At 67.5% G+C, this 56196-nt stretch carries 55 protein-coding genes (2 of these 55 running past the window's edge); 18 read left to right on the top strand and 37 right to left on the bottom strand.

Features of this window, described 5'->3' with window-relative positions; translation table 11 throughout:
* Positions 1–161: the 3' portion of a PAS domain S-box protein gene (locus ACFOPO_RS03070; protein ID WP_386700724.1), read on the top strand. 2686 nt of this gene lie to the left of the window's left edge; 161 of the gene's 2847 nt are visible here — the last part of the coding sequence; its start codon lies off the left edge, out of view; the stop codon is at positions 159–161.
* Positions 162–221: 60 nt separating this feature from the next.
* Here ACFOPO_RS03070 and ACFOPO_RS03065 read toward each other — a convergent pair whose 3' ends face one another.
* Positions 222–2891, bottom strand: coding sequence for a M1 family metallopeptidase (locus tag ACFOPO_RS03065; protein ID WP_386700722.1), 2670 nt, complete (start codon positions 2889–2891; stop codon positions 222–224).
* 323 nt (positions 2892–3214) lie between these two features.
* Here ACFOPO_RS03065 and ACFOPO_RS03060 point away from each other — a divergent pair, with 323 nt between their 5' ends.
* Both ACFOPO_RS03060 and ACFOPO_RS03055 read left to right on the top strand, forming a co-directional pair.
* On the top strand, positions 3215–4933 hold the full coding sequence (locus tag ACFOPO_RS03060) for a mechanosensitive ion channel family protein (protein ID WP_386700720.1): 1719 nt from the start codon (positions 3215–3217) through the stop codon (positions 4931–4933).
* 125 nt (positions 4934–5058) lie between these two features.
* On the top strand, positions 5059–5451 hold the full coding sequence (locus ACFOPO_RS03055; protein WP_386700718.1) for a hypothetical protein: 393 nt from the start codon (positions 5059–5061) through the stop codon (positions 5449–5451).
* 76 nt (positions 5452–5527) lie between these two features.
* Here the strand turns inward: ACFOPO_RS03055 and ACFOPO_RS03050 are convergent, their stop codons facing one another.
* From ACFOPO_RS03050 to rlmE, 10 genes are all read right to left on the bottom strand, one after another.
* A complete protein-coding gene (locus tag ACFOPO_RS03050) occupies positions 5528–6820 on the bottom strand; it encodes an adenylosuccinate synthase (RefSeq protein WP_200609360.1) in 1293 nt (430 codons plus the stop codon).
* Between the two features lie 212 nt (positions 6821–7032).
* Positions 7033–7221, bottom strand: coding sequence for a DUF2065 domain-containing protein (locus tag ACFOPO_RS03045; RefSeq protein WP_386700716.1), 189 nt, complete (start codon positions 7219–7221; stop codon positions 7033–7035).
* Between the two features lie 15 nt (positions 7222–7236).
* Positions 7237–8100, bottom strand: a complete 864-nt coding sequence (hflC, locus tag ACFOPO_RS03040; protein WP_386700714.1) for a protease modulator HflC — start codon at positions 8098–8100, stop codon at positions 7237–7239.
* The gene (gene hflK, locus ACFOPO_RS03035; RefSeq protein ID WP_386700712.1) at positions 8097–9212 is read right to left on the bottom strand and encodes an FtsH protease activity modulator HflK; all 1116 of its coding nucleotides are present in this window, start codon (positions 9210–9212) and stop codon (positions 8097–8099) included. Before hflK ends, hflC begins: the two co-directional genes overlap by 4 nt.
* 104 nt (positions 9213–9316) lie before the next feature.
* Entirely contained in the window at positions 9317–10651 is a 1335-nt protein-coding gene (gene hflX, locus ACFOPO_RS03030; RefSeq protein WP_386700710.1) for a ribosome rescue GTPase HflX, read from the bottom strand.
* Between the two features lie 185 nt (positions 10652–10836).
* Complete coding sequence (gene hfq / locus ACFOPO_RS03025) at positions 10837–11115, bottom strand: RNA chaperone Hfq (RefSeq protein WP_386700708.1); 279 nt, start codon at positions 11113–11115, stop codon at positions 10837–10839.
* A gap of 157 nt (positions 11116–11272) precedes the next feature.
* Positions 11273–12241 (bottom strand): tRNA (adenosine(37)-N6)-dimethylallyltransferase MiaA, encoded by a 969-nt coding sequence (gene miaA, locus ACFOPO_RS03020; RefSeq protein WP_386700706.1) that lies wholly within the window; start codon positions 12239–12241, stop codon positions 11273–11275.
* Between the two features lie 723 nt (positions 12242–12964).
* Positions 12965–13864 (bottom strand): dihydropteroate synthase, encoded by a 900-nt coding sequence (folP, locus tag ACFOPO_RS03015; RefSeq protein ID WP_386700704.1) that lies wholly within the window; start codon positions 13862–13864, stop codon positions 12965–12967.
* A gap of 234 nt (positions 13865–14098) precedes the next feature.
* Entirely contained in the window at positions 14099–15994 is a 1896-nt protein-coding gene (gene ftsH, locus ACFOPO_RS03010; protein WP_386700702.1) for an ATP-dependent zinc metalloprotease FtsH, read from the bottom strand.
* Between the two features lie 81 nt (positions 15995–16075).
* Positions 16076–16723: a 23S rRNA (uridine(2552)-2'-O)-methyltransferase RlmE gene (rlmE, locus tag ACFOPO_RS03005; protein ID WP_386700700.1), complete on the bottom strand. Its 648-nt coding sequence runs from the start codon at positions 16721–16723 to the stop codon at positions 16076–16078.
* Positions 16724–16814: 91 nt separating this feature from the next.
* On the opposite strand from rlmE, the gene yhbY reads away from it, so the two are divergent.
* Positions 16815–17120, top strand: a complete 306-nt coding sequence (gene yhbY, locus ACFOPO_RS03000) for a ribosome assembly RNA-binding protein YhbY (protein WP_386700698.1) — start codon at positions 16815–16817, stop codon at positions 17118–17120.
* Positions 17121–17152: 32 nt separating this feature from the next.
* The gene (locus ACFOPO_RS02995) at positions 17153–17533 is read left to right on the top strand and encodes an Mth938-like domain-containing protein (RefSeq protein ID WP_386700696.1); all 381 of its coding nucleotides are present in this window, start codon (positions 17153–17155) and stop codon (positions 17531–17533) included.
* Between the two features lie 634 nt (positions 17534–18167).
* On the opposite strand, the gene ACFOPO_RS02990 is transcribed toward ACFOPO_RS02995, so the two are convergent.
* Genes ACFOPO_RS02990 through surE form a run of 4 tightly spaced genes read right to left on the bottom strand, consistent with a single transcriptional unit; the run spans position 18168 to position 21130 of the window.
* Complete coding sequence (locus ACFOPO_RS02990; RefSeq protein ID WP_386700694.1) at positions 18168–18989, bottom strand: peptidoglycan DD-metalloendopeptidase family protein; 822 nt, start codon at positions 18987–18989, stop codon at positions 18168–18170.
* Entirely contained in the window at positions 18986–19603 is a 618-nt protein-coding gene (locus tag ACFOPO_RS02985) for a YqaA family protein (protein WP_386700692.1), read from the bottom strand. The genes ACFOPO_RS02990 and ACFOPO_RS02985 overlap by 4 nt, the downstream gene beginning before the upstream one ends.
* A gap of 46 nt (positions 19604–19649) precedes the next feature.
* Positions 19650–20327 carry a protein-L-isoaspartate(D-aspartate) O-methyltransferase gene (locus ACFOPO_RS02980; protein WP_386700690.1) on the bottom strand — a complete coding sequence of 226 codons (678 nt, stop codon included), beginning with the start codon at positions 20325–20327 and terminating at the stop codon, positions 19650–19652.
* Positions 20324–21130 carry a 5'/3'-nucleotidase SurE gene (gene surE, locus ACFOPO_RS02975; protein WP_386700688.1) on the bottom strand — a complete coding sequence of 269 codons (807 nt, stop codon included), beginning with the start codon at positions 21128–21130 and terminating at the stop codon, positions 20324–20326. The genes ACFOPO_RS02980 and surE overlap by 4 nt, the downstream gene beginning before the upstream one ends.
* Before the next feature lie 206 nt (positions 21131–21336).
* On the opposite strand from surE, the gene ACFOPO_RS02970 reads away from it, so the two are divergent.
* A complete protein-coding gene (locus tag ACFOPO_RS02970) occupies positions 21337–21900 on the top strand; it encodes a Smr/MutS family protein (protein WP_386700686.1) in 564 nt (187 codons plus the stop codon).
* A 29-nt stretch (positions 21901–21929) separates the two neighbouring features.
* On the opposite strand, the gene ACFOPO_RS02965 is transcribed toward ACFOPO_RS02970, so the two are convergent.
* The 9 genes from ACFOPO_RS02965 to ACFOPO_RS02925 all read right to left on the bottom strand — a co-directional run bounded on the left by ACFOPO_RS02965 (position 21930) and on the right by ACFOPO_RS02925 (position 29496).
* Positions 21930–22175 (bottom strand): hypothetical protein, encoded by a 246-nt coding sequence (locus tag ACFOPO_RS02965; RefSeq protein WP_386700684.1) that lies wholly within the window; start codon positions 22173–22175, stop codon positions 21930–21932.
* A gap of 151 nt (positions 22176–22326) precedes the next feature.
* Complete coding sequence (gene truD, locus ACFOPO_RS02960; protein WP_386700682.1) at positions 22327–23385, bottom strand: tRNA pseudouridine(13) synthase TruD; 1059 nt, start codon at positions 23383–23385, stop codon at positions 22327–22329.
* Positions 23382–23873, bottom strand: coding sequence for a 2-C-methyl-D-erythritol 2,4-cyclodiphosphate synthase (gene ispF / locus ACFOPO_RS02955; protein ID WP_386700680.1), 492 nt, complete (start codon positions 23871–23873; stop codon positions 23382–23384). Before ispF ends, truD begins: the two co-directional genes overlap by 4 nt.
* Positions 23870–24553 carry a 2-C-methyl-D-erythritol 4-phosphate cytidylyltransferase gene (gene ispD / locus ACFOPO_RS02950; RefSeq protein WP_386700678.1) on the bottom strand — a complete coding sequence of 228 codons (684 nt, stop codon included), beginning with the start codon at positions 24551–24553 and terminating at the stop codon, positions 23870–23872. Before ispD ends, ispF begins: the two co-directional genes overlap by 4 nt.
* A gap of 14 nt (positions 24554–24567) precedes the next feature.
* Positions 24568–24903, bottom strand: a complete 336-nt coding sequence (gene ftsB / locus ACFOPO_RS02945) for a cell division protein FtsB (RefSeq protein WP_386700676.1) — start codon at positions 24901–24903, stop codon at positions 24568–24570.
* 17 nt (positions 24904–24920) lie between these two features.
* Entirely contained in the window at positions 24921–26210 is a 1290-nt protein-coding gene (eno, locus tag ACFOPO_RS02940) for a phosphopyruvate hydratase (RefSeq protein WP_200609422.1), read from the bottom strand.
* A 159-nt stretch (positions 26211–26369) separates the two neighbouring features.
* Positions 26370–27203 carry a 3-deoxy-8-phosphooctulonate synthase gene (gene kdsA, locus ACFOPO_RS02935; protein ID WP_241918813.1) on the bottom strand — a complete coding sequence of 278 codons (834 nt, stop codon included), beginning with the start codon at positions 27201–27203 and terminating at the stop codon, positions 26370–26372.
* A gap of 103 nt (positions 27204–27306) precedes the next feature.
* Positions 27307–28971: a CTP synthase gene (locus ACFOPO_RS02930; protein ID WP_386700673.1), complete on the bottom strand. Its 1665-nt coding sequence runs from the start codon at positions 28969–28971 to the stop codon at positions 27307–27309.
* A 267-nt stretch (positions 28972–29238) separates the two neighbouring features.
* On the bottom strand, positions 29239–29496 hold the full coding sequence (locus ACFOPO_RS02925) for a hypothetical protein (RefSeq protein WP_386700671.1): 258 nt from the start codon (positions 29494–29496) through the stop codon (positions 29239–29241).
* Positions 29497–29713: 217 nt separating this feature from the next.
* On the opposite strand from ACFOPO_RS02925, the gene ACFOPO_RS02920 reads away from it, so the two are divergent.
* The 3 genes from ACFOPO_RS02920 (at position 29714) to ACFOPO_RS02910 (ending at position 34442) form a co-directional block, all read left to right on the top strand.
* Positions 29714–30409: a hypothetical protein gene (locus ACFOPO_RS02920; RefSeq protein WP_386700669.1), complete on the top strand. Its 696-nt coding sequence runs from the start codon at positions 29714–29716 to the stop codon at positions 30407–30409.
* Between the two features lie 24 nt (positions 30410–30433).
* Positions 30434–32341, top strand: coding sequence for a DNA topoisomerase IV subunit B (gene parE, locus ACFOPO_RS02915; RefSeq protein ID WP_386700667.1), 1908 nt, complete (start codon positions 30434–30436; stop codon positions 32339–32341).
* Between the two features lie 82 nt (positions 32342–32423).
* The gene (locus ACFOPO_RS02910) at positions 32424–34442 is read left to right on the top strand and encodes a prolyl oligopeptidase family serine peptidase (RefSeq protein ID WP_386700665.1); all 2019 of its coding nucleotides are present in this window, start codon (positions 32424–32426) and stop codon (positions 34440–34442) included.
* 24 nt (positions 34443–34466) lie between these two features.
* On the opposite strand, the gene ACFOPO_RS02905 is transcribed toward ACFOPO_RS02910, so the two are convergent.
* From ACFOPO_RS02905 to ACFOPO_RS02870, 8 genes are all read right to left on the bottom strand, one after another.
* Complete coding sequence (locus ACFOPO_RS02905) at positions 34467–35717, bottom strand: winged helix-turn-helix domain-containing protein (protein ID WP_386700663.1); 1251 nt, start codon at positions 35715–35717, stop codon at positions 34467–34469.
* A gap of 10 nt (positions 35718–35727) precedes the next feature.
* Positions 35728–36516, bottom strand: a complete 789-nt coding sequence (hutG, locus tag ACFOPO_RS02900; protein WP_386700661.1) for an N-formylglutamate deformylase — start codon at positions 36514–36516, stop codon at positions 35728–35730.
* Positions 36517–36540: 24 nt separating this feature from the next.
* The gene (gene gorA / locus ACFOPO_RS02895; RefSeq protein ID WP_386700659.1) at positions 36541–37905 is read right to left on the bottom strand and encodes a glutathione-disulfide reductase; all 1365 of its coding nucleotides are present in this window, start codon (positions 37903–37905) and stop codon (positions 36541–36543) included.
* A complete protein-coding gene (locus ACFOPO_RS02890; RefSeq protein ID WP_386700657.1) occupies positions 37902–39158 on the bottom strand; it encodes an NAD(P)/FAD-dependent oxidoreductase in 1257 nt (418 codons plus the stop codon). The genes gorA and ACFOPO_RS02890 overlap by 4 nt, the downstream gene beginning before the upstream one ends.
* A gap of 84 nt (positions 39159–39242) precedes the next feature.
* Positions 39243–40484 (bottom strand): DUF418 domain-containing protein, encoded by a 1242-nt coding sequence (locus ACFOPO_RS02885; protein ID WP_386700655.1) that lies wholly within the window; start codon positions 40482–40484, stop codon positions 39243–39245.
* Positions 40481–42199: an amidohydrolase family protein gene (locus tag ACFOPO_RS02880; protein WP_386700653.1), complete on the bottom strand. Its 1719-nt coding sequence runs from the start codon at positions 42197–42199 to the stop codon at positions 40481–40483. Before ACFOPO_RS02880 ends, ACFOPO_RS02885 begins: the two co-directional genes overlap by 4 nt.
* A 12-nt stretch (positions 42200–42211) precedes the next feature.
* Positions 42212–44104 carry a serine hydrolase domain-containing protein gene (locus tag ACFOPO_RS02875; RefSeq protein ID WP_386700651.1) on the bottom strand — a complete coding sequence of 631 codons (1893 nt, stop codon included), beginning with the start codon at positions 44102–44104 and terminating at the stop codon, positions 42212–42214.
* A 221-nt stretch (positions 44105–44325) separates the two neighbouring features.
* Complete coding sequence (locus ACFOPO_RS02870) at positions 44326–44805, bottom strand: peptidylprolyl isomerase (protein WP_386700649.1); 480 nt, start codon at positions 44803–44805, stop codon at positions 44326–44328.
* Between the two features lie 137 nt (positions 44806–44942).
* Here ACFOPO_RS02870 and ACFOPO_RS02865 point away from each other — a divergent pair, with 137 nt between their 5' ends.
* Together ACFOPO_RS02865 and ACFOPO_RS02860 are read left to right on the top strand one after the other, a co-directional pair.
* Positions 44943–45452: a C40 family peptidase gene (locus ACFOPO_RS02865; protein ID WP_386701259.1), complete on the top strand. Its 510-nt coding sequence runs from the start codon at positions 44943–44945 to the stop codon at positions 45450–45452.
* A 221-nt stretch (positions 45453–45673) separates the two neighbouring features.
* Positions 45674–46291: a C40 family peptidase gene (locus ACFOPO_RS02860; RefSeq protein WP_386700647.1), complete on the top strand. Its 618-nt coding sequence runs from the start codon at positions 45674–45676 to the stop codon at positions 46289–46291.
* Between the two features lie 112 nt (positions 46292–46403).
* Here the strand turns inward: ACFOPO_RS02860 and ACFOPO_RS02855 are convergent, their stop codons facing one another.
* Both ACFOPO_RS02855 and ACFOPO_RS02850 read right to left on the bottom strand, forming a co-directional pair.
* On the bottom strand, positions 46404–46904 hold the full coding sequence (locus tag ACFOPO_RS02855) for an acyl-CoA thioesterase (protein WP_386700645.1): 501 nt from the start codon (positions 46902–46904) through the stop codon (positions 46404–46406).
* Complete coding sequence (locus ACFOPO_RS02850; RefSeq protein ID WP_386700643.1) at positions 46901–47509, bottom strand: NADPH-dependent FMN reductase; 609 nt, start codon at positions 47507–47509, stop codon at positions 46901–46903. The genes ACFOPO_RS02855 and ACFOPO_RS02850 overlap by 4 nt, the downstream gene beginning before the upstream one ends.
* A 124-nt stretch (positions 47510–47633) precedes the next feature.
* Here ACFOPO_RS02850 and ACFOPO_RS02845 point away from each other — a divergent pair, with 124 nt between their 5' ends.
* The 4 genes from ACFOPO_RS02845 (at position 47634) to ACFOPO_RS02830 (ending at position 50091) form a co-directional block, all read left to right on the top strand.
* Complete coding sequence (locus ACFOPO_RS02845; RefSeq protein WP_386700640.1) at positions 47634–48056, top strand: hypothetical protein; 423 nt, start codon at positions 47634–47636, stop codon at positions 48054–48056.
* A 99-nt stretch (positions 48057–48155) separates the two neighbouring features.
* Positions 48156–49043, top strand: a complete 888-nt coding sequence (bla, locus tag ACFOPO_RS02840) for a subclass B3 metallo-beta-lactamase (RefSeq protein ID WP_386701257.1) — start codon at positions 48156–48158, stop codon at positions 49041–49043.
* Complete coding sequence (locus ACFOPO_RS02835; protein ID WP_386700637.1) at positions 49043–49531, top strand: NUDIX domain-containing protein; 489 nt, start codon at positions 49043–49045, stop codon at positions 49529–49531. Before bla ends, ACFOPO_RS02835 begins: the two co-directional genes overlap by 1 nt.
* A 5-nt stretch (positions 49532–49536) precedes the next feature.
* The gene (locus ACFOPO_RS02830) at positions 49537–50091 is read left to right on the top strand and encodes a hypothetical protein (RefSeq protein WP_386700635.1); all 555 of its coding nucleotides are present in this window, start codon (positions 49537–49539) and stop codon (positions 50089–50091) included.
* A gap of 93 nt (positions 50092–50184) precedes the next feature.
* Here the strand turns inward: ACFOPO_RS02830 and ACFOPO_RS02825 are convergent, their stop codons facing one another.
* Positions 50185–50490 carry a hypothetical protein gene (locus tag ACFOPO_RS02825; RefSeq protein WP_386700633.1) on the bottom strand — a complete coding sequence of 102 codons (306 nt, stop codon included), beginning with the start codon at positions 50488–50490 and terminating at the stop codon, positions 50185–50187.
* A gap of 23 nt (positions 50491–50513) precedes the next feature.
* On the bottom strand, positions 50514–51800 hold the full coding sequence (locus tag ACFOPO_RS02820; protein ID WP_386700631.1) for a dicarboxylate/amino acid:cation symporter: 1287 nt from the start codon (positions 51798–51800) through the stop codon (positions 50514–50516).
* 145 nt (positions 51801–51945) lie between these two features.
* Here ACFOPO_RS02820 and ACFOPO_RS02815 point away from each other — a divergent pair, with 145 nt between their 5' ends.
* Entirely contained in the window at positions 51946–53640 is a 1695-nt protein-coding gene (locus tag ACFOPO_RS02815) for an alkaline phosphatase (protein ID WP_386700629.1), read from the top strand.
* A 58-nt stretch (positions 53641–53698) separates the two neighbouring features.
* Here the strand turns inward: ACFOPO_RS02815 and ACFOPO_RS02810 are convergent, their stop codons facing one another.
* Complete coding sequence (locus tag ACFOPO_RS02810) at positions 53699–54118, bottom strand: CopD family protein (RefSeq protein ID WP_386700627.1); 420 nt, start codon at positions 54116–54118, stop codon at positions 53699–53701.
* Between the two features lie 169 nt (positions 54119–54287).
* On the opposite strand from ACFOPO_RS02810, the gene ACFOPO_RS02805 reads away from it, so the two are divergent.
* Together ACFOPO_RS02805 and ACFOPO_RS02800 are read left to right on the top strand one after the other, a co-directional pair.
* Positions 54288–54896, top strand: a complete 609-nt coding sequence (locus ACFOPO_RS02805; RefSeq protein WP_386700625.1) for a class I SAM-dependent DNA methyltransferase — start codon at positions 54288–54290, stop codon at positions 54894–54896.
* A gap of 85 nt (positions 54897–54981) precedes the next feature.
* Positions 54982–56196, top strand: the 5' portion of a protein-coding gene (locus tag ACFOPO_RS02800) for a polyhydroxyalkanoate depolymerase (protein WP_386700623.1). The gene runs 48 nt beyond the window's last position; 1215 of the gene's 1263 nt are visible here — the first part of the coding sequence; its start codon is at positions 54982–54984; its stop codon lies beyond the right edge, outside the window.

The raw sequence follows: 56196 nt of genomic DNA, 5'->3' as shown, positions 1-56196 counted from the left end.
TCGCGCCGCAGCTTCCGGTGCTGCTCTATACCGGCCTGGCCGATCGTGTCAGCGAACAGGCGCTTCCGTCGAACATGCTGCGGACGGTGCTGCGCAAGCCGATTGACCATGCGCAGCTGGCGCGGGAACTGTCGGCGATCCTGTCCACTTCGATTCAATGAACTCCGGACAAAAAAGGGCCCCGCAAGCGGGGCCCTTTCTCTTTCAACTGCAAGCTGCGATCAGCTGCCGTTCTTCTTCAACCAGGCATCCACCGCCGGCAAGCGCTCATTGCGCACCTTCACCCGATAGATCACGTTGGCGACCGCCGTATTTGCGTCACGACGCGAACCGGCAGCCAGATGCTGCTCTGCATACGACTGGATCTTGCCAACCATCGCCGGATCCAGCGAGCTGTTGGCCAGGCCCGGGTAGTAGCGGCTGCGCGAGGACGAATCCACGCGCTTGTCGACATCGCTCATGTGGCTGATCGCGAAGTCGAACGCCAGCTCCGGATGCTGCGAAGCGACGGCGCGGATCATGCCAGCGCTGTTGGTCGCACCCGGTTCGTCGGTCAGGGCCAGCTCAAGTGCACGCTGGGCCAGCGCCTTGTCCTCGGTCGAGGACAGCATCTGGTACAGCTCGTCCTTCATCAGCGGGGTCTTCTCCGCCTGCGCGGCAGCGTGCAGCTGGTCCCAGGTGGCGGCATCGGCGTGACGCGCGACCACCGCGAGGATGGTCTTGCGCAGTGCGGCCGGCACCGCGGCCGGATCGGTGTCCTGCGCGGCGTAACGACGACGCGCCTCGGCGACCACCTTGTCGTCACCCAGCGAGCTGAGCGTGTCGATCAGGCGCGTGCGCAGGATCTTGACCGGATCGGCCTCGCCCGCCTTCTCGTCCCAGCCGATGCGCGCGAACGCCGGCGCCAGCTGCGCGATGGCGAACTTGCGGAAGCGGGCCTGACGAGCAACATCGCCCTGGTAGTAGTCGTTGAGGCTGTCGAGCTTGCCGGCGATGTCACCCCAGATCTGCGGGTCGGACGCGGCCGGCGTGGCCTTGACCAGGTCGAGGTAGTTCGCCGGCGACTGCAGGCCGGCCAGGCCAAGCGCCCAGGTGTCGCCCATCAGGCCGAGCTGGTCGATCGGTGCCACCTTGGCGAAGCCGGCGCGGATCGATGCGAACTGCTCCGGCGAATACAGCGTGCGGTAGTAACCGCTCTGGCCAGCGTTGACGACGACCGGGCCGCAACCGGGCACTTCAAGCGAACCCGAGCCGCCTTCGACGATCGTGCGCACCGGCTCGCCGCCGACCGCCTGCGCGATCACCGGCACGCGCCACGACAGCGGCTGCTTGTCAGGACGGTCCTTGGTGAACTCGCCCTGTGCCAGCTTGAGCGTGGTCTTGCCGTTGCTGCAGGTCGCCGACTGCACCGTAATCATCGGGATGCCCGGCTGCAGGGTGAAGTCGTGTGCGATGTCGAGGATCGGCTTGCCTGCCGCGGACTGCACCTGCTTCCACAGGTCGTCCGACACGGTGTTGCCGTAGGCGTGCGCCTTCATGTAGTTGCGCACGCCCTCGCGCCAGGCTTCCTCACCAACGTAACCCTCGAGCATGCGGATCACCGCGCCGCCCTTCTGGTAGGTGATGGCGTCGAAGGCCTGGCTGGCCTGTTCGACGGTTTCCACGTGCTGCACCACCGGGTGCGTCGTCGCCACGGCATCGCGGCTCATCGCGCCTTCGCGGCCGGACACGGCATACAGCTGGGTGTTCCATTCCGGATGCAGCTTCTGCGTGGTGCGCGACGCCATCCAGGTGGCGAAGCCTTCGTTGAGCCAGAGGTCGTCCCACCAGCTCATCGTCACCAGGTCACCGAACCACTGGTGGGCGATTTCGTGCGCGGCGACCGAGAACACGCGCTGCTTGTCGGACTGCGTCGAGAACGCCGGGTCGAGCAGCAGGGTGTGCTCGAAGGTGAAGATCGCGCCCCAGTTTTCCATGGCGCTGAAGAACTGGCTGGCACCGGGCGAGGCGACGTTGTCGAGCTTGGGCAGCGGGTACGGCGTGCCGAAGTAGTCGTTGTACTCGCGCAGCACGTCGACCGAGGAATCAAGCGCGAACTTCGCCTGGTCGACGACGCCCTTCTGGGTGATCACGCCGACTTCGGTCTCGCCCATCTTCGCCGTGGCGCGGTCGAACTCGCCGGCGCTGAAGAACAGCAGGTAGGTCGACATCTTCGGCGACTGCGCGAAGCGCACGCGGGTCAGGCCGTTGCCCGCGTCGGTGGTCGACGTGGCCGGCATGTTGCTGACCGCCATCTCGCCGCTCGGCACGGTGGCTTCGAGGGTGAAGGTGGCCTTGTGCGACGGCTCGTCCCACGACGGGATCATGCGGCGCGCATCGGAGTTCTCGAACTGCGTGAACAGTGCGCGCTTCTTGCCGGCCTTGGTGTCGTAGTCGATCGCGAACAGGCCATTGGCCTGGGTGCCGATCTTGCCGGTGTAGTCCATCGCCAGGCGGTAGCTGCCCACGGCGAGCGGCTTGTCGAAGGTGAAGGTCGCGGTCTGCGCGTCGGCGTCCACGCCAACCTTGGCCGCTACGGCCTTGCCCTTGCCGGTGGCGGGCGACAGCTTCGCCGACGCGAAGGTCATGTCGACGGCCTGCAGGGTGATGGTGGCGGTCGGTTCCAGCACGTCCAGCGTGATCGTCACCTGGCCATCGAACGTCAGCGTCTGCGCGTGCGGCGTGATCGCGACGTCGTAATGCGTCGGGCGCACGTTGCGCGGCAGCTGGGTGGTCGTGGCCTGTGCGGCGGCGGTGGTGGTGTTCGACACGGTTGCAGGTGCAGTGGCCATGGCGGTGACGCAGTTGCCGGCCAGTGCCAGCGCGATAGCGGTAACCAGAAAACGACGCATCAACTTCCCCCTGAAAAATCTACGGTGTGATCGGCCCTTGGGGCCTGTAATGGGTCGGTGCGGCAACGGCTGCGTCCCCACGCAGCAACTTGCCCCAGACCGGCTGTGCCGATCCTGCCCGTTGGCAGCTGAGCGCAAAATGACCCGGAACGCCAGCACCGGAAGTCATGCCCGGGTGGTTCCAGGTCACGGTAAGCCGACTGGGCGGGCGCCCCCTTGGCCGTCGCCACGCGCCCTTGACGTCGTTGTGCGGTAAACAGGGACTGCTGTCGCAGGACGTCCAGCCGCGGTACGTGACCGCGACCACGCAGCCGGGGATTCCAATGCCAGGACTTTGGGTAAGCACGGGCAATGATCTTGTGGCGCGGCCTGGCAGGCGCGCGCGCGGGCTGATCCTGGCGATCGTGCTGGCGGGCTTGGCCCTGACCGCGACCGCAGCCCCTCCTCCCGGGCAGACCGACGCCACCTCCACGTCGGACACCGCGCCCGCAGCTCCACCGCCCGCCACCGAAGCGACGATCAAGTTCTTCAACCGCGACATCATGACCCTGCGCGCCCCCCTGCTCGGCCGCTCGGTCGAACTGCGGGCGCGCACGGCCGAAGCCAACATCGCCCGCGTGGTCGAGCAGCCGGGCACCCCGCGCGTGGCGTTCCAGGAGATCCCGCAGGGATCGATGGTCATGCTCGGCGGCCAGCTGGTGGCGATGCTGACACCCGGCGACCTCGACTCGCTCAACCACCAGACCATGGCCCAGGCGCGCGCCCAGGTCGCACGCAACCTCGGCGAAGCCGTGGCTGCAGCGGAGCGTGACCACGCGCCGCGGCAATTGATCAACGGCGTGCTGATGTCATTGCTGGCGACCGTCGTCGCCGTGCTGGCGATCCTGGTGCTGGCGTGGGTGCGACGGCAGATCGAATCGCGATTCCAGCGCTGGATCGAAGTACGCGTGCAGACGCTGCGCCAGGAGTCCACGCGCCATGTCGTCACCAGCATGCGCACCTTCATCAACTGGTTCAAACGCCTGGTGATCTGGCTGATTGCGCTGCTCGTGCTGGAAGAATGGCTGCGCTTCGTGCTGGGCCAGTTCGGCTTCACCCAGCCGTGGTCGCAACGCATGACCGGCTGGATCGTCGACCTGCTCTCGGGCTGGGGCCAGGCGATCGCCGGCGCCGTGCCGGGCCTGGTGGCGGCGTTCGTGATCCTGTTCCTCGCCCGCGTCCTTGCCAACACCCTGAGCATGACCTTCCGCGCCGTGGAGAGCGGCCGCTTCCAGTTGTTCGGCATCGATGACCAGCTCGCCGAACCCACGCGCAAGTTGCTGGTGGCGGTGATCTGGCTGTTCGGCATCGCCATGGCCTACCCGTACCTGCCCGGTGCGCAGACCGATGCGTTCAAGGGTTTGAGCGTGCTGGTCGGCCTGATGATCTCGCTGGGCGCATCGAGCATCGTCGGCCAGGCCGCCGGCGGATTCACGCTGCTCTATGCCCGCACAATGACCGTCGGCGACCTGGTGCGGATCGGCGAGGTCGAAGGCCAGGTCCTGCAGATCGGTCTGTTCACGACGCGGCTGCGCAACCTGATGGGCGTGGAGATCAGCATCCCCAACAACGTCGTGCTGGGTGGCCAGCTGCACAACTATTCGCGCAATCCCGATGGCCCCGGCCTGTGGCTGGAAACCGGCGTGACCATCGGCTACGACTCGCCGTGGCGACAGGTGCACCGGCTGCTGCTGGGCGCGGCGGCGAAGACCGCGAAGATCCAGCAAACGCCGGCGCCGTATGTCCTGCAGACGGCGCTGTCGGACTTCTATGTCGAATACAAATTGCGTGCACGCATCCTCGAGCCGTTCCTGCGTCCGTTCGTGTTGACCGAACTGCATTCCAACATCCAGGACGCGTTCAACGAGGCCGGCGTGCAGATCATGTCGCCCAACTACGAAGCCGACCCGGAGCAACCCAAGATGGTCGAGCCGGCCCACTGGGAAGGCATACCGTCGCCGCTGCAGGCGCAGGCGGCGACGCGGACGCCTTCGGGCGACTGAGGCCACTCCCGGACCCATTCAGCCCATGGCAGCGCGCGCGAGGCCGGCATTCGGACCGGTTTGGCATCGCGCTGCCCTAGCGGGCCGGGGCATCATTCCAGATCACGATCCGCCTGGACTTCCGCATGAGCACCACCCCCGACTTCGCCGCAGGCCAGCTCTGGCGCTGCACCGGCCGCACGCCCACCGAGACGCCGACGCTGCTGATCAACCGCGTCGACCAGCACCCGCTCGGCGGCGAGATCTTCCACATCACGGTTCGCAACGTGAAGATCCGCCACCCCGGCCTGCCGTCCGGAATGCTGACCGAACTGCCGCACCTGCCGGTGACGCGGGCGACGCTGGAAGCCAGCGTGATCGCTTACGAAGGTGAGCAGCCGCCCTACCCCGCATATCTGAAGGGCTACGCGGAGTGGAAGCAGGCGTTCGATGCCGGCAAGGCCGGCTCGTTTGGCGTCAGCCTGGCCGAGGTGCTGGGCATCGTGGAGCAGGGTCTGACCGGACAGGCGCCGCGCTGAAGCGAAGCGGCATCGGCTCCCCGAAAAAAAAGCCCCGCATGCGCGGGGCTTTTTCGTTGCGCGGCTTGCGACCTGATCAGGCGAACGGATCCTGCAGCACGATGTTGGCGTCGCGGTCCGGACCGGTCGAGACGATCGCCAGCGGGCAACCGGCCAGCTCTTCCAGCGCACGCAGGTACGCACGCGCAGCAGCCGGCAGCTTGTCCCACTCGGTGACGTTGTGGGTGTTCTCTTCCCAGCCCGGGAACTCCAGGTACACCGGCGTGCACTCTTCCCAGCCGGCCGCGTCGAGCGGCGCGTACTCGGTGCGCTTGCCGCGGTACTCGTATGCGATGCAAATCTTCAGCTTCTCCATGCCGTCGAGCACGTCGAGCTTGGTGATGCACAGGCCGGTGATGCCATTGACCGCGACGGCACGACGCAGCGCGACGATGTCCATCCAGCCGCAGCGACGCGGGCGGCCGGTGGTGGCGCCGTACTCCTGGCCGCGGTCACGCAGGCCCTGGCCGACGTCGTCGTCGAGCTCGGTCGGGAACGGACCACCGCCCACGCGCGTGGCGTAGGCCTTGGCGATGCCGAGCACGTAGTCGATCGCGTCCGCGCCCACGCCGGTACCGGCATACGCGCCGCCGACGGTGGTGTTGGACGAGGTCACGTACGGATAGGTGCCGTGGTCGATGTCGAGCAGAGAACCCTGCGCGCCTTCGAACAGTACGCGCTTGCCCTGCTTGCGCAGCTCGTGAAGGATGCCGGCGACGTCGGACTTCATCGGCTCGACGTACTCGCCGAACGCCAGCGCCTCATCGAGCGTCTTCTGGAAGTCGACCGCCTCCACGCCCAGGTACTTGGTCAGGACGAAGTTGTGGTAGTCCATCGTGCTGCGCAGCTTCTCGGCGAGCTGCTGCGGGTAATGCAGGTCGGCGATGCGGATGCCGCGACGCGCCACCTTGTCTTCATACGCCGGACCGATGCCGCGGCCGGTGGTGCCGATGGCCTTGCCGCCGGCGGCCTTCTCGCGGGCCTGATCCAGGGCGATGTGGTACGGCATGATCAGCGGCGTGGCCGGGCTGATTTTCAGGCGCGAGCGCACTTCGACGCCGTTGCTTTCGAGCTCGCCGATTTCCTTCTGCAGCGCGGCCGGGGACAGCACGACGCCGTTGCCGATCAGGCACAGCGCGTCGGGGCGCAGGATGCCGGACGGAATCAGGTGCAGGACGGTCTTCTTGCCGCCGATGACGAGGGTATGGCCGGCATTGTGGCCACCCTGGAAGCGCACGACGGCACCGATTTCCTTGGTGAGCAGATCGACGATCTTGCCCTTGCCTTCATCGCCCCACTGGGCACCGAGAACGACGACTGACTGACCCATTGCCAAGCTCCTGACTGCGTTGCATTGAGAACCGGCGCGAGGGCCGGGCTGCCGCGCTCGCCTCATCGGAGGGACGCGCAAACAGCAAGAAAGCCGGCGGGGCGCTGGGCCCCGTCCGGCTTTTGTGCATTATCCGGGTTTTAGGGGGCCGGGGCCACCCCGAAAGCGGGATTGGACAGATTGGGTGCGGTCTTCGCGCCGCCGTCACATGGCTACAGCCGCACCAGCCACAACGACAGCAGGCCCAGCCCCACCACGACCGCACCGACCACCCGCAGGTGGCGGTCCGGCAATGCGTGCAGCTGCTCGGCGGCGCGCTTCCAGCCGCGTGGCGCGACGAAGAGGAACAACCCCTCCAGCACCGCCACCAGGCATATCGCCGACAACAGCTCCAGCAACATCGTTCAGGTGCCCGGTCAGCGGTCCGACTTGAGGTACTGCAGGAACGGATCGTCGCGGTCGAGGACGATCACGCCCTCGCCGTCGGCAAACGCCTTGCGGTACGCCTCCAGGCTGCGCTGGAACGCATAGAAGGACGGATCACGGTTGGCCGCCTGCGCATACAGGCGCGTGGCCTCGGCATCGCCCTCGCCGCGCAGCTTCTGCGCATCGCGCTCGGCTTCGGCGACGATCACCAGCTTCTCGCGGTCGGCCTGGGCGCGGATCGCCTGGGCCTGCTCGACGCCTTCGGCGCGCAGCTGGCTGGCCACCTGCAGGCGCTGGCTTCGCATCTGGTTGTAAACGGAGCCGAGCACGTTGCTGTCCTGCGGCAGTTCGATGCGCTTGATGCGGATGTCGACGATCTTCACGCCCAGCGTGGCAGCGCCGACGTTGATCGCATCGAGCTGCTTGCCGATCACCGAGGTGCGATCGCCGGAAACCACCTGCTGCAGCGTGCGCGCGTTGATCTCGTTGCGCAGCGAATCCTTGATGATCGGCGCCAGGCGGTCGACCGCGGTGACCTCGTCACCACCGGTGGCGCGGTAGAACGCGCGCGAATTCTCGATCCGGCCCAGTGCGAAGAAGTCGACGCTGACGTTCTGCTTGTCGGCCGTCAGGTAACGCTCGGGTTCGGCATCGAGCACCTGCAGGCGACGGTCGAACACGCGTGCCGTCTCGACCAGCGGCCACTTGAAGTGCAGGCCCGGACCGATGTCGGTACGCACGACGCGACCGAGGTTGAGCACGATCGCGGTACGGCCCTCGGTGACCACGAACATCGAGCCGAGCAGCGCGAACAGCGCGGCAACCACGGCGGCAATCCAAAGGGAGAATCTCATCGCGTCACCTCATCGCGACCGGTCGGCCGGGTCGGTCGTGCGCCGCGACCGCTGTCGCCGGGCTCGGTGGTAATGGTCGGGGGCAACAGGTCCGGCGTCAGCAACGGAGCACCCGTCGCGGCCGGGCCGCTGCGCTTGTCGGGCATCGGCACGTAGATCAACTGGCGCGAATCGCCGCCGATGATCTTGCGGTTGTCGCTCAGCACGTCCTGCAGCGTGTCCAGCCACAGGCGCTTGCGGGTGACGTCCGGTGCGGCCTTGTACTGCTCGACCAGCAACGAGAAGCGGTTGGCGTCACCTTCGGCACGGGCGACCGAGGAGGTCTTGTAGCCTTCGGCCGCGGTGCGCACGCGCGATGCTTCACCGCGTGCTTCCGGCACGACCTGCTTGGCGTAGGCCTGGGCCTGGTTGATCGCGGTGGTCTTGTCGGCGGCGGCGCGCTGGACTTCGTCGAACGCGTCCTTGACCTCGTCCGGCGGACGCGCGTTGGGCAGGTTGAGTTCGGTCACGACCAGGCCGGTGCGGTAGTCCTGCAACGATGCCTGCAGGCGCTGGCGCACGGTCACGGTCAGCTCCGAGCGTGCGTTGAGCACGGTGTCCAGGTCGGAACGGCCGACCTGTTCGCGCACGGCGCTCTGCGCGGCTTCCTTCAGCACGCGGTCGGCATCGCGCGAACCGAACAGGTACAGCTGCGGATCGCCGATGCGGTACTGCACGTTGATCTCGACGTTCACCATGTTGGCGTCACGCGTGAACACCGGCACGGTATCGCTGTAGGCGTTGCTCTGGGTGGCGTTGACCTTGGTCACGCGCTCGATCGGCCACGGCGCCTTGAAGTGCGGGCCCGGCTGCAGCACGCGCGAGAACTGGCCGAAGCGCAGGACCACGCCGCGCTCCTGCTCGGTCACCAGCACGAAGCAGTTGAACACCAGCCACAGGCCAACGACGATGCCGGCCCAGCGCAGGAGGTTGCTGCCACCGCCGGCGCCACCGCCGAAGAGGCCGCGCAGGGGGTCGAGCAAGGCATCCAGGCCGCGGCCATTGGGTCTGCGCCGCGGGGTTCGACCGTCCGAACCGCCGGAATTGTCGCTGCCAGGTGTGTTCCAGGCCATGCCTGCTCCAAAAGGGGGATACGTCCGCAACCGCGTTCAGCCATGCGGGCGTGGGTCGATTCTAGGTGGGGGTGCGACGGGTCTCAAGCAAGGCGATGGCCGGCTCAGGCGGCATCATCGCTCTCTTCGGGCGGCAAAAGGGGCCTGAGGACCTCGCCGTGCGCCTGTACGAACAGGCGCTGGGCGTCGGCCAGGGCCAGGTCGACGTTGATCACCCAGCCGTGTTCGTCGTGGTCCTCGCCGCGGACCGCACCCAGTTCGTGCAGGCGTGCACGCAGGCGCGCCGCCTGTGGCGGCAGGCGCAACTCGCCGCTGACGTGGCGCAGTTCCAGTGCTTCGGCCAGCCCTTCGCGCAGCAGCTCCAGGCCGCGGCCATCGCGCGCCGACAGCCACACCCGCAGGCGCCCCTCGGCCGGACGATCCAGGCGCGGCTGCACCGGCTCGTCGCCCTCGCTGCCATCGCCGCCATGCCCGAGCTTGTCGATCTTGTTGAACACCAGCAGCTGCGGCAGGTCGCCTGCGCCGATGTCCTTGAGCACCGCATCGACCTGGGCAATGCGCTCGTCGCGCAGCGGGTCGGCGGCATCGACCACGTGGATCAGCAGGTCGGCCTCGCGCGCTTCCGACAACGTCGAGCGGAACGCGGCCACCAGTTCGTGCGGCAGGTCGCGGACGAAGCCGACGGTATCGGCCAGCACGACGTTGCCGCCCGACAACTCGATGCGACGCACGGTCGGATCGAGCGTGGCGAACAACTGGTCGGCGGCATAGGCCTCGGCGCCGGTCATGGCATTGAACAACGTCGACTTGCCGGCATTGGTGTAGCCCACCAGGGCCACGCGCGGCATCTCGCTGCGCATGCGCGCACGGCGCATCTGGGTGCGCTGCACTTCGACCTTTTCCAGGCGCTTCTGCAATTGTTCCAGGCGCTTCTGCAGCAGGCGACGGTCGGTTTCCAGCTGCGTTTCACCGGGACCGCGCAGGCCGATCGAACCACCGCGCTGGCGCTCCAGGTGGGTCCAGCCGCGAACCAGCCGCGTGGCCATGTGCTTGAGCTGCGCCAGCTCGACCTGCAGTTTGCCGTCGTGGCTGTGCGCACGCTGGGCAAAGATGTCGAGGATCAGGCCGGTGCGGTCGACCACGCGGCGCTTGAGCTCGCGCTCGAGATTGCGCTCCTGGCCGGGCGATAGCGGATGGTTGACCAGGATCAGGTCGGCGCCGGTGGCTTCGGCCGCGGCCTTGACCTCTTCCAGCTTGCCGCTGCCGATCAGCATCGCCGCGTTGGGCCGGTCGATGCGCGCGGTCAGCACCGCCGCCACCGTGGCACCGGCCGAGCGGGCCAGGTCGGCGAACTCTTCCAGCAGGCCCTCGTCCGGCGGACCGCCGGCATGGGGCTGGATCAACAGTGCGTGTTCGCCTTTGCGGGATCTTTCAAACAAGCGGGGTCATGCCTGATCGGGGGACAGGATCACAAGATGGGCATGGCGAGCCCGCCAAACAAGGGCATCACCGCTAATGGCCGCATGGGATGGACCCAGCCCCCGCCGATGCGGCAGGGACCAAGGCCTGGCAGTGCACGGCCGACCGGGGCCGAGGCCCCACTGGCACATGAAACCTGGCCGGCTTATTCGGCCTCGTCGGCGTGGCCTTCGCCGTCGCCCTCGGAGGACTGCACGTAGCCGCCGCCCGGCCCGACGCGGACATTGCGCGCCGGCACGACGGTGGAGATGGCGTGCTTGTAGACCATCTGGCTCACGGTGTTGCGCAACAGCACCACGAACTGGTCGAACGACTCGATGGTGCCCTGCAGCTTGATGCCGTTGACCAGGTAAACCGAAACCGGCACGCGTTCACGACGCAACGCATTCAGGAAAGGATCCTGCAAAGATTGTCCCTTGGACATGGTGTAGTTCCCCAACTCGTTCTAGTTATAAGGGCAGCCTGGCACAGGAGCATATGCGGCCGCAGTCGCCGGAACCTGTCCCCACAGCGGCGACCGGGTCTGATGGTAGCGCAATCCCCCCGCGCGCACCGCACCAGCTCCACCCTCCTTTCGTAGGTCAAACCCCCGCCGGGCTGTCCATGAACATCGCCCGGGCCCGCTCCAGCGCCGCACGCTGCCGTTGTGGGTCGAACCACTGCGCGTCGAGCTCGCCGCGCAGCCAGGTCAGCTGGCGCTTGGCCAGCTGGCGGGTGGCGAAAATGCCCAGCTCGCGCATCCGCGCGGCCGAACTGGCGCCGTCCAGATGCTCCCAGGCCTGGCGATAGCCGACCGCGCGCAGGGCCGGCAACTCCAGGGGGCGCGGCTGCGAGGCCAGCTCCGGCAACGCGCGCAGGCCGCGGACTTCGTCAAGGAAGCCATCGGCCAGCATCTGGTCGAAGCGCCGCTCGATGCGCGCATGCAACAGCGCGCGGTCGTCCGGTGCAAGCACGAGCTTGAGCACCCGCAAGGGCAACCGCGGCACCTGTGCGCGGTCGCGCCGCCAATCGCTGATGCTGCGCCCGGACAACCGGTGCACCTCCAGCGCACGCTGGATGCGCTGGGCGTCGGTGGCGTGGATGCGGGCCGCGGCCTCCGGGTCGATCGCGGCCAGGTCCGCATGCAACGCGGCCCACCCCCGCTCGCCGGCCTCGGCCTCCAGCTGTGCCCGGGTGGCCGGGTCGGCCTCCGGCATCGGCGACAGTCCCTGCAGCAGCGCGTGGAAGTAGAGGCCGGTGCCGCCGGCGAGGATCGGCAGCCGTCCCCGCGACACGATGTCGTCCAGGGCCCGCCGAGCATCCGTGGCGAACTCGGCGGCCGAGTACGGCTGCCAGGGTTCGCGGAGGTCGACCAGATGGTGCGGCACCCGGGCCAGTTCGTCGGCGCTGGGCTTGGCCGCGCCGATGTCGAGGCGGCGATAGACCAGGGCGGAATCGACACTGACGATCTCGCCGCCATGGCGTTGCGCCCATTCCAGCGCAAGCGCGGTCTTGCCCGACGCGGTCGGGCCCATCAGGGCTATGGCGACTGGGCGCGAGTCAGCGGGCATGGCACGCAGGCATGGCGAGGCACGGATGTAGCGGAGGCGTAGCCTCGCACAGGCACTGGCCCGGCGGAACCGTTGCCGGCGCAACCGTGCCGCGACGCAGCATCGACGCGCTACTCCACAGTTCCTGTGGGCAAGCACTGGGGCAAGGCTGTTGATAACGTGCTCCACGCCTTTGCCCGCAATGCTTCCCGGGTGTTTGTCGATTTTTTCGCCAGCCCGGGCGCGCTGTCCACAATGCCTGTGGACAAGCCTGCGGACAGTGATGTGTGCAGATCGCGGACAGGCTGCTGCGACGGGGCCTGCGCCATGTTGGCGAAAAAATGACCGGCGAAATCTGTTGACTTGGCGCGTTGATTCGGCATGCCTCGGCGTGCGATTCCGACCTCGGCGCATTCCGGAAAATTCGCCAGGACGCAAGCCATTTCGACACCGTCATGCACTCTATCCACAAAGCCTGTGGACAAGCCTGCGGACAGTTGTGTGGAGACAACGCTGCGCGCCTTGCTGCACAAGCAATGCAAGGGGTGTGGCGAACAATTGACCAGCGAAAAAGGTTGACTTGCCGGGCCAGTTCGGCATCGCCGACGCTTCTATCCACAACGCCTGTGGACAAGCCTGCGGACAGCAGTGTGGAGCGAATGCTGCGGGCCTTGCGACACAAGGGCCGCAACGATTGTGGTGAAGAATTGACCAGCGGAAAATATTGACGCGCGCGGCGCGCGATTACTCGTCGTCAGGCCACGTCGGCATCGACGGCGCAGCTTTCGCCCTCGGCAACTTCTGCGCCGACAGCGCGGCCCACACTTTCAGCGCGTCCACGGTCGCGGCGACGTCGTGCACGCGCAGCAGTTTCGCGCCGCGTTGCGCGGCGATGAGGTGGGCGGCCACCGAACCATGCACGCGTTCGCGCGGCTGCGTGCGCCCGGTGATCTCGCCGATGGTCTTCTTGCGCGAGAGCCCGGCCAGCACCGGCACCCCGAGTTCGGCGAAGCGCTCGAGTTGCGCGAGCAGCGCCAGGTTGTGCTGCGTGTCCTTGCCGAATCCGAACCCCGGATCGACGACGATGTTCTTCTTCGAGATGCCGGCCATCTCGGCGGCGAAGATGCGCTCGGCGAGGAAGCGATGCACTGCGGCCACGACGTCGTCGTATTGCGGCGACTGCTGCATCGACCGCGGCTCACCTTGCATGTGCATCAGCACCACCGGCACGCGCAGGCTCGCCGCGGCATCGAGCGCGCCTTCGCGGCGCAGCGCATGGACGTCGTTGATCATGCCGGCACCGGCCTGCACGGCCGCGCGCATGACCTCGGGCTTGGACGTGTCGATGCTGATCGGCAACGTCGTTTCGCGGGTAAGGCGCTCGATGACCGGAATGGTGCGGCGCAGCTCCTCCTCCAGCGAGACTTCATCGGCCCCGGGGCGAGTCGATTCGCCGCCGATGTCGAGGATGTCGGCACCCTCTCCTGCCAGCTGCAACCCGTGCGCGACCGCGGCTTCCAGCGTGTCGTGCGCGCCGCCATCGGAGAACGAGTCCGGGGTGACGTTGACGATGCCCATGACGCGCGGGCGATCGAGCACCAGCGGGCGGCCGTTGCAGTCGAGGATGAGGGTGGTGTCGAACATGCGCGGGCTCCCTGGTGACAGTGCTTGCGCAGGGTAGCCCGGGGGCGGTGCGGGCGGAACCTCCGGCTGCGGGCGGGTCCTTCGACTTCGCTGCGCTACGCTCAGGACGAACGGGATCACTCACTCACCATTCGTCCTGAGCGTAGCGCCGCAGGCGCGAAGTCGAAGGACCGCCCAAAGAAAAAGGGCCGGGATTTCACCCGGCCCCGCTCATTGCGTCGTCATCCGATCCGGTCAGGTCTGCGCCGCAGGCCCGCCGATCGTGCCCGGACGCTCGCCGTCGTCCTTCGAGGTCTTGCCCGACTTCGACCAGTCCGCCGGCGGGCCCGGCACGCGGCCGGCCATGATGTCGTCGATCTGGTGCGCGTCGATGGTCTCGTACAGCAGCAGCGCATCGGACATCGCGTGCAGCTTGTCGAGGTTGCCCTTGAGGATCTCGGTGGTGCGGGCGTAGGCGCGGTCGAGGATGTCGCGGACGACTTCGTCGATCTTGCGCGCGGTCTCGTTGGAGACGTTCTTGTGCTGCGTCACCGAGCGGCCCAGGAACACCTCATCCTCTTCCTCGCCGAAGGTGATCGGACCCAGCTCGGACAGGCCCCACTTGGTGACCATGTTGCGCGCCATCTTGGTCGCGCGCTCGATGTCGTTGGAGGCGCCGGTGGTGACCTTGTCGACACCGAAGATCAGTTCCTCGGCGACGCGGCCGCCGTACAGCGAGCACAACTGCGACTCGATCGCGGTGCGGTTGTAGCTGTACTTGTCGCCCTCGGGCAGGTACATGGTCACGCCCAGCGCGCGGCCGCGCGGAATGATCGTGACCTTGTAGACCGGGTCGTGCTCGGGAACCATGCGACCGACGATCGCGTGGCCGGCCTCGTGGTAGGCGGTGAGCTTCTTCTCGTCCTCGCTCATCGCCATCGAGCGGCGCTCGGCGCCCATCAGGATCTTGTCGCGCGCCTTGTCGAAGTGCTCCATGCGCACGTCCTTGGCATTCTCGCGCGCCGCGAACAGGGCCGCCTCGTTGCAGAGGTTGGCCAGGTCGGCGCCGGAGAAACCCGGGGTGCCACGGGCGATGGTCATCGGCTCGACGTCGTCGTGCAGCGGCAGCTTGCGCATGTGCACGCGCAGGATCTGCTCGCGGCCCTTCACGTCCGGCAGGCCGACCACGACCTGGCGGTCGAAACGGCCCGGACGCAGCAGCGCCGGGTCGAGCACGTCGGGACGGTTGGTCGCGGCGATGACGATCACGCCCTCGCCACCCTCGAAGCCGTCCATCTCGACCAGCAACTGGTTGAGGGTCTGCTCGCGCTCGTCATGACCACCGCCGAGACCGGCGCCGCGATGGCGGCCGACGGCGTCGATTTCGTCGATGAAGATGATGCACGGCGCGTGCTTCTTGGCCTGCTCGAACATGTCGCGCACGCGGCTGGCACCGACGCCGACGAACATCTCGACGAAGTCGGAACCGGAAATGCTGAAGAACGGCACCTTGGCTTCGCCGGCGATGGCGCGGGCGAGCAGGGTCTTGCCGGTGCCCGGCGGGCCGACCATCAGCACGCCGCGCGGGATCTTGCCGCCCAGCTTCTGGAACTTGGACGGGTCGCGCAGGAACTCGACGAGCTCGCCGACTTCTTCCTTGGCTTCGTCGCAGCCGGCAACGTCGGCCAGGGTCACCTTGACCTGGTCCTCGCCCTGCAGCTTGGCCCGCGATCGACCGAAGCTCATCGCGCCCTTGCTGCCGCCCTGCTGCATCTGCCGCATGAAGTACACCCAGATGCCGATGAACAGCAGCCAGGGCAGGACGTTGATGATGATGTAGAGCAGCGACGGCCCGCTCTGCGGCGGCGCCTGGTCGATGGCGACCTTGTGCGAGATCAGGTCGTTGATGAGGTATTCGTCGCCGGGGCTGTAGGTGACGAACTTGCTGCCGTCCTTGCGCTCACCGTTGATGGTGGTCCGATCGTCGCCGATCTTGACCTCCTTTACCCGGTCCTGCTGCACCTGCTGGACGAACTGGTCGTAGGCCAGCGTTTCGCTGCCTGCCGCGCGCGGTCCGAACGCCTGGAACACCACCATCAATACGACGGCGACGATTACCCAGAGCAGCAGATTCTTGGCCAAGTCGTTCATCAATTCCTACCTGTCGCCCTCATGGCGTTGTTGCAGCGGGGGCGGCGCCTGGGCGCCTGTACATCTCGGGGTTGTCGCACATTACTTCATAACCGCGCGCTTGCCCTGTGCCAGCGCGTACACCTCGGGCGACCGCTTGCGCGACGCCTCCGGCTTGCGGATGACGACCTTGTCGTAGCGTCGCCGCAGCTCCTTCACGTACTCGTCGAAGCCCACCCCCTGGAACAGCTTGATCAGGAAGTTGCCGCCGGTACGCAGGTGCTGGTCGGCGAAATCCATCGCCAGTTCGGACAGGTACATCGCCCGCGGCATGTCGACCGCATCCACACCGCTCTTATTGGGGGCCATATCCGACAGGACAAGGTCCACGCGCTGGCCGTCCAGGGAGGCCACCAGCTGCGATAGGACCTCATCCTCCCTGAAATCGCCATGAAGGAACTCGACCCCGGCCAGCGAGGGCATTTCGAGGATGTCCAGGGCGATCACCCGGCCCGGCCGGGCCGGATCCATGCGGTCGAGCTCGCCGCGCAGCCACTGCGACCAGCCGCCGGGGGCGGCGCCGAGGTCGACCACGACCATTCCGGGCTTCAGCAGCCGGTCACGCTCGACCAGCTCCTCGAGCTTGTAGGCAGCGCGCGAACGCAGCCCTTCCGCCTTGGCCTTCTTAACGAAGGGGTCGGAAAAGTGTTCCTTGAGCCAGCGCTGGCTGGATTTGCTGCGAGTCGCCATGGGGCGTGGGGGCCGGCGTGATTGGGCCGTGGGGCCCGTGGGAGTGGTCATGATACCCTGCGCAACCCACCCCCAAGCTTCCCGTGCCCCAATGCAGACCGTCCTGACCGCCACCCAGACCCGTTTCCTGCGCGGCCAGGCCCATGATCTGAAGGCCATGCTGCAGGTTGGCGGCAAGGGCGTGACCGCGTCGCTCATCGCCGAAGTCGCCCTGGCCCTGGAACACCATGAGCTGATCAAGATCAAGGTCGCCGCCGAGGACCGCGAGGCCCGCGACGCCATGATCGACGACATCGCCCTGCGCACCGAAGCCGCGCTGGTGCAGCGCATCGGCCATACCGCGATCCTGTACAAGCCCAGCCAGGACCGTCGCCAGATCGTGCTGCCGCGGGCCTGACACCGCCCTGATTCACGGCACTCGAGTCGTCGATGCAGCTCAACCTCGAACATCCCGACCAGGCGTTTTACCTGCGTGCTGCCGACGGTACGTCTGCGCTGGTCAACGATCGACGCCTGTACGCCAGTTTCGTCCTGTCGCCGGACCAGTTGATCGAAGACTGGCCGGTGCGCGAGGTCAAGGCGATCACGCCGCAGGACCTTGAACCGGTACTGGCGCTGGAGCCGGAAGTGATCCTGCTCGGCAGCGGTGCGACCCAGGTGTTCCCGACTGCAGCCGTCATGGCCGCCTGCCTGGGCCGCGGCGTCGGCCTGGAAACCATGACCAATGCCGCCGCCGCGCGCACGTTCAACGTGCTGTCGGGCGAAGGCCGCCGCGTGGTCGCGGCCTTCGTGTTCGGCCAGGCGCCCTGACAGCCCACCCGTCATCCCGGCGAATGCCGGGATCCATCTTGACGTTGCTGTTGGCCGCAGGCTTCTGCCTTCGGAGCGGCGTCGTCCGCAGGGACGGGGAGTGCTCCGTCCCGCGGACGACATCCTGTCTTTACGCGGGACGCGGGACATCCATGTCCCGCTGCTCCGCACTCCCCGCCCCTGCGGCCAACGCTCTGGCGATTCGTTGCGCGGTCTTCGGCAGGCAGAGGGCAAGTGCAACGACACTGGGTTCCCGCCTGCGCGGGAATGACGGGTATACCTCACCGTCATCCCCGCGAAGGCGGGGATCCAGGGACGTTGGCTTTGGTTTGGCCCTGCGCCTTCGAGGTGCCCCTCGCCGCCAGCAGCAACCGCAGACCCGGAGGGCGCCGCACAGGACGTGCGGCGTTTTTCTAAGGGACAGGGATGTCCCTTAGAAAAATCCCCTCTGCCACTCCGGTCGCAGGACTGGTTTGTCGAGGAGGCCATTTCTTTTTGGTTACTTTTTCTTTGGGCCAGCAAAGAAAAAGTGACCCGCCGCTTCAGTGGCGGAAGCTTTTGACGTTGCCTCGCAAGAACAAAGGCAAAGGCAAAGTCAAAATGGGTCCCGGCGTTCGCCGGGACGACGGGACGCTTACTTCTTCGGCAGGTATAGCAGCGGGTCGACCGGCTTGCCGTTGTAGCGCACCTCGAAGTGCAGCATCTCGCGCGGCGCGCCGCTGCGGCCCATCTCGGCGATCTGCTGGCCCGCCTTCACCAGCTGGCCCTCGTTGACCAGGCGATTGCGGTTGTGGCCATAGGCCGACAGCCACTGCTCGTTGTGCTTGATGATGATCAGCTCGCCGTACCCGACCAGGCCCGAACCCGAATACACCACCACGCCGTCGGCGGCCGCGCGCACCGGCGCGCCACTGCTGCCGGCGATATCGATGCCCTGCTTGGTCGGCTCACCGGCGACGTAGCGGCCGATCAACTCGCCATCGGCCGGCCAGCGCCAGTTGAAACCGCTGGCCACCGGCGCCGCTTGCGGCGGGCTGGGCGGTGCGGTGGTGGTCGGCGGGCGCGAAGTGCCCGCAGGGGGCTTCGTCGCCGGTACCGGTCGCGTCGCGGCCGTGCTTCCCGAGCTGCTGCCGGAACTGCCCGAACTGCCTGGCGGATAAAGACGCAGGCGTTGGCCGGGGTAGATCGTGTAAGGCGCGGGGATGCCGTTCCACGCGGCCAGGTCGACCGCGCGGATGCCATTGCTGGAAGCCACGCGGTACATCGTGTCGCCCTGCTGTACCACGACGGTCTTGCCGTACCGGGGCACCGACGGCTTGACCGTGGTCGTGCCACCGCCTGGCGTGCGGGTCACCTTGGTGCTGGCGCAGCCGGCCAGTGCGGCCACGACCAGCGCCGCTGCCAGCAACTGGCGCGGAGCGGCGGGCATTCGTGCTCGTGTCGTGCGTGCGCTCATCCTGTGAACTGTGCCTTCCATACCAGCCATGCCAACGCTGCCAACAGCAGGACCGACGCGGCCCAGCCGATCGGTTCGATGTAACGGCGCAGCGCAGCTTCCGCGCGCTCGCCACCCAGGCGGATCGCCAGCGCGATCAGGTACACCCGCTTGCCGCGGCCAATGAACATGCTGGCCATGAACGGCAAGACCGGCACACCGACGATGCCCGACGCCCAGGTGAATATCTTCAGCGGAATCGGTGTGAACCCGGCCAGAACCAGCAGCCAGAACGCCTTCCACGGCGAGTTCGCGGCGATCTCGCGCAGCTGCGTCACCTGCGCATCGATGCGGTCGATCCAGCCCAACGACGTCAGCAGCGGCTTGACCAGTTCGTAGGCGAAGTGCCCCAGCGCGTAACCCAACAGCGCGCCCACCATCGAGCCGGCCAGGCTCAGCGTGGCGAACCAGAACGCGCGTCGCCGATCGGCCAGGCACATCGGCGCCAGCATCACTTCCGGCGGAACGGGGAACACCACGGCCTCGGCGAAGCTCAGGCCGGTCAGCAAGGCGGGCGCGTGGCGATGGCGCGCCCAGGAGATGGTGCGCTCGTAAAGCGGTCCAAATATCTTCAACGCCAGTCCTTCCGGTGCGTCACTGCAGAATGGGTTTCCGGGGTGTTCAATCGATCATCCCTGACAGCAGCGGCACGAATACGACCGGAGCCAGCGTGTGTTGGGTGACGGCGCCATCGGCGTCCTTGTGCAGCTTCAGCAGCGATTGCGACGATGCGCCGCCGACCGGCGCGATCAGCGTGCCGCCCGGGGCCAGCTGCGCGGTCAACGATTCGACCAGTGCCGGCGCCGCCGCGGTGACGATGATCGAATCGAACGGGCCATTCTCTGGCCAGCCGATGCGGCCGTCATCGTGCTTGCTGCGGATGTTCATGCCGAGCTGGCGGAAGCGCTTGCGCGCGGTGCGCAGCAGCTCGCCGATGCGCTCCACCGTGTGCACTTCCAGGCCCAGCGCGGCGAGCACCGCCGCCTGGTAGCCCGAGCCGGTGCCGATCTCCAGCACCTTCTTCGGCTCGGCCTCGAGCACGGCCTCGGTCATCTTCGCCACCACCCACGGCTGCGAGATGGTCTGGCCGTGGCCGATCGGCAGTGCCGTGTCCTCGTAGGCGCGCGTGGCCAGCGCCTCGTCGACGAACAGGTGGCGCGGCACGGTGCGGATCGCGTTGAGCACGCGTTCGTCGCGGATGCCGTTTTCGCGCAGGCGCTCGACCAGGCGGTCGCGGACCCGCTGCGAGGTCATGCCCGAGCCGATTGCTTCGGGTTGCAGGCGCATGCGTAGCGTCATGCGCTGTGCTCCGTGCGTTGGCGAACGGCACCACGGTCGAGCGACACGGCCAGCCCATCGACCCAGCTCGCCACCTGGTCCAGCGCCTGGTAACGCGTCAGGTCGACATGGATCGGGGTGATCGAGATGTTGCCGGTGCGCAGCGCGTGGAAGTCGGTGCCGGGGCCGGCGTCCTGTTCCTGGCCGGCAGCCCCTATCCACCACCACTCGCGGCCGCGCGGATCGTGCTGCGGGATGCAGGCCTCGGCGCGGTGGCGGTTGCCCAGGCGGGTGACTTCGAAGCCACGGACCTCGTCCCACGGCAGGTCTGGCACGTTGACGTTGAGGATGGTGTCGGCCGGCAGCGGATCGACGCGCAGGCGGGCGATGATCTCCACCGCAGCACGCGCGGCGGTCTCGTAATGGCGGCCGGTGTGGTCGACGGTCTGCAGCGACATCGCCACCGCAGGCAGGCCGAGGAAGCGCCCTTCCATGGCCGCGGCGACGGTGCCGGAATAGATCACGTCGTCGCCGAGGTTGGCGGTGTTGTTGATGCCCGACACGACGATGTCGGGCTCGACCTCGAGCATGCCGGTGATGGCGACATGCACGCAGTCGGTGGGGGTGCCGTAGACGCGCCAGGTCGATTCGTCGAGCCGCTGGACGCGCACGGGCGCATCCAGGGTGAGCGAATTGCTGGCGCCGGAGCGGTCCCGGTCGGGGGCGACCACCAGCACCTCATGGCCGGCGGCGCGCAGGCCTTCGGCGAGGACGCGGATACCGGGGGCGTCGACGCCGTCGTCGTTGCTGACCAGAACTCGCATGAACTCCCTTGATCGAACCTTGGAACGTGGGCTTGTGACGTTGCCGGCCCGCGAGTGAATGCGCTCGCAGGACCGTTCGGCACCCATGATAGCCGATGGGGATTGCCCGCCCTCATCCCTGCCGCTCCGGCGCGAACGGAAGCCGCCGCACCTGGCCGCATCTGGCCGGCATCTGGCGGGCAAGGGTTTTCGCCTAGACTTGAGCCATGTCTGAAGAGCACGACGACGACGACGCCGAGCTGTTCCGCGCCGCGATCGGTCCGGTGCGGCGGCTGCGCGACACCGCGCCGCCACCGTCGGCGCCCAAGCCGCGCCCACGTGCCCGCATGGCCGAGCGCGACGAGGCGCAGGCGCGCGAGCAGTTCCGCCACGCCCTCGATGAAAGCCTGCTCGACGCCGGCGACGCCCTCGCCTACCGCCGCGACGAAGTCTCACCGCGCCTGCTGCAGAAGCTCAAGCGCGGCGAGATCTCGATACAGGAGGAACTGGACCTGCATGGCGCCGACACGCGCGAGGCCGAGCAACTGCTGCGGGCATTCCTGCACGATGCCCGCCAGCACGGCGTCGGCTGCGTGCGGGTGATCCATGGCAAGGGGTTGCACGGCGCCGCCTCGATCGCGAGCAGCGGCATGCCGGTGCTGAAGAACCTGGTCGACCGCATGCTCAGGCAGCGCGCGGACGTCCTCGCATTCCACTCCGCGCCGCCCACGCAGGGCGGCACCGGAGCGGTGCTGGTACTGCTCGCGCCCCGTCGCCTGCGCTCATCCTGAGCCGGCCAGCGGGACGCCAGGCAGTGGTGCTACTTCGGCTGACCGCTTTCTTCGGCGACCTGCTCGGCCGTCTTGCGCGGCGTATTGACCCAGACCACCTCGATGCCGCGGCGGCGGGCAACACGTTCGACGTAGGCGATGTAGGCCTCGTCGTCGTCCATGATCGACGGCGCCTTCTGATCCGGCACTTGAGCGGTCTTGCTCTGCATGCCGGCGCAGGCCGACAGGCCGACGACCGACACCAACAACACGGCCATGCGTAACGATGCGTTCATGACGACATCTCCATGACGTGATCGCCCTACCCGACGGGTACGACGGCACAACGCGACATAACGCGCCTTGTACGATTTCGGCTTATACGCCGGCGCTTGAGGCGCACCAGTGCCAGCAGATGCCTTCCGACGAACGGTCGGAATTACCCGTTCAGCCGCTGCGTCCCAGCGCGCGCACGTCACCCAGCTCGGCCAGCACGACCGTGGCGTAGGTACCCGGTGGAAGGCTGAAAGCCAACTGGAGTACATCGCCATCGAGCCAGTCCCACGCCAGCTCGGTCGGCTTCAGGCGCAGGGCGCGGCGCTCCTGCTTGAGTCCTTCGGCTTCCAGGCCGGCGCGCAGCGCGGTGGCGTCTTCGCCGGACAGTGCCGCCAGTTCCAGTGAAGCGGCCTCGTCCTGGCTGCGCAGTTCGCCTTTGCCCCACAGCGGGCCGCTGGGATGGATGTCGAACGCCACCAGGCGCTGCGCGAGTTCGTCGCTGAAGGGCTCGGGCCCGAACACGCTGCGACTGCCGTCGAGCAGCCAGACTTCGCCGTTGAGCGCCTGGTCCCAACTGGCGGCCTGCACGCGCGAGGCAAGCACGCGATTGAACAGCTCCGAGCGCGCCGCCGACAGCAACAACGTGCGTTGTTCGCGACGCACGCGCCGGCCGGCGAACATCGCCATGGCATTGGCGACGTTGTCGCCATCGCGGCCGAAGCGCTGCTCGCCGAAGTAGTTGGGCACGCCGCGCGCGGCAATCGCCTGCAGGCGCGATTCGATCGCTTCGCGCTCACCGGCCACTTCGCGCAGGACCAGGACGAAACGGTTTCCGGCCAGCGCACCGCGCGGCAGCTTGCGCGCATGCCAGGTGTGCTCAAGCACGCGCAGGTGCTCGTTGTCGGCGCTGGTTTGCAGGGCCGCCAGGTCCGGGGCGACGCGCTTGGGCAGGTGGACGCTGAAGCGCTGCCGGGTCACGGCGTTGCGGTCCTTGAGGCCGGCATAGCCGATCGCCACTTCGCCCACGCCCGCCCATTCGGCGATGCGACGCGCGGCGAAGGCGGTGTTCATGCCGCGCTTCTCGATGGTCAGCAGCAGGTGCTCGCCGCTGCCGCTGGGCTCGAAGCCCGGCAGCTCTTCGACCAGGAAGTCCTCGGGGGCAGTGCGCATGTTGGCGCTGAGCACGGCAGGCCCGTGCGCACGCGGCAGCACCGGCTCCTGCGTGCTCACGCGCGCACCAGCAGGCACACCGCCATCGCCGCGATGCCTTCGCCGCGACCGGTGAAGCCAAGCTTCTCGGTGGTGGTGGCCTTGATGCTCACCGCGTCCTCGGCCAGGCCAAGATCGGCTGCCAAGCGCTTCCGCATCGCCGCCGCATGCGGGCCGACCTTGGGGCGTTCGCAGATGACGGTGATGTCGGCGTTGCCGAGTTGCCAGCCGCGCTCCTGGATCGATGCCTGGCAGTGGCGCAGGAACGCGCGACTGTCGGCGCCCTTCCATTGCGGATCGCTCGGCGGGAAGTGCTGGCCGATGTCGCCCAGCGCGAGTGCGCCGAGCATCGCGTCGCACAGCGCGTGGATGACCACGTCGCCATCGGAGTGGGCGACGATGCCGCGCTCGTGCGGTACGCGCACGCCGCCGAGCATGACGTGGTCGCCTTCGCCGAAGGCGTGGACGTCGAAACCCTGGCCGATGCGGATGTTCATGGGGTCAGTCATCTGTTGGAAATCAGGTAGCTCGCCAATGCCAGGTCGGCCGGCGTCGTCACCTTGAGGTTGTCCTCGCGTCCTTCGACCAGCGCCGGGTGGGCGCCGGTGCGCTCCATCGCCATCGCCTCGTCGGTGACCACGATGCCCGCCGCCTGCGCCTGTTCCAGCGCGGCCGTCAGGGCGCCACGACGGAACGCCTGCGGCGTGAACGCGCGCCACAGCCGCTCGCGTGGCTCGGTCGCGGCGATATGTGCCGCGGCGTCGGCACGCTTGAGCGTGTCGCGGACCGGAGCGCCCAGGATGGCGCCGTCGGCATGGGCACTGGCCGCTGCGATCAGGCGATCGAGGTCTTCACTGCGCAGGTTGGGCCGTGCCGCATCGTGCACCAGCACCAGCGTGTCGTCGCCGACGTCGGCCGGGAGCGCCTGCAATGCCGCCAGCACCGAATCGGCGCGCTCGCCGCCGCCGACGCAGCGCAGCACCGGCTTGCCGTGCAGGTTGGCCCAGCCGGGCCAGAGCGCGTCGTTCTTCGACAACGCGACCATGGCACCGGCAACGCGCGGGTGCGAGAGCAGCGCATCGAGCGCGTGCGCGATCAACGGACGGCCGGCGATTTCGAGGTACTGCTTGGGCGTCTCGCCACCAAAGCGCGAGCCGCGACCTGCTGCGGGAATCACGGCCCAGATCACTTGGTCACTCGTGGTCACTCGGGTTTGGGCTCGGTGCTTTCGTCCGGCGCCGGGGCCGGCGCCGCGCCTTCCGGCTCGACCACGCGGTAGAAGGTTTCGCCCGGCTTGATCATGCCCAGCTCGCTGCGCGCACGCTCCTCGACCGCCGCCTCGCCGGACTTGAGGTCCTCGACTTCGGCGGCGAGGGCGTCGTTGCGCTGCTGCATGCCCTTGTTCTCGTGCGCCTGCTGCTGCACCTGCTGCTGCAGGCGGGCGACCGAGCGGCTGCCGCCCTCGCCCACCCACAGCCGGTACTGCAGGAACACCAGCAACCCGGCCAGTGCCAGCAGCAGCAGTCGCAAGCCGCGCATGCGCCGGGTCTCCCGGCTCAGCGCTTGAGCGAGATGAAGGCGTCGCGGCCGGCGTACTTCGCCGCGGCACCCAGCTGCTCTTCGATGCGCAGCAGCTGGTTGTACTTGGCGACGCGGTCGCTGCGGCACAGCGAGCCGGTCTTGATCTGGGTCGCGGTGGTGGCGACCGAGATGTCGGCGATGGTGGTGTCCTCGGTTTCGCCCGAACGGTGCGAGACGATCGAGGCGTAGCGGTTGGCGTCGGCCATCGCGATCGCTTCCAGGGTCTCGGTCAGCGTGCCGATCTGGTTGACCTTGATCAGGATGGCGTTGGCCACGCCCTTGTCGATGCCTTCCTGGAAGATCTTGGGGTTGGTCACGAACAGGTCGTCGCCGACCAGCTGCACCTTGTTGCCGATGCGCTCGGTCAGCAGCTTCCAGCCGGCCCAGTCGTTCTCGGCCATGCCGTCTTCGATGGTGATGATCGGGTACTGCGCGGCCCAGTTGGCGAGGAAGTCGACGAACTGCTCGCTGGTCAGGCGCTTGCCTTCGCCGGTGAGGTTGTACTTGCCGTTCTCGAAGAACTCGCTGGAGGCGACGTCGAGGCCGAGCAGGATGTCTTCGCCGGCCTTGTAACCGGCCTTGCCGATCGCTTCGAGGATGGTTTCCAGCGCTTCCTCATTGCTGCGCAGGTCGGGTGCGAAACCGCCCTCGTCGCCCACCGCCGTGCTCAGGCCGCGGCCCTTGAGCACCGACTTGAGCGCATGGAACACCTCGGTGCCGGCGCGCAGCGCTTCGGCGAAGTTGTCCACGCCCACCGGCAGGATCATGAATTCCTGCAGGTCGACGTTGTTGTCGGCGTGCGCACCGCCATTGATGATGTTCATCATCGGCACCGGCAGCACGGCCTCGCGGCCACCGGCCAGGTACTTCCACAGCGGCAGCTTCTTCGAGGCGGCCATGGCGTGGGCATTGGCCATCGACACGCCGAGCAGCGCGTTGGCGCCCAGGCGGCCCTTGTTCTCGGTGCCGTCGAGGTCGATCAGGCGGCGGTCGAGGCCGGCCTGGTCGGCGCCATCGAAACCGGCCAGCGCGGTGGCGATCGCACCGTTGACGTTCTCGACCGCCTTGCGCACGCCCTTGCCCAGGTAACGGGTCTTGTCGCCGTCGCGCAGCTCGACTGCTTCCTTGGTGCCGGTGGAGGCGCCGGACGGCACCATCGCGCGACCGAAGCTGCCGTCGGCCAGGGTGACCTCGGCTTCGAGCGTGGGATTGCCGCGGCTGTCGAGGATCTCGCGGGCGTGGACTTTGGCGATGGTCGTGGTCATGTCGTCGAAGGTGTGGTCAAAGAGGGGTGTGGTCAAAGGGCACGGTGGCCGGACAGGCGCCAGCCGGGGACGATAGCCGAGTTGGGCCGGCGCCGCGCGGTCGCGGCGCTCGCCAGGGGTCGCAGAAGACGCCGCAAGGGTCGGCTGCGCCCGGCATGGTCAGGCGTCGGATTCCAGGAATCCGTTGCGCTTGGTGATCTCGTCGAGCTGCTTGAGCGTCTCCAGCAGCGCGCGCATCTTCGGCAGCGGCCAGGCGTTGGGGCCGTCGGACAGGGCCTCGTCCGGCACCGGATGGGTTTCCATGAAGATGCCGGCAATGCCGACCGCCATCGCCGCGCGCGCCAGCACCGGCACGAACTCGCGCTGGCCGCCGCTCTTGCCGTCGGCGCCGCCGGGCAGCTGCACCGAGTGGGTCGCGTCGAACACCACCGGGCAGCCGGTGTCGCGCATCACGCTCAGCGAGCGCATGTCCGAGACCAGGTTGTTGTAGCCGAAGCTGGCGCCGCGCTCGCAGGCCATGATCAGCTCGTTGCCGGTGGCCTTGGCCTTGTTGGTGACGTGCTTCATCTCCCACGGCGAGAGGAACTGGCCCTTCTTGATGTTCACCGGCAGGCCGGTGCGCGCCACGTTCTGGATGAAGTCGGTCTGGCGGCAGAGGAACGCCGGGGTCTGCAGCACGTCGACGACGCTGGCGACCTCGTTCATCGGCGTGTACTCGTGCACGTCGGTCAGGACCGGCACGCCGATCTGCTTCTTCACTTCGGCCAGCACCTTCAGGCCCTCTTCCAGGCCGGGGCCGCGGAAGCTGGTGCCAGAGGTGCGGTTGGCCTTGTCGAAGCTAGACTTGAAGATGAAGTTGATGCCCAGCTCGGAAGTAATCTCCTTGAGCTTGCCGGCGACGTCGAGCTGCAACTGCATCGACTCGATCACGCACGGGCCGGCGATCAGGAAGAAGGGCTGGTCGAGACCGGCTTCGAATCCGCAGAGTTTCATGCATCACTCCTGGTGGCGCCATCCCTGCGAACGACGGCCAAAGACAACGTCAAGGTGGGTCCCGGCTTGCGCCGGGACGACGTGGCGAATGCGGCCGCAGCCGTCACGCAGTGGCTTCCTTCAGCAGCCGGCCGCCGGCCTGCGCCTTGTGCTCGCGCGCGGCGCGGACGAAACCGATGAACAACGGGTGGCCGTCGCGCGGCGTCGACAGGAACTCCGGGTGCGCCTGGCAGGCCAGGAACCACGGGTGCTTGTCGCGCGGCAGTTCGACCATTTCCACCAGCAAGTCGTCCATCGACTTGGCCGAGATCACCAGGCCGGCATCCTCGAGCTGGCTGCGGTAGCGGTTGTTGAACTCGTAGCGGTGGCGATGACGCTCGGCGACCACGTCGGCGCCGTAGACCTCGCGCGCCAGCGTCGCCGGCTTCAGGCGCTGCTCCTGCAGGCCCAGGCGCATGGTGCCGCCCAGGTCGCTGTCCTCGCTGCGGCGTTCGATCTCGCCGGTGGCAGTGCGCCACTCGGTGATCAGGCCGATGACCGGATGCGGGCTGGCCTTGTCGTTCTCGGTGCTGTTGGCGCCATCGAGGCCGCCGAGGTGGCGGGCAACGTCGACCACCGCCGCCTGCATGCCGTAGCAGATGCCGAAGTACGGCACGCCAGCCTCACGCGCGAACTTGGCGGTGAGCACCTTGCCTTCGAAACCGCGGTCGCCGAAGCCGCCCGGCACGAGGATGCCGTCGACGTCCTTCAACGAGGCCACGCCCTGCTCCTCGATCTCGCTCGACTCCAGCCACTTCAGCTTGACCTTGGTGCGCTGGCGCAGGCCGCCGTGCTTGAGGGCCTCGGCGAGCGACTTGTAGGCGTCCTGGTGGTCGATGTACTTGCCGACCACGGCGATGCGGACTTCGTCGACCGGATGCTCGCTGGCATCGACCACTTCGTCCCATTCGGTCAGGTCGGCCGGGCCGGCGTTGATGCGCAGGCGGTCGAGCACGATCGTGTCCAGGCCTTCCTCGTGGAAGCGGCGCGGCATCTTGTAGATGTTGTCCAGGTCGACGGCCGAAATGACGGCGCGCTCGGGGACGTTGGTGAACAGCGCGATCTTGCGGCGCTCGCTGTCGGGCAGCGGCTGCTCGCTGCGGCACAGCAGCACGTCGGGCTGGATGCCGATCGAACGCAGTTCCTTGACCGAGTGCTGGGTCGGCTTGGTCTTGAGCTCGCCGGCGGCGGCGATGTACGGCACCAGGGTCAGGTGCATGAACAACGCGCCTTCCGAACCGCGCTCGCTGCGGATCTGGCGGATGGCCTCGAGGAACGGCAGCGACTCGATGTCGCCAACCGTGCCGCCCACCTCGACCAGGGCCACGTCGAAGCCTTCGGTGGCCTCGATGATGCAGCGCTTGATCTCGTCGGTGATGTGCGGGATCACCTGCACGGTGCCGCCCAGGTAGTCGCCGCGGCGCTCCTTGCGGATCACGTTGTCGTAGATGCGACCGGTGGTGATGGAATTCTTGCGACTGAGCCGGTTGCGCAGGTAGCGCTCGTAGTGGCCCAGGTCCAGGTCGGTCTCGGCGCCGTCGTCGGTGACGTACACCTCGCCGTGCTGGAACGGGCTCATCGTGCCCGGATCGACGTTGATGTAGGGGTCGAGCTTCATCATCGTCACGCGCAGGCCGCGTGCTTCGAGGATGGCCGCCAGCGAGGCTGCCGCAATGCCCTTGCCAAGCGAGGACACCACGCCGCCGGTGACGAAAATCAGGGGAGTCATGGTTTTGCTACCGCTGGAAAGCCATAGTCTACAGGCTGAGTCGCTTTCCGGCGAGCCGTCCGGGCGCCGCAGGGCCGTTCAGACGCGCTGGAGGCGGTCCTTCGACTTCGGCCTGCGGCCTACGCTCAGGACGAACGGAATCCCCGCGCCACCGTTCGTCCTGAGCGTAGGCGCAAAGCGCCGAAGTCGAAGGACCACTCGCCCCCTGAAACGGCAACGCCCCGGCGAACCGGGGCGTTGCAGGTCAGACCTTTTGAGCCGAACGGCTCAGCGGTCGTCCTCTTCCTCGGGCTCGACCTCGGGGCGGGACTTGGACTTGTCCTTCTTGCCCGCCTTGTCGGCGTCCGATTGCGACTGGGCCTTGTCGGCCTTGCTGGCCTTGCCCGACTGGTCGGCATTGGCCTTCTGGGCCTGCGCCGCCTGTTCCCGGGCCTTGGCGTCGGCCTGGGTGTCCTGCGCGAATGCGGACGGCAGGGCCAGCGCGGCGGCGATGGCAGTCGGAAGCAGAAGCTTGCGGATGTTCATTGGTGTCTCCTCGATGCGTCTTGCAGGCTGGAGCCTGCGGCCACCCTACCCTTGCGCGCCATGCTGACCGCTGAACGTTGCGTTGACAAATCAGATCCGCGCCGGCGCGCTTGACCGCGTGCCGCGGCATGGCATCCTCGCCGCTCGAACACGCCACAAGGGGCCGCCAACCGGCCGCTTCAACAGACTGTTCCACAGGGGGAACTCCGTCGTGCACATGATTCGTCTGCTTGCCTTGCCGCTCCTGCTCGCCTGCTCCTTCGCTGCCCCGGCCGGGGATCTCAAGCCGCTGCCGCCGGAAAAGATCCAGGTCAACAAGCTCACCAGCGACACCCAGCAGACCAGTGCCAACAACGAGACGGTCGACCTGGTGTGGTGGCTGCCGGCGCAGTTCTGGCTGGCATCGTCGTCACGCAGCAAGGACGGGGATGGCGAGGCGATGAAGGAAATCGCGGCGCTGTTCCGCCAGTACACCGTGATCGCAGCGGTGAACGGAAAAGTCGGCAAGCTGGGCATCGACAGTTTCATGAACGAGGACCAGCTGCGCGAGTCGCTCCTCCTGCGCGGTGCCGACGGCAAGGATTACCAGCCGATCGCCCCGGAGAAGCTCGATCCGAAGGTGACGATGATATTCGGCGTGCTCAAACCGATCCTGGGGAGCATGATCGGCCAGCTGGGCACCAACCTCCATTTCTTCGTGTTCCCGGGCAAGGGCAAGGACGGCAAGGCCCTGGCCGATCCGCTGGCCACTGGCACGGTGACGGTGAAGCTGGGCCAGGCGCGGTACGATTTCACCACCCCGCTGGGCAGCCTGCTGACCCCGCAGCACGATCCGCTCACCGGCCAGGAATTCCCCGGCAGCTACCGCTTCAACCCGTACACCGGCAGCCCGCTTGAAGCGCTGTCGGAATAAGCCCCCACTTCCGACGCACTGAGAATGAGCAGCCGCTACAACGCCGCAGACATCGAAGTCCTCTCCGGCCTTGACCCCGTCAAGCGCCGCCCCGGCATGTATACCGACACCACGCGCCCGAACCATCTGGCGCAGGAGGTCATCGACAACGCGGTAGACGAGGCGCTGGCCGGCCACGCCCGTTTCATCGACGTCACGCTGCACAGCGACGGCAGCTGCTCGGTCGGCGACGACGGCCGCGGCATGCCGGTGGACATCCACCCCGAGGAGAAGATCCCGGGCGTGGAACTGATCCTCACGCGCCTGCACGCCGGCGGCAAGTTCAGCAACAAGAACTACACCTTCTCCGGCGGCCTCCACGGCGTCGGCGTCAGCGTGGTCAATGCCCTGTCGACGCTGGTCGACGTGCGCATCAAGCGCGACGGCAACGAGTACCGCATGACCTTCAAGGATGGCGACCGCGCCACGCCGCTGGAAGTCATCGGCACCGTCGGCAAGAAGAACACCGGCACGCGCGTGCACTTCTGGCCCGACCCTAAGTACTTCGACACGCCCAAGTTCAACCTGCGCTCGCTGCGCCACCTGCTGCGCGCCAAGGCCGTGCTGTGCCCGGGCCTGACGGTGCGCCTGCATGACGAGGCCAGCGACGAACGCAACGAGTGGTACTACGAAGATGGCCTGCGTGATTACCTGCGCGGCGAGCTGAGTGACCGCGAGCTGCTGCCGCCGGACCTGTTCGTCGGCAAGCTTTCCAAGGACACCGAGACTGCCGACTGGGCGGTGGCGTGGGTCCCGGAAGGCGAGCTGGTGCAGGAGAGCTACGTCAACCTGATCCCGACCGCGCAGCACGGCACGCACGTCAACGGCCTGCGCACCGGCTTCACCGATGCGCTGCGCGAGTTCTGCGACTTCCGCAACCTGCTGCCGCGTGGCGTCAAGCTGGCGCCGGAAGACGTCTGGGATCGTGTCGCCTTCGTGCTCAGCATCAAGATGACCGACCCGCAGTTCAGCGGCCAGACCAAGGAGCGGCTATCGTCGCGCCAGGCCGCTGGCTTCGTGGAAGGCGCCGCGCACGATGCATTTTCGCTGTGGCTCAACCAGCACACCGAGATGGGCGAGCGGATCGCCCAGCTGGCGATCGAGCGCGCCAGCGCACGACTGAAGACCGAGAAGCAGGTCGTCCGCAAGAAGATCACCCAAGGCCCCGCCCTGCCCGGCAAGCTGGCCGACTGCAGCAGCCAGGACCTGTCGCGCACAGAACTCTTTCTGGTGGAAGGCGACTCGGCCGGCGGCAGCGCGCGCCAGGCCCGTGACAAGGACTTCCAGGCGATCCTGCCGCTGCGCGGCAAGATCCTCAACACCTGGGAAGTGGCTTCCGGCAGTGTGCTGGCCTCGCAGGAAGTACACGACCTGGCCGTCGCGATCGGTTGCGACCCGGGCAAGGACGACCTGTCGGGCCTGCGCTACGGCAAGGTCATCATCCTCGCCGACGCCGACTCCGACGGCCTGCACATCGCCACCCTGTTGACGGCGCTGTTCCTCAAGCACTTCCCGTCGCTGGTCTCGGCCGGCCACGTGTTCGTGGCGATGCCGCCGCTGTTCCGTGTCGACGTGGGCAAGCAGGTGTTCTACGCGCTCGATGAAGAAGAGAAGCGGATCCTGCTGGAGAAGATCGAGCGCGAGAAGGGCGACCGCAAGAAGGGCTTCAGCGGCCAGGTCAACACCACCCGCTTCAAGGGCCTGGGTGAGATGAACCCGTCGCAGCTGCGCGAGTCGACCATCCACCCCGACACCCGCCGCCTGGTGCAACTGACCGTCGACGACGACGTGCAGACGCACTCGCTGATGGACATGCTGCTGGCCAAGAAGCGCGCCGGCGACCGCAAGCAGTGGCTGGAAACCAAGGGCGACCTGGCGACGCTGGAAGTCTGACGCCCCTCCCCCGCAGGAGCCGCCTGGCGATATATGCTTCGGCAGATCGCCAGGCCTTGGGGAGGGCCAACCGATGCACGCAATGAGTCGCCGGCTGATTGCCGGTTTGGTATCCATGCTGCCCGTCGTGGCAGCGGCGCAGGCGCTTCCGGTCGAGGATTTCGCCCGTCTGGACGAAGTGTATGAAGTCGCGCTTGCGCCGGATGGTCGCCATGTGGCGATGTCGGTGCCAGCCGCGAATGGCGACGAGACCCAGTTGCTGATTGTCGCGCTCGACGGTAGCGGCAAGACCCAGGCCCTGAGCTTCGGCAAACGCCAGCACGTGACGGACGTGGTCTGGACCAGCCCTGACCGCATCGTGGTCTCGCGCGCAAGAATGGAGCCCATGAAGGCGCAGCCGGTCAGCCAGGGCGAGCTGGTTTCCGCCGACATCACCGGAAAGAAGCAGCAGATCCTCTTTGCATACATCGAGGACGACGGCGTCGTCGGGGGGCGTCGCAAGGACGAGGGTTTCGCGTGGATCGTGAAACTACTCGATTCCGAGCCAGGAATGGCCGTGGTCAATTACACCGCATGGTGGTCGCCGCACGACGAGGCCATGCCAACGACGCTGTATCGCGTCAACACCGCCACGGGCGAACGCCGTCAGGTCGAGTTCTCGCCGCAGGCGGCGGACTTCGATTTTGACGGCAAGGGTCGCGCACGGCTACGCGTGATTGGCGACCCGGAGATCTACAAGCCGTATCTCGCCTATCGCCCGAAACCGGACGACAAGGAGTGGACGCCGGTGCCGCCGACCCTGGCCGGTTTCTCCATGCACCTTTTGCACGTGGATGCCGACGACGACACTGCCTACGCACTGATCTCGGACAAACGCGAACCAGCCCAGCTCTACCGCGTGAGCTTGTCCGCTGGCACGCGCACCAAGCTGGCAGGACGCGACGATATCGACATCAGCGCAGAGCTTCCGGGTGGCAGCAACGGCGGACCGTTTGCCGCGGTGATGCGCGCGGGTCATGACGGCGCACCCTTTGCGGTCGTCTACAACACGCCCTCGCCGAGCGTGCAGTACCTGGACACGACATCGGAGTGGGCGCGGCTGCATGCCGGACTGATGAAGGCGTTCCCAGGCCAGCTGGTGTGGATGACGCAATTCAGCCAGGACAACAGCAAGGTGCTGTTCCAGACCGGCAGCGACCGCACGCCGGGTGGCTATTACGTGTTCGATCGCAAGACCAGCCAGATCCAGCTGATCAACGAGATGCAGCCATGGATCCAGGCCGGGCGCATGGCGCAGACGCGACCGATCACCTTTGCCTCGCGTGATGGTCTCACCCTGCATGGCCTGTACACCGCGCCGCCCGGCAGCCAGGGCCCACAGCCGCTGGTCGTGATGCCACACGGCGGTCCGCACGGCATCTTCGACGCGTGGGAGTACAACCGCGACGTCCAGTTCCTGGCCAGTCGCGGCTACGCCGTGCTGCAGGTCAACTTCCGCGGATCAGGCAATCGCGGCATCGACTTCGTTCGTTCCGGCTACCGCCAATGGGGCGGCAAGATGATGGACGACATTGCCGACGGCGTGCGCTGGGCCATCGACCAGAAACTCGTCGACTCGAGCCGCATCTGCACATATGGCGGCAGCTTCGGCGGCTACGCCTCGTTGATGAATCCGATCCGCTACCCTGACCTCTACCGCTGCGCAATCGGCACCGCCGGCATATACGACCTTCCGCTGATGAAGAAGGTCGGCAACATCCAGGCGTTCGAAGTCGGCAAGGACTACCTGGAGCTGGCCCTGGGCAGTGACCCGGCCGAACTGATCGCCAACTCGCCGGCGCGCAACGCCGATAAGATCAAGGTGCCGGTGATGCTGATTCATGGCTCCGTTGACCGGCAGGTGCCGATGGATCAATTCGATGCGATGGTCGCCGGCTTCCGCAACGCCGGGGTCAAGGTCGACACCATGGTGGTCAAGGGCGAAGGCCACGGCTTCTACAAGCCGGAAAACCGCACCGAGGTGTACAAGCGCATCGAGGCCTTCCTCAACCAGAACATCGGTCCGGGTGCAGGCGCCGCTTCGGCCGGCACCGCCAAATAGCCGGAAGCTCGCCGCGGTGCGCGCTCAGCGCATCGCGGCGAGTTGCGTCTTCAGCAGCCGCGCGAATGCGGCCGGTCGACAACGTCCCAGTGTCATCCGCGGCGTCTGGTGCCAGCGCGCGCAGTCGTCGATCGCGCGGGCCACGGACTGCGCCAGCGCTTCGTCGGCGACGCCCCCTTCTTCCAGATACAGCGCCTTGACCTCGAACACGCCCTCGCGCCGGTGCGCCTTGGCGTCGAGCCTGCCGACCAGGCGGCCGCCGACCAGGATCGGCAGCACGAAGTAGCCGTAGCGGCGCTTGGGCTCCGGCGTATAGCACTCCAGTGTGTAGTCGAAGCCGAAGAACTCGCTGGCGCGCTCGCGATCCCATACCACCGGATCGAATGGCGACAGCAGCGTGGCGTGCGTCGCGCGCAGGCGACCGGCGCACGCCAGCGCCAGCTGCGGCGCAAGATCGCGATGCACGTAACCCGGCGCCTGCCAGCCCCTGACCTCGACCCGCAGCAAGGCGCCCTCTTCCACCAGCGCATCGAGGTCGCTGTCGCGCAGGCGTGGACGCAGGCGGTAGTAGTCGGCAATCCAGCGCGCCTGGGTGACACCGAGCGCGCGCACCGACTTGAGCAACAACTCACGCCGGGCCAGATCGGTCGCGACCGTGGCGCTGTCCCAGTCCGGCTGCACCTGGCCGATCACGCGTTCGGCAAGGTCGTAGACGCGATGGAAGTTCTCGCGCCGGCTGACCATCAGCTCGCCCAGTGCGAACGCGGTTTCCAGCCACAGTTTCTCGTCCTTCCATTGCCACCAGCCGCCGCCCGTGCCGCTGCCGGCTTCGCGCTCGAAATCGGCCGCCTTCACTGCGCCGCGCTCACGCACGTGCGCGAGCAGTCGTGCGATGTCCGCACCGTGCTCGGCCTGGCGGCGGCGGGCATTGCGGATGGCCCAGTGGTGGTCCCGATGCTCTATCGCACTGCGCAGCAGCGTGTAATCGCTGCACGGCGCGAAACAGGCCTCGTGGGCCCAGGTCTCGAAGATCTCGCGCTGCGCCAGCAACTCGTCCAGCCACTGCGCCGGGTAGGGGCCGACGCGGGAGAAAAGCACCAGGTACGGGCTGCGTGCGACGACGTGGATGGTGTCGATCTGCAGCAGTTGCATGCGCTTGATGGCCGCGAGCAGGTCGGCCTTGCCCGCGCGCCGGCGCGGACGAGCGGCCAGGCCCTGCGCGGCGAGGTGCAGCGCCCGTGCCTGTGCCGCTGTCAGCACGGCTGCGTCGGTCACGCGTCCGCCTTCATCGCTTCAGAGTGGCCTGCAACAGCGCCATCAGCAGCTTGCGCAGGTGCCCGGCCTTGCCGGCGTCGTAGGCGAAGCTGTCCTCGTCCATGTAGTTGCGCTGGCTGATCTCCATCTGCACGGCATCGATGCCACGCGCCGGCTCACCGTAGTGGCGGGTGATGTAACCGCCCTTGAAGCGGCCGTTGACGACGAAGTCGTACTCGTCCTGCGACGCCAGCACCGCTTCGAGCCGGTGCTGCAGCGCCGGCGCGCAACTGGCACCGGCGGACGTGCCCAGGTTGAGGTCGGGCAGCCGGCCCTCGAACAGGAACGGCAGGCCGCTGCCGCGGATCGAATGCCCTTCCCACAGCACCACGCTGCCGTGCTGGCCATGGATGCGGTCGAGCTCGGCGCGCAGTGCTTCGTGGTACGGGCGCCAGTAAGTGTCCACGCGCAGGGCGACTTCGTCGGGCGATGGCGCCTGTCCTTCCAGGTACACCGGCTCGCCGGTGAACTGCACCGCCGGGCACAGGCCGGTGGTGTTCTGGCCGGGGTACAGCGAGGTGTCGTCCGGCGGACGATTGAGGTCGACGACGTAGCGCGAATGGCGCGGAACGATGATCGATGCCCCGAGTTCACGCGCGAAGTCGTAGAGGATCGACACGTGCCAGTCGGTGTCGGGTGCAATCCGCGCGCGTTCTGTCATGCGCGCGGCCAGGTCTTGCGGGATGTGGCTGCCGTCGTGCGGAAGGCTGACCAGCAGCGGCGCGGTGCCGCGATGCAGGGTGTAGATGTCGTCGTTCATTTCAATGTCCGGTAACCGCGCTTGTCAGCGCATCAGCACCACTTCCTCGGCGCTGGTGGGATGGATCGCCACGGTATCGCGCAGATCCTGCAGGGTGATGCCACGCTTGAGGGCGACCGCGAACCCTTGCAGGATCTCGTCGGCCGCTTCGCCCATCAGGTGGATGCCGACCACGCGGCGGTCGTCGCCGACGCAGACGAGCTTGAACAGGCTGCGCTGCGGCACATCGGCCAGCGCGTGAAGCATCGGCCGGAACGCGGCGCGATAGACGTGCACGTCCGTCTCACCGTGCTCGGCACTGGCCTCGGCCTCGGTCAAGCCGACCTGGCCGAACGGTGGATGCGAAAACACCACCGTCGGGATGTCGCGCTGGTCCAGCACGGCGTGGCTGCCACCGTAGACGCGGTCCATCAGGCGCCGCGCAGCGGCGATCGCGACCGGCGTTAGCTGTGCATTGGCGGTGATGTCGCCGACGGCGTACACGCCGTCGACCGTCGTTTCATGGCGCTCGTTGACGACGATGTGGCCGTCCGCATCGGTGGCAACGCCCACCGCCTCCAGGCCCATGCGTTCGCTATTGGGTTGGCGCCCGGTAGCGAACAGCAATGCATCGAACCGTTCGCTGGCGCTGCCATCGGCATCGCGCAGGCGCACGCCGCCAGCGTCCGCCTCGACGGCGACGAGGGTCTGGCCGAAGTGCAGGCGTACGCCGGACTGGCGGTAGTCTTCGGTCAGCTGCTCGACCACCTCATGATCGAAGCCCCTGAGCAGGTGCGGGCCGCGCACGAACATCTCGACGCGGCTGCCCAGCGCCTGCAGTACGCCGGCCAGTTCCACCGCGATGTAACCGCCACCGACGATGGCCACGCGCCCGGGCGCGGCGCGCCACTGGAAGAAATCGTCGGAAACGGCACCCAGGTGGGCGCCGGGAATGTCCGGTCGCTCCGGTCGCCCGCCGGTGGCGATGAGCAGGTGGCGCGCCCGCAGCCGCGCGCCGTTCTCGCACTCGACGGTGTTTGCATCGACCAGGTGCGCGCGCATCGGCGCGAGCACGATGCCGGCCGCATCCAGGCGGCGCCGGTAGCTGGCGTGGATGCCTTCGATGTAGCGCTCACGGTGGACGATGAAATCTGGCCAGTTCAACGGTGCCGGCTGCACCGGAAATCCCAGCGTCGGGGCCATGGCCAGCTTGCTGGCAACCTCCGCGGCCAGCCACATCGCCTTCTTCGGCACGCAGCCGACATTGACGCAGGTGCCGCCGAGCAGGTGCGGTTCGAGCAGTGCCACGCGTGCGCCATGTTCGGCGGCGCGGAAGGCCCCTGCCAGGCCACCGGATCCGCCCCCGATCACGATGAGGTCGAATTCGCTGGTGGCGGGCTTGGCATTCATTCGAATCGCTCGATGCGGAAGGGCGCAGGATCGATCGCCGGTTGATGCCCCGCGATCAGGTCGGCGACCAGCTGGCCGGTCGCCGAACTCATGCTGACGCCCATCATGCCGTGACCGGTCGCCAACCAGATGTGATCACGCCCCGGCACCTGGCCGATGATCGGCACGTCGTCGCAGCTCATCGGGCGCCAGCCGAACCACTGCTCCTGCTTCTGCGCGCCGACCGGCTCGTGCAGGTACTCGCCGGCGCCGCGCTCCAGCGCCGCCAGCCGGCGCGGGTTGAGGCTGTCGTCGAAGCCGCTGAATTCCATGGTGCTGCCGAGGCGGTAGCCGCTGCCCCAGGCCGTCACGCAGACCTGGCGCTCGCGCAGCACCAGCGGGCGCCTGGGCACCAGCGGCGGCGATGAATAGGTGATCGAGTAGCCCTTGCCCGGTTGCATGGTGCGCTTCAGCGCCGGTGCGCCGATGGCATCGGCCAGCTTCGGTGACCACGCGCCGAGCGCCATGACCACGTCCGTCGCCGTCAGTCGCCCCTGCGAGGTCGTCACGCGCACGCCGCCCTGTTCGTGTTCGACGCCGATGAACGCACAGTCCTCGACGATGGTGCCGCCACGCTCGCGCACCACCCGCGCCAGCTCGGCGACATAGCGGTCCGGCCGCAGCACGGCATCGCCATTGAAGCGGATCGCGCCGGCCAGGCCGGGCTTGAGCGCCGGCTCCATCGCCTCGTAGGCGCGGCCTTCGACCACATCGACCGAAACGCCCAGTTCGCGCAGCAGGCCGACCTCTTCGAGCGTGTGCTCGAAATAGTCCTGGGTGCGGAAGATATAGTCCTCGCCGGACGGGGCGAACTCGCACGCCAGCGAATACTGCTGGACCCATTGCGCCAGTCGCGCGCGCGAGTCGTTGAGGATCGCCGACTTGGCGACCGCGCTGGCGCGCCAGTCGCGCTCGTTGCAGCGCAGGGCGAAGCGCAGCAGCCACGACCACAGGCGCGGGTCGAAGCGCGGCCGCACGTACAGCGGTGCGTCCGGGGTCAGCATCCAGCGCAGCGCCTTCAGCACCACGCCGGGTGCGGCCAGCGGCGGCGCATGGCTGGGCGTGATCGTGCCGCAGTTGCCGTGCGAACTGCCGCCGCCGATGCGGCCGGCATCGATGACGCGCACGCTGCGGCCGGTTTCGAGCAGGGCCAGGGCGCAGGCCAGGCCAATCACGCCGGCGCCGACGATCAGGACATCTTCGCGTTGTTCCATGGGGGCAAGTTTAGACGCTTGGGTAGGCTCGGCCATCAGACGAAGGTCTTCTCGATTGTTGCGTTTTGATCCCTGGCGCAGTGATCAGCGTGCGCGCATCGCTGGAAAGTGCCGATACGTCCATGCCCGCCAGAGCCATTCGGCCGGACCATGGCGGAAGTACGCCAGCCAGACCCGGCTGAGCAGCACTTGCAGTGCGAATCCGACCACCACGCCGGCCACCTGCCAGCGCCGCGGCACGCTGCCCCACAGCCCCAGCCCATGACCGTAGAACAGCCAGGTACCCACCAGCGACTGCAGCAGGTAATTGCTGAGCGCCATCCGCCCGGCGGGTGCGAGCAGGCCGAGCACGCGCGCGCCGGCGGCCGTCTGCAGCGCGCCGACGACCAGCGCCAGGTAGCCCAAGCTCATCAGCGGGCTGGCGGCCAGCATCAGCGCCATCGCCAGCATCGCGTGCGCGCTGTCGTCCTTCCAGTCCAGGTGCACGGTCACCGACGCGCTGAGCAGCGCCAGCACCACTCCGGCCGGCAGGGCGAAGCGGCGCAGGTGGCGGTAGAGCGCCGCGTGCGCGGTCGGGTCGGAGATTGCGCCGCAGCGAAGCAGCCAGGCACCGATCAGGAAGATGCCGAGGGCGAAGCACTCGAACACCAGCATCTCCGGGACGTGGGTCAACAGGTACTGCGCGCGGACGGCGGTCGCCTGCCACCACGAGCCAGTGGAGTAGGCCGCGATCTCCGCGGCCCGCGCGGCCTGCTCGGCAGCCTCATGCGCGGCGTCGGCATGGTCGCCTGCGGTAGAGCCGGCAGCGTGCATGGCCAGCATGACCACCGACATCAGCAACAGGCCCAGGACCGGTGCGCCGTACAGCAGCGCGCCGAGGCGCCCCTGCTTCTGCGGCGATGCGTCGCGGAACAGCAGCAACAACAACGCGCCGATGGCGTAGGTGACGAGGATGTCGCCGGCCCAGATCGCCAGTGCGTGCACCAGTCCGATCGCCAGCAGGCCGAGGCTGCGGCGCACGTACAGTTTGGGAAATCCGCCGCCGGCCGCCTGCGCGCGCGTGGCCATCAGCGCGAAGCCCATGCCGAACAGCAGCGAGAACAGGATCCAGAACTTGCCCTGCACGAATACATAGATCAGCCGCGACAGGGCGTAGTCGAGCCCGGCCTGGGACGGATCGACGCCGCTGCCGACATCGGCCAGCGGGCGGCCGAAGTACTCGACGTTCATCAGCGCGATGCCGAACAGCGCGAATCCGCGCAGGACATCGAGCGTGTGAAGGCGCTGGCGCGCGTCGACCGGCGCCAGCACAAGCGCCTCGGTCATGGTTTCGCCTGTGTCGTGCCCTGCCAGCCCGGCCCGCGCACCACGCGTCCGGGCTTGGCACCGGTGTGCTCGCCGCCGCGCAGCACCTGCACGCCGTTGACGAATACGTCGCTGACGCCGGTCGCGTACTGCATCGGCTTGGCAAACGTGGCGTTGTCCCGAATCGCGGCCGGGTCGAACACCGCGATGTCGGCGTAGCAGCCAACCGCGAGGCAACCGCGGTCCTTGAGCTTCCAGTTGCGCGCGGGCAGCCCGGTCAGGCGGAACACGGCCTGTTCCAGCGGCATCAGCTTCTGGTCGCGTACGTAATGGCCGAGGAAGCGGGCGAAGTTGCCATAGGCGCGCGGGTGCGTGCTCGACTTGAGGAACACGCCTTCCGGCGCCGACGACTCGGCGTCCGAGCCCAGGCTCACCCACGGCTGGCGCAGGCCCAGTTCGACGTTGTCCTCGCTCATCAGGAAGTACGCGGTGTCGACCCGGTAGTCGTCCTCGACGATCAGGTCGACCACGGTGTCCTCGGCACTGGTACCGCGTTGCTTGGCGGCTTCCGCCAGGGTCAGCCCGGTGAGGGGCTTGAGCTTGTCGCTCTTGAATCCGATGAACAGCACGCGCTCGGGCGAGCCGGCCTGCAGGCGCAGGTTTTCCCACTTGCCGTCGATCCGCTTCATCTCGGCGATGATGCGGGCACGCGTGGCAGGATCTTTCAGGCGGCGGATCATCGCGTCGTGGCCACCGTCCTGCACCCACGGCGGCAGGCTCGCATCCAGGCCCGTCGCGCCGGCGGTGTAGGCGTACATGTTGGCGGCGATGTCGACGCCCTGCCCGCGCGCGCCCTCGATGCGCGAGATGGCTTCGGCCATCTTCGGCCAGTTGCCCTGCCCGGCCGCCTTGAGGTGGTAGACCTCGACGTGCTGGCCGGTGACGCGGCCGATCGCGATCGTCTCGTCGAGCGCCTCGAGCATGCCGTTGGCTTCGCTGCGCATGTGCGCGACGTAACCACCGCCGGATTCTGCCGCAGCCTGCGACAGCGCGATCAGCTCGTCGGTGCGCGCATAGAAGCCCGGCGGATAGATCAGCGAACCACCGACACCGAGCGCTCCTTCGCGCATGGCCTGACGCACCTGGTCCTGCATCCGCTTCAGCTGCTCCGCGTCGGGCTGGACATCGGCCTCGCCCAGTTCGTGGATGCGCACGGTGGCGGCGCCGACGAACGAGGCGACGTTCGGCGTGATGCCACGGTGCTCGAGGTACTCCAGGTACTGGCCGAGCGTGGTCCACTCGATGGGATAGCGGATGTCGCTCTGCTGCTTGACCGCATCGGTCTTCATGGCCGGCGTCAGCGGCCCCATCGACCAGCCTTCGCCGAAGATTTCCAGGGTCACGCCCTGGCGCGTGTCGGCCTGGCCGCGGCCATCGGCGATCAGCGATTCGGTGGCCCAGCTGAGCACGTTGATGAAACCCGGCGTGACCGCCTGGCCATGCGCGTCGACTTCCTGCGTCGCCTGCGCAGCCGTGCCGGGCGCAAGCAGCGCGACCACGCGATCACCACGGACGGCCACATCGACGCGCTTTGGCGGCGCACCAGTGCCGTCAAACACCTGTCCATTGCGGATCAGCAGGTCATAGCGCGGAACATCCGGCGGCGCGGAGCCGCTGCAGGCGACCAGCGCCAGGGCAAGCGCAGTCGAAGCGGCAATCAAAGTCGGGCGCAGCATCGGGTGCTCTCCTCAGAGTTTCCAGCCAACCATGTTCCAGGACCACATCAGCACCGCAGCGAAGGCGAAGATCGCGACCGCGCTGGTGTGGCGCAGCTTGCGCCAGAAGCCCCAGGTGCGCGCACGCCACGCAGGCCACAGCTGGACGATGCACACCAGCGTCAGCAGCATCACCGGCAGCGCCCACCACAGCGCGAGGCGCAACGGCACGCTCGGGTAGCTGAACATCAGGCCATTGCCGCCCTGGACGATGCCGTAGGTTGCGATTGCCAGCAGCACCGCCAGCACCAGCCACGCCGCAGCGGCGACGTACAACCATTGCGCGCTGCGCATGGCCGCCATCGATTCGCCGTTGCGCCGCTTCCAGCGCCGCATCCACGCACCGGTGATGATCGCCAGCGCGGTCAGCGCGGCCAGCACGATCATCGCGATCAGCAGTTGCGAGTCGTCCAGCGTTCCGGCGCGGTCGTAGACGTCGTGGCCGCCGGGGCTGACGAAGCCGGTGATGGCACCGTCCTGGCCGACGAGGAAAGCCAGCCGTCCCGGTCCCTGCAGGGCGCGGAACACGTTGGGCTTCTCCTCGACCCAGCGCGAACTTTCGCCGCCGCTGGTCAGGGTCAGGTAGCCGTCGTCGGTGACGGCGACCGTGGCGGTGCTGGCCAGCAACAGCTTCTCGAAGCCGAGGAACGGACGACGCTCGCCCAAGTACTTGCCGGCGTAGGCCAGCCCGCGCGTGGCGAAGTCCTTGGGCGGCGCCGGCAGCGCAGCGTCACGGGCGCGCGGGAAATAGCGCTGCAGCAGCAGCTGCGGCAGCTCCGCGGCGAGCCGCACGCCGTTGTCGGTGTTGGTCGAGACGAATATGCCGAAGCCCAGTTCCGGCACGGCGACCAGGTTGGAATGGAAATACATCGTCGCGCCGCCGTGCTCCAGGCTCTGCACCTGGCCATAGCGCTTGCGGAAGAAGCCGTAGGCGAAGCCGGTGGCATCGGGCGCGTTGCGGAACAGCGGCTCGCCTTCCAGTCGCGCGAAGGCCGCGGCCGGGACGATGCGTCGGCCGTCGAGTTCACCTCGATTGACCAGCATCGTCAGGTAGCGCGCCATGTCGGCGGCATTGCTCGACACGCTGCCTGCGGGCGCGATCTGCGCGATGTATTCGAACGGCTCGCTGGTGTAGCCGCCGCCGTCGCGCTTGAAGCCCTGCGACCACAGGCCCTGGAAACGCGCGTCGACGTTGCGCGCGTCGCCCTGGCCGAGCGGTTCGCGGAAGGTGGTGAGCTGCATGCCCATCGGCCCGAACAGGTCGCGTTCGGCCAGCGTTTCGAAAGGAACGTCGTTGACCTTGGCCAACACCGCACCGAGCAGGGCAAGCGAATAGTTTGAGTAGACCGCGTGCGTTCCCGGCGCCCGCACCCGCGCCGGGCGGTGGTTGAGCAGGTAGTCGTGCAAGGACAACGAGGTTTCGGGTGCGCTGGCGAACAGGTGGCCGAGGGCGATGTCCTCGTAGCCGGCGCTGTGGGTGAGCAGGTGGCGGACCAGCACCGGCGGGTAGCCATCGTCGGGCAGGCGCAGGTCGGTCGGCAGGTAGTCGTTGACCGGCGCGTCGAGCGGGAGCTTGCCGGCGTCGATCAGCTTGAGCGCTTCGAGGTAGGTGAAGGTCTTGGACACCGAGCCGACGCGGAACAGCGTGCGCGCGGGATCGACATCGCGATGCGGCGACTGTGCGGCCATGCCATAGCCGCGCAGCAGCAACGGCCCGTGCTGGTCGACCACGGCCACGGTGACGCCGGCAATGCCGAGGCGGCGCATGTAGCCGTCGACGACACCATCGACGTAGGCCGACAGGTCGGCGGCATCGACCGCGCGCGGCGGTGGGAGGGCGATCGCATCGGCGGGTACGGAGGGCACGGATGGATCGGAGGGAGCCGCAGGCAAGGCGGCTTGGGGCTGGGCTGCGTGTGCGATCGGGATGCCGCCCATCAACAATGCCAGCGCGACTGCCCGCGCCCAGTGCAAGCCAGTTGCCGCCATTGACGCACCCCTCCCCAGGAGAAGCGCCGATTAAAGCATGGAAACGAAAACGGCCCGCTTGCGCGGGCCGTCGAATGTCGCGGAAGGGCAACCAGCAATCAGTGCTGGTGACCACCTTCGCCGTGGACATGGCCGTGCTCGACTTCTTCCGCCGACGCCTCGCGCACTTCCACGATCTCGATCGCGAAGTGCAGGTCCTTGCCGGCCATCGGATGGTTGAGGTCGACGTCGACCACGCTCATGCCGACCTTCTGGATGGTCACGGCGCGCGGACCGAAGTTGGTCGGCAGCACGGCCTGCATGCCCGGCTCAAGGCGTGCACCCTGGAAATGCTTCTTCGGCACGCGCTGGGTCAGGCCCTCGCGACGCTCGCCGTAAGCATCGGCGGCAGCGACGTCGACTTCGAACTTGTCGCCGGCCACGTGGCCTTCCATCGCCTTTTCCAGGCCCGGAATGATGTTGCCGTGGCCGATCAGGATCGCCAGCGGCTCGCGGCCTTCCGAACTTTCAAGCGTCTCCTGGCCCTGCTCGGAAACGGAGTAATGGAAAAGGACGACGCGATCTTTCTCGATGTTCATTGCAGGGGGCTCGAAATGGAATGCCACCGGTACGGCAGCTGGGGGCGGCGACGGCTTGACCGTCGGCAACATGAACGGCCAAGCTAACGGCCGTGACGAAAGCGCCGCATTATCCCGGCAACACCGCCCCCGCGCCACTGCGCGGGCCGCGCACCGTTTCCCTCCTGCTGCTGTGCCTGGCCCTGGCCGCCTGCGGTGGCGGCCACGAGGTGGTGCGCCAGTCGCGGCCGCCGGCACGCACCTGGCCGGCGGTCCAGCCCCAGGATCCGGCCGCCGCCAATGCGGTGCTGATGCGGGCGATCAGCCTGGTCGGCACGCCCTACCGCTACGGCGGCAATTCCCCCGAGGGCGGCTTCGACTGCAGCGGGCTGGTCAACTATGTCTACCGCGACATGCTCGACCTGCGGCTGCCGCGGACCTCGCGCGACCTGGCCAGCTTCCAGGGCCCGCGGATCGTCCCCGAGCGGCTTGCGGCGGGCGACCTGGTGTTCTTTGGCCAAGGCGGCAACGTCAGCCACGTCGGCATCTATGTCGGTGAAGGCCGCTTCGTCCATGCGCCCAGCACCGGCGGAACGGTACGCCTGGACACCCTCGACGGCAGCTACTGGCGCGACCACTACAGCGGAGCCAAGCGTGTGCTGAACTAGGTGGTTCAGTAATTTTCCTGAACGGGGACATGGACTTAGCGATGGCATGAATTGTGACCATCCACAGCCCGCTTAATGATTTTTTAACGAAAAATGAACCCAATCCACCCGTTTGGCAGGCATGATCCCCCGGTCGACGACTTTGTGATGACCGCGTGACGCTCAACCCGCCCTGCACCGGCCAAGCCGCCGTAACCCTCCGCCGCCCCTTCCGGGCCGGCATGCAATTCCTCTTCTCCGCCGTGCTGGCCATGCTGGCCGTGCCGGCGCTGGCCCAGCAGATGCCGTCGTCGTCGCTGGCTGCCGACTCGGCCGACGCGCCTGCGGCCGCCACCAGCACGATGCTGCCGGAGGCCATGGGCCTGTCCGACCGCGCCCTGCTGCTGGCCACCGACCTCAACCGCCTGTTCGCCCCGGGTGGCATCGACGCCGCCGCGTCGGTGCCGACGGCGCAACAGGGCAAGATCGCCACCGTCCTGCAGCGCGCCATGGCCCTGCTGGGCACGCCGTACCGCTGGGGCGGCACCGACCCGAACAAGGGCTTCGACTGCAGCGGCCTGGTCGGCTACGTCTTCCAGAACGCCCTGGGCATCGACCTGCCGCGCGTCTCGCGCGAAATGGCCAAGAGCGGCGAACTGGTCACCGACCGCGCCAAGCTCAGCGCCGGCGACCTGGTCTTCTTCGGCCGTCGCGGCCGCGTCGACCACGTCGGCATCTACGTCGGCGAAGGCCGCTTCGTGCACGCCCCGAGCCGCGGCAAGGACGTCATGGTCTCGAGCATGGACACCGGCTACTGGAGCGCGAAGTTCATGCAGGCCCGCCGCCTCGACGGCATCTGAGCCGCGCGACAGCTCGCTATTCAAAAGGCCGCCCCCGGGCGGCCTTTTTAGTTTGCGCGCCGGGCACCGTCCATGGATCCCCGCCTTCGCGGGAATGACGGGCTGCGGGTGCTTAGATTTCCGAAGCCACCTGGCTCAGCTCGTCCATGGTCGCCTCGATGCCCTTGCTCAGCTCCATCACCTTGAGCGCGTATTCGCCCAGGTGGCGGTCGACGTCGGTGAGCGGCGTCCACGGCGGCACCGGCGTCGGCTTGCCGTCGACACCGTCGAGCGCGACGAAGACGATCACGCAGTGCGTGCACAACCGGTCGCACTCCGGCCCGTCCATCGGATCGCGCGCCTTCACATCGACCGCGAAATGCATGCTGGTCGTGCCCGTGTGCACCAGCTTCGTGTGCACCGTGACCATGTCGGAAATACGGATCGGCGCAACGAAGCGGATGCCGCCCACCGCTACCGTCACGCTGTAAGTCCCCGCCCAACCGACCGCCGCCGCATAGCCGGCCTGGTCGATCCACTTCATCACCACGCCGCCGTGGACCTTGCCGCCGTAGTTGACGTCCGACGGCTCGGCGAGGAAACGCAGGTTCAGTTCACGCTGTCTTCCGCTCATGGCTGCGCTCCGCTGGTGGCTTCGGTGAGGGTTGCCCGCACATGGCGCACGACGGCATTGGCAACGCCGTGCACACCGTTCCTGAGTCGATCGTCATTGAGGATGCCGTAATCGGGCAGCTTGTCAGCGGCCTGGCCGACGGCGACCTGCTGCGGCACCACCAGCAGGCCGAGTTTGGCAAGCGCGTCGCGCAACACCAGCAGAGAACGCAGACCGCCGAGCGGACCGGGCGACGCCGACACGATGCCGGCGACCTTGTCCTGGAACAGCGCCACCCCGGAACCGCCGGCATCGGTCGGCCGCGAGATCCAGTCGAGCGTGTTCTTGACCAGCGCCGGCATCGAACCGTTGTACTCCGGCGTGCTGATCAGCAGCCCGTCGTGGCGCGCCATCAATGCCTGCAACTGCCGCACCGCCTCTGGCATGCCCGCCGACTCGATGTCGCCGTCGTAGACCGGCAACGGGTAGTCGCGCAGCTCGATCAGCGTCACCTCGGCCCCGGCAGCGCGCGCACCCTCGGCCAGCACATGGATCAGGCGCCGGTTGTAGGACCCCTGGCGCAGGCTTCCGGCAAAGGCGAGCAGACGTGGAACTGCAGCGGGCATTCCTGGCTCCGTGGTACGTCGGACGGGGGAGGTCGATTATGCGCGGCGGGCGTGAGCTTGCGGCATGGACGCCCGCGGGCGATCCTCGCGCCCAGTATTCGAACGGACAATCGAGGGCGACACCATGGGGCGGACGATCCTGGGCATGCTGGTGGGCGTGGTGGTCGCCGTCGCGGTGATCATGCTGGTGGAAATGCTGGGGCACTCGGCCTACCCGCCACCGCCCGGCCTGGACATCACCGACCCCGCCAACGAAGCCGCCTTTGCCGCCTTCGTCGCGCAGATGCCGCTCGGGGGCAAACTCATGGTGCTGCTGGCCTGGCTGCTCGGTACGTTTGCCGGCGCCCTGGCCGGGGCGAAGATCGCCCGCCACCAGACCGCCGCCGCGCTGCTGGTCGCGCTGGTGGTGATGTCGGGCGTGCTCGGCATGATCCTCAAGGTCCCGCACCCGGGCTGGCTGTCGGCGTGCGGCCTGTTGTTGCCGATCCCGGTGGCGTTGCTGGCGGTGCGATTGGTCTACCGGCGCACCACGCTGCCGAAGGTGTAGGCCGCATCCGGACACAACGGGTGAACACCGGCACATCTCGGCCGCGTCGAAATCGCCGAAACTGTGCATCCCCCACGTGAGCCGTCGCCGATGCCAATGCTGCGTCTTTCCGCTGTCGCCTCCCTGCTGCCAATCGCCATCGCCGCCGCCTCGTCGGCGAGCGCGGCACCGATGGCGAAGCCAGAACCGGTCCTGCCGCAATTGAAGGCCTATGAGACCCAGGACGAATGGCGGCAACCGGTCGCACCGTTCCGCATCGGCGACCACACCTGGTACATCGGCACGGCCGGCCTGAGCGCCTTGCTGGTGAAGACCGACGCAGGCGCCGTGCTGATCGACGGTGGCATGCCGCAGGCCGCCGACATGATCCTTGCCCGCATGCGCGAGCTGGGCGTCGCACCGTCCGACCTCAAGTACATCCTTCACAGCCATGCCCACGCCGACCACGCCGGCCCGCTTGCGGCGATCCAGCGCGCCACCGGCGCGCGCGTGGTCAGCAACGCCGAATCGGACGCGCTGCTGGCCCGTGGCGGCAGCGCCGACCTGCATTTCGCCGACGAGATCCAGTTTCCGCCGCTGCGCGCCGACCGCCTGGTCCTCGACGGCGAAGTACTGGAACTGGGCGGCATGCGCTTTACCGTGCACTTCACGCCCGGCCACACCCCGGGCAGCATGAGCTGGACCTGGGACGACACCAGCAAGCGCAAGCCGGTTCGCATCGCCTACGTCGACAGCCTTTCGGCACCGGGCTACCACCTGGCCGGCAATCCGCGTTATCCGCACATCGTCGACGACTACCGTCATAGCGTCGAAGTCGTGCGCGCCCTGCCCTGCGACGTGCTGATCACGCCACATCCCGACGCCAGCGGCTGGACGCCCGGCAGCACCACCGCGCCGCATCTGCAACCGATGACGTGCGCGGACTACGCAACGCGTGCCGCAACGCGGCTCGACGAACAGCTCAAGGCCGAAGAGGCGAAGCACTGATGCCGTACACGCCGATCGTCGCCACCCTGGGCTACGTCCTCTCGCCCGATGGCAGCCATGTGCTGATGGTCCATCGCAATGCGCGCCCGGACGACCACCAGCTGGGCAAGTACAACGGCCTGGGCGGCAAGCTCGAGCCGCTCGAGGATGTGGTCGCCGGCATGCGCCGCGAGATCCATGAAGAAGCCGGCATCGACTGCGAGGGGCTGAAACTGCGCGGCACGATCAGCTGGCCAGGCTTCGGCAAGCACGGCGAGGACTGGCTGGGCTTCGTGTTCGTGATCACCCGCTTCAGCGGCACGCCGCACGCGAGCAACCCGGAAGGCACGCTGGAATGGGTGCCGCTGGACAAGCTGCACGAGCTGCCGATGTGGGAAGGCGACCGCAACTTCCTGCCGCTGGTGTTCGACGACGACGCGCGCTCGTTCCATGGCGTGATGCCGTATCGCGATGGACGGATGCAGTCGTGGTCGTATTCGCGGGTCTGAGCGCCATGACGGCACGAGCATTGCCTGCGCTCATTGCATTGCTGGTCACCGGGTGTGCAACCGTCTCGCCGCCCGCGAGCGTCGAGGTTGCACCGCCCTCCGGCCAGGTCGGCATGCGCGACATCAGCGCCGTGATCGCTCCGACGACGCGCATGCAGCTGGCCGACAACGAATCGTTCCTGATGCCCTTGGACGACAGCGCCAACGCCACGCCGACCTACCCCGACGCACTGCTCGCGCAGCGCCTGCCCGCGCAGATCGTGTGCATGCGCGTCAGTGTCGACCGCGACGGCGCCGTCACCTCATCGGCACCGCTGGTAAAGATGCCCGAATGCCCCGGCCCGGAGCTCGTCGATACCGCCTTCTTCGGCGCGGCAGCCAAGGCCGTCGCCGGCTGGCGGTTCGATCCAGCGCTGCGCTGCGTGTTCCCCGATGCAAAGACGAAGGAGAACACGATTGCCAGCTGCGGCGAGTTCCAGGCGATCCCCGAGGCGGTGAGCCTGACCTACCGCTTCGTGTTCGAGCAGAAGGACGGCCGCGGCAGCGTGCGCGTCCTCTAGGCCTTCCCGGCTACGAAGGCTCAGACCTGCTCGATCTCGGCCCCGTCGTTCTCAGCGATGTGAATTTGGGTCCTGCGCTAACTCGAGACCATGTCACCGTAGCGAGTTCCAACCCCAGTCAGAGAACATTTCCTCATACGCCCCAAGATCGAACGCTTCATCGAATGCGGGCTCATCAAGCACCGCAAAGCCATAGCCCAATTGAGCGAACTCCTTCGAGCACCCGGCAATCGATTCGTACGAATCAAAGATCAGCATGCCATTTTGCGCGCCCAGCATTGGAATGTGCGCACAGGAAACAACGGTTCGACCGCTCCGCAACGTCACGTGCGGGCCTCTGCGAATCTCCAGTTCCAGTTCTTCACACGCTCTAGCGAGAAAGGCAAAAATCCTGCTCATTCTGGAGTCGGGCCCCTGATTGGTCAGAGCCGCCCGATCTCGGCCTTCTCGCCCTCGGCGATGCCGAGGTTGCTCGATGCAGCCTCATAAACCTCGCGATCCAGCAGGCCGGTTTCCTTCGCCACCAGCACCGGCACCAGCATCTGGCCGGTGACATTGGTCATCGTACGCATCATGTCGAGCACGCGGTCGATGGCGACCAGGTAGCCGATGCCTTCCAGCGGCAGGCCGGCCGCCGACAACACCAGCGTGACCATCACGATCGCGGTGCCCGGCACGCCGGCGGTGCCGAAGCTGCCCAGCACGGAGGCGATGAGGATGGTGAAGTACTGGCTCGGCTCCAGGTGCAGGCCGAAGTACTGCGCGACGAACATCGACGTCAGTGCCGGGTAGATCGCGCCGCAGCCGTCCATCTTGATGCTTGCGCCCAGCGGCACGGCGAACGCGGCGTAATCCTTGTCGACGCCGAGGTTGTGCGTGACCGAGCGGATCGCCGCCGGCATCGCCGCGAAGCTCGACGAGGCCACGAACGCGACCTGCATGCCCGGCGCCGCACCACGGAAGAACTTGAGCGGGTTCAGTCCGTGCGCCAGCAGCAGGCTGCCGTACACGAAGACGATGTGCAGCGCGCACGCCAGGTACAGCGCAAACACGAACGTGCCCAGCGGCAGCAGCTTCTCGAAACCGTAGGCACCCACCAGCGAAGCGATCAGGCCGAACGTGCCCAGCGGGGTCAGCTCGAGCACGAAGCGGGTGACCTGCACCATCGCATCGCTGGCCTCGCTGGCCAGCTTGCGCAGGTTGGCGGTGCGCTCGCCAAGCTTGACCATGGCGAAGCCGAGCAGGCCGGCGAACACGATCACCTGCAGGATCTTGCCTTCGCTCAATGCCTTGAACGGATTGGTCGGGATGACGTCGAGCAGCACCTGCGTCGGTGTCGGCACTTCACGCACGGTGTAATCCGGCGCCACCGTCAGCCCGGCGAGGCCATGGCCCGGCTGCAGCAGCCAGCCCATCGACAGGCCGACGCCGACCGCGAGCGCGGCGGTGATCGCAAACCAGACGAACGTGCGCCCACCGAGCGCCGCCACGGATTTCTGCCCGTGCAGGCTGCTGATGGCATTCATCACCGCGAAGAACACCAGTGGCACTGCGATCATCTTGATGCCGTTGACGTAGATCGTGCCGAGCGGACCGAACCAGGTTTCGGCGGAATGGCCGAACAGCCAACCGGCGAGCGCACCCAGCACGAATCCTGCCAGCACGCGCTGCCAGAACGGGATGCGGAGCCAGGCCGAAACCACCTTCATCGGAACCGTCGCTTTGCTTTACCTGTCGGATTTGCACGATATCCCAGCCTGATCTGGCCTGCGACCCCGTGAATGCAACGCCGGTGTCCCAGCACTGCAATAACGCACTGCATAATCGCGGTTTCGCCCGCTGACACCCCTCCCGATGTCCCGACTGCCTCACACCTGTCTCACCCTCGCCATCACCGTGCTCGCCAGTGCCTGCGCCAGCCAGGGCGCCCGCCCCGCGGCCGCAGCCTCCGGCCTCGCCGTGGACGTGCCGGTCATCGCGCACCCGAAGGAAGAGACGGCGGCGTGGTGGTTCCGCGACGGCGCAGCACAGGCCGCACAGCGTGGCGCCATGTCGGGCAAGGCCCGCAACGTGATCCTGTTCGTCGGCGACGGCATGAGCCTGACCACGGTCGCTGCCGCGCGCATCCTCGACGGCCAGCGCAAGGGCGGCTCGGGCGAAGAGAACCGCCTGAGCTGGGAGCGCTTCCCCGCCACCGCACTGAGCAAGACCTACAACACCGATTCGCAGACGCCTGACTCGGCCGGCACCATGAGCGCCATGGCCACCGGCGTGAAGACGAGTGCCGGTGTGCTCAGCATCGGCCAGCAGGCGGACCGCCGGAACTGTGCGCAGGCGCTGCAGGCACCGATCCTGACGCTGTGGGAACTGGCCGCGAGCCAGGGCCTGGGCACCGGCGTCGTCACCACCACCCGCATCACCCATGCCACGCCGGGCGCGACGTTCACCCATTCCGCAGACCGCAACTGGGAAAACGACACCGACCTGCCCGAGGACGCCAGGGCCGCGGGCTGCGTCGACATCGCACGGCAGCTGGTGGAAACGCCCTATGGCCACGGGCCCGACGTGCTGATGGGCGGCGGTCGCGGCGAGTTCATGACCGCGCAGCAGTCCGATCCCGAGTACGACGACAAGGTCGGCCAGCGCCTCGACGGTCGCGACCTCATCGCGCAGTGGAAGCAGCGCCATCCCGACGGCACCTATGTCTGGAACGCGCAGCAGTTCGCCGCGGCGCCGATGCAGGGCCCGCTGCTGGGCCTGTTCGAGTACGACCACATGCAGTTCTCGCACGACCGTCCGAGGGACGGCGCCGGCGAGCCGACGCTGGCGGAGATGACCCGCGCCGCGATCGCGCGCCTGAAGCAGAATTCCAATGGTTACGTGCTGCTGGTCGAAGGCGGTCGCATCGACCACGCCAACCACTACGGCAACGCCTATCGCGCGCTCACCGACACCATCGCGCTGAGCGAAGCGGTGCAGGCCGCCGCCGACGCGACGTCGGCCGACGACACGCTGATCCTGGTCACGGCCGACCACTCGCACACGCTGAGCTTCGTCGGCTACCCGGTGCGCGGCAACCCGATCCTCGACAAGGTTCGCGGCGCCAGCGGTGAGGAAGGCGAGGTCGGCGACTACGCCATCGATGCACTCGGCCTGCCCTACACCACGCTGAGCTACAGCAACGGCCCGGGCTATGCCGGGGCCAGCGCGCAGCAGGAAGAAGGCCCGAAAAAGTTCCAGCACTCGGTCAGCGCCGTGCAGATCCCCAAGCGCGGCCGTCCGGACCTGCGCAACGTCGACACGCAGGATCCCGATTACCTGCAGGAAGCGCTGGTGCCGATGAGCAGCGAATCACACGGCGGCGACGACGTCGGCATCTGGGCGCGCGGCCCGGGCAGCGAGGCGGTGCGTGGCAGCGTCGAGCAGAACACCATCTTCCACTTCATGCTGCAGGCGATGCCGAAGCTGAGCGCGGGGCTTTGCAAGGCCGGCGACTGCGACGGCAATGGCGTGCCGGTCACGCTGCCGGACCCGGCGAAGTTCCGCTGAGCGAGGTCCTTCGACTTCGCTGCGCTACGCTCAGGACGAACGGCGTGCGTGGAGATGGTCAGAACGGCTTGGCGATCACGAGGTAGACGATCGCCACCAGCAGCAGCACCGGCAACTCGTTGAACCAGCGCAACGTCGTCGACGAGGGCAGCGGCTTGCCGGCTTCCACGCCCTTGAGCCAGCGTCCGCTGACGATGAAGTACGCCAGCATCACCGCGACCAGCGCGAGCTTGGCGTGCAGCCAGCCGCCACTGATCTTGAAGTGCAGCCACAGCGTCAGGCCGAGCACGAAGGCGAGGCCGAACATGATGTGGCCGAAGCGGTACAGCCGCTTGCCCATCAGCACCAGGCGCGCACGCACGGCCGCGTCGTCGCCGGCCTCGGCGAGGTTGACCAGGATGCGCGGCAGGTAGAACACACCGCCCATCCAGGCCATGACGAATACGAGGTGGGCGGTCTTGGTCCAGAGGTAGGCCATGGGTTCTGCTCCGAAATGCGGGCAATAGGATGGCATACCCCATCACCGTCATCCCGGCGAAGGCCGGTACACCCTCGTCACCGTCATCCCGGCGAACGCCGGGATCCATGTGCCTTTGCACTGATCGATTACGATGCCCCGTCCCGAACGACGGCAATCGATCGACCCCATGAGCAAGCAGTACGACCAGAGCTACTTCGACCGCTGGTACCGCAAGGGCGCCAGCAAGGACCACGCCGTCGGCAGCGGCGCGCGCCTGGCGCGCAAGGTCGCACTGGCCGTGGCCACCGCCGAGTACCACCTGGAACGGCCGATCCGCAGCGTGCTCGACATCGGTTGCGGCGAAGGCGCCTGGCGCGCGCCGCTGCTGAAGCTGCGACCGAAACTGCAGTACCTGGGGTTCGACAGCAGCGAATACGCGATTGCCCGCTACGGCGCGCGCCGCAACCTGCACCTGGCCCGCTTCGCCGACTTCCAGCACCTGCGTCCCTGCCCGCCCGTCGACCTGCTGGTCTGCAGCGACGTGATGCATTACCTCGACACGCGCGAACTCGACCGCGGCCTGCCGGCATTGGCCGAACTGTGCGGCGGCGTCGCCTTCCTCGAAACCTTCACCCGCGAAGACGAAACCGACGGCGACAACCACGACTTCAAACAGCGGCCGGCGCGCTTCTACCGCCAGCGCTTCGAAGCGCTGGGCCTAACCGCGCTGGGTTCGCACCTGTGGCTGGCACCGGTGCTCGCCGATCGGCTGGTCGCCCTGGAACGTCCGGCCTGAGCGGCAAAACCCCGATTCAGTTTCAAGCTCCGCCGATCCTCTATGCTGCGACGCAGCAAACCGCCTGACTGACCGGATTCGACGAATGCTCTATCAGATGCACGAGCTTGGACGCGCCTGGATGGCCCCGATGACCTATTGGGCTGAAGCCAGCGCCAAGATCTTCGGCGCCCATGGCGGTTGGTTGTCGTCGCTGCCCGGTGCAGCGCAGGCGGCCGCCGGCTACGAACTGATGTACCGGATCGGCAAGGATTACGAGAAGCCCGAGTTCGGCATCCATTCGATCGACATCGACGGCGTGGCCTACCCGGTCGTCGAGCGCGAGATGCTGCGCAAGCCGTTCTGCCGGCTGCTGCGCTTCAAGCGCTACGCCGACGACGCCGGCAACCTGCGCGACCTCAAGGACGATCCGCCGGTGCTGGTCGTCGCTCCATTGTCGGGCCATCACGCCACGCTGCTGCGCGATACCGTGCGCACGCTGCTGCGCGACCACAAGGTCTACATCACCGACTGGGTCGACGCGCGCATGGTGCCGACCAGCGACGGCGAGTTCTCGCTGGACGATTACGTCGCCTACGTCGAGGAGTTCATCCGCCACATCGGCGCGAAGACGCTGCACGTGATCAGCGTCTGCCAGCCGACCGTGCCGGTGCTGGCCGCGGTCTCGCTGATGGCCGCGCGTGGCGAGGACACGCCGCGTTCGCTGGTGATGATGGGCGGCCCGATCGACACCCGCCAGAATCCGACCAAGGTCAACGACCTCGCCACGTACAAGCCGCTGGCGTGGTTCGAGAACAACCTGATCCACCCGGTGCCGGCGAACTATCCCGGCCACGGCCGTCGCGTCTACCCGGGCTTCCTCCAGCACGCCGGCTTCGTGGCGATGAACCCCGAGCGCCACTTCACCTCGCACTGGGATTACTACCAGGACCTGGTCAAGGGCGATCTGGACGACGCCGCCGCGCATCGCCGCTTCTATGACGAGTACAACGCCGTGCTCGACATGCCGGCCGAGTACTACCTGCAGACGGTGCGCATCGTGTTCCAGGAACACCTGCTGCCGCGTGGCCTGTGGGACATCCGCGGCGAACGCGTCGATCCGTCGCGCATCCACGGCACCGCCCTGCTGACCATCGAAGGCGAGCTGGACGACATCTCGGGCCAGGGCCAGACCCGCGCCGCGCACACGCTGTGCACCGGCGTCAGCGAGGCCGACCGCGAGCACCTGACCGTGAAGGGCGCCGGCCATTACGGCATCTTCAGCGGTCGCCGCTGGCGCACCGAGGTGTACCCGCAGGTG

The organism is Lysobacter sp. GCM10012299 (assembly GCF_042649405.1).
Lineage (GTDB): Bacteria > Pseudomonadota > Gammaproteobacteria > Xanthomonadales > Xanthomonadaceae > Lysobacter_J.
This window is presented reverse-complemented; position numbering and strand designations above follow the sequence as displayed.

Excerpts from the sequence above, each read along its gene's own strand:
- folP (WP_386700704.1), bottom strand. The coding sequence starts at position 13,864 with ATGTTCGACACCACCCTCATCCTCGACTGCAACGGCCGCCCGCTGGTG.
- yhbY (WP_386700698.1), top strand. The coding sequence starts at position 16,815 with ATGCAGACCGTCCTGACCGCCACCCAGACCCGTTTCCTGCGCGGCCAG.
- ACFOPO_RS02850 (WP_386700643.1), bottom strand. The coding sequence starts at position 47,509 with ATGCCCGCTGCAGTTCCACGTCTGCTCGCCTTTGCCGGAAGCCTGCGC.
- ACFOPO_RS02830 (WP_386700635.1), top strand. The coding sequence starts at position 49,537 with ATGACGGCACGAGCATTGCCTGCGCTCATTGCATTGCTGGTCACCGGG.
- ACFOPO_RS02930 (WP_386700673.1), bottom strand. The coding sequence starts at position 28,971 with ATGACTCCCCTGATTTTCGTCACCGGCGGCGTGGTGTCCTCGCTTGGC.
- eno (WP_200609422.1), bottom strand. The coding sequence starts at position 26,210 with ATGACCACGACCATCGCCAAAGTCCACGCCCGCGAGATCCTCGACAGC.
- ACFOPO_RS02980 (WP_386700690.1), bottom strand. The coding sequence starts at position 20,327 with ATGACGCTACGCATGCGCCTGCAACCCGAAGCAATCGGCTCGGGCATG.
- ACFOPO_RS02855 (WP_386700645.1), bottom strand. The coding sequence starts at position 46,904 with ATGAGCGGAAGACAGCGTGAACTGAACCTGCGTTTCCTCGCCGAGCCG.
- ACFOPO_RS02920 (WP_386700669.1), top strand. The coding sequence starts at position 29,714 with ATGATTCGTCTGCTTGCCTTGCCGCTCCTGCTCGCCTGCTCCTTCGCT.
- ACFOPO_RS02810 (WP_386700627.1), bottom strand. The coding sequence starts at position 54,118 with ATGGCCTACCTCTGGACCAAGACCGCCCACCTCGTATTCGTCATGGCC.
- ACFOPO_RS02925 (WP_386700671.1), bottom strand. The coding sequence starts at position 29,496 with ATGAACATCCGCAAGCTTCTGCTTCCGACTGCCATCGCCGCCGCGCTG.
- ftsH (WP_386700702.1), bottom strand. The coding sequence starts at position 15,994 with ATGAACGACTTGGCCAAGAATCTGCTGCTCTGGGTAATCGTCGCCGTC.
- ftsB (WP_386700676.1), bottom strand. The coding sequence starts at position 24,903 with ATGCGCGGCTTGCGACTGCTGCTGCTGGCACTGGCCGGGTTGCTGGTG.
- ACFOPO_RS02835 (WP_386700637.1), top strand. The coding sequence starts at position 49,043 with ATGCCGTACACGCCGATCGTCGCCACCCTGGGCTACGTCCTCTCGCCC.
- surE (WP_386700688.1), bottom strand. The coding sequence starts at position 21,130 with ATGCGAGTTCTGGTCAGCAACGACGACGGCGTCGACGCCCCCGGTATC.
- hutG (WP_386700661.1), bottom strand. The coding sequence starts at position 36,516 with ATGAACGACGACATCTACACCCTGCATCGCGGCACCGCGCCGCTGCTG.
- ACFOPO_RS03055 (WP_386700718.1), top strand. The coding sequence starts at position 5,059 with ATGAGCACCACCCCCGACTTCGCCGCAGGCCAGCTCTGGCGCTGCACC.
- ACFOPO_RS03045 (WP_386700716.1), bottom strand. The coding sequence starts at position 7,221 with ATGTTGCTGGAGCTGTTGTCGGCGATATGCCTGGTGGCGGTGCTGGAG.
- ACFOPO_RS03065 (WP_386700722.1), bottom strand. The coding sequence starts at position 2,891 with ATGCGTCGTTTTCTGGTTACCGCTATCGCGCTGGCACTGGCCGGCAAC.
- ACFOPO_RS02910 (WP_386700665.1), top strand. The coding sequence starts at position 32,424 with ATGAGTCGCCGGCTGATTGCCGGTTTGGTATCCATGCTGCCCGTCGTG.
- ACFOPO_RS03050 (WP_200609360.1), bottom strand. The coding sequence starts at position 6,820 with ATGGGTCAGTCAGTCGTCGTTCTCGGTGCCCAGTGGGGCGATGAAGGC.
- ACFOPO_RS02870 (WP_386700649.1), bottom strand. The coding sequence starts at position 44,805 with ATGAACATCGAGAAAGATCGCGTCGTCCTTTTCCATTACTCCGTTTCC.
- miaA (WP_386700706.1), bottom strand. The coding sequence starts at position 12,241 with ATGCCCGCTGACTCGCGCCCAGTCGCCATAGCCCTGATGGGCCCGACC.
- hfq (WP_386700708.1), bottom strand. The coding sequence starts at position 11,115 with ATGTCCAAGGGACAATCTTTGCAGGATCCTTTCCTGAATGCGTTGCGT.
- ACFOPO_RS02820 (WP_386700631.1), bottom strand. The coding sequence starts at position 51,800 with ATGAAGGTGGTTTCGGCCTGGCTCCGCATCCCGTTCTGGCAGCGCGTG.
- hflK (WP_386700712.1), bottom strand. The coding sequence starts at position 9,212 with ATGGCCTGGAACACACCTGGCAGCGACAATTCCGGCGGTTCGGACGGT.
- parE (WP_386700667.1), top strand. The coding sequence starts at position 30,434 with ATGAGCAGCCGCTACAACGCCGCAGACATCGAAGTCCTCTCCGGCCTT.
- kdsA (WP_241918813.1), bottom strand. The coding sequence starts at position 27,203 with ATGAAACTCTGCGGATTCGAAGCCGGTCTCGACCAGCCCTTCTTCCTG.
- ACFOPO_RS02885 (WP_386700655.1), bottom strand. The coding sequence starts at position 40,484 with ATGACCGAGGCGCTTGTGCTGGCGCCGGTCGACGCGCGCCAGCGCCTT.
- ACFOPO_RS02990 (WP_386700694.1), bottom strand. The coding sequence starts at position 18,989 with ATGAGCGCACGCACGACACGAGCACGAATGCCCGCCGCTCCGCGCCAG.
- ACFOPO_RS03060 (WP_386700720.1), top strand. The coding sequence starts at position 3,215 with ATGCCAGGACTTTGGGTAAGCACGGGCAATGATCTTGTGGCGCGGCCT.
- ACFOPO_RS02860 (WP_386700647.1), top strand. The coding sequence starts at position 45,674 with ATGCAATTCCTCTTCTCCGCCGTGCTGGCCATGCTGGCCGTGCCGGCG.
- hflC (WP_386700714.1), bottom strand. The coding sequence starts at position 8,100 with ATGAGATTCTCCCTTTGGATTGCCGCCGTGGTTGCCGCGCTGTTCGCG.
- ACFOPO_RS02970 (WP_386700686.1), top strand. The coding sequence starts at position 21,337 with ATGTCTGAAGAGCACGACGACGACGACGCCGAGCTGTTCCGCGCCGCG.
- ACFOPO_RS02995 (WP_386700696.1), top strand. The coding sequence starts at position 17,153 with ATGCAGCTCAACCTCGAACATCCCGACCAGGCGTTTTACCTGCGTGCT.
- ACFOPO_RS02845 (WP_386700640.1), top strand. The coding sequence starts at position 47,634 with ATGGGGCGGACGATCCTGGGCATGCTGGTGGGCGTGGTGGTCGCCGTC.
- ispF (WP_386700680.1), bottom strand. The coding sequence starts at position 23,873 with ATGACTGACCCCATGAACATCCGCATCGGCCAGGGTTTCGACGTCCAC.
- ACFOPO_RS02825 (WP_386700633.1), bottom strand. The coding sequence starts at position 50,490 with ATGAGCAGGATTTTTGCCTTTCTCGCTAGAGCGTGTGAAGAACTGGAA.
- ACFOPO_RS02965 (WP_386700684.1), bottom strand. The coding sequence starts at position 22,175 with ATGAACGCATCGTTACGCATGGCCGTGTTGTTGGTGTCGGTCGTCGGC.
- ACFOPO_RS02805 (WP_386700625.1), top strand. The coding sequence starts at position 54,288 with ATGAGCAAGCAGTACGACCAGAGCTACTTCGACCGCTGGTACCGCAAG.
- ACFOPO_RS02890 (WP_386700657.1), bottom strand. The coding sequence starts at position 39,158 with ATGGAACAACGCGAAGATGTCCTGATCGTCGGCGCCGGCGTGATTGGC.
- ACFOPO_RS02880 (WP_386700653.1), bottom strand. The coding sequence starts at position 42,199 with ATGCTGCGCCCGACTTTGATTGCCGCTTCGACTGCGCTTGCCCTGGCG.
- gorA (WP_386700659.1), bottom strand. The coding sequence starts at position 37,905 with ATGAATGCCAAGCCCGCCACCAGCGAATTCGACCTCATCGTGATCGGG.
- rlmE (WP_386700700.1), bottom strand. The coding sequence starts at position 16,723 with ATGGCGACTCGCAGCAAATCCAGCCAGCGCTGGCTCAAGGAACACTTT.
- ACFOPO_RS02815 (WP_386700629.1), top strand. The coding sequence starts at position 51,946 with ATGTCCCGACTGCCTCACACCTGTCTCACCCTCGCCATCACCGTGCTC.